The sequence below is a fragment of the Streptomyces sp. NPDC051567 genome (assembly GCF_044454165.1).
Taxonomy (GTDB): Bacteria; Actinomycetota; Actinomycetes; order Streptomycetales; family Streptomycetaceae; genus Streptomyces.
The window spans coordinates 235369-289511 of record NZ_JBITDK010000003.1; the positions used below are offsets into that span (position 1 = coordinate 235369).

The following is a 54143-nucleotide window of genomic DNA, read 5'->3' on the forward strand; positions in this document are numbered from 1 at the left end:
CGCGACATGGCCGCGCTGGAGGGCTACCTGCACTACCGGATCGTGGACGTGTCCTCGGTCAAGGAGCTGGCCCGCCGCTGGTACCCGCGGGCGTACTTCAACAGCCCGCCGAAGAACGGCAACCACCGGGCGCTCGCGGACATCAAGGACTCCATCACCGAGCTGCGCTACTACCGGGAGGCGGTCTTCGTGCCGCAGCCCGGACCGGACTCGGAGACGGCGCGGACCATCGCCGCCAAGCACGTCGTGACCGGCGAGTAGGGCCGGGCGGCACCTTCCGGGGACGGGCCCGGGAAAAGGAGGGAGCGAGCACCCCTCCGGACCCTGTACGCTTTTCTTCGGCCGGTCGGTTTTCCGACCGGACATGGTGGGTGTAGCTCAGCTGGTAGAGCACCTGGTTGTGGTCCAGGTGGCCGCGGGTTCAAGTCCCGTCACTCACCCTGAACCGGGAGGCCCCGGTCCGCTTCGGCGGGCCGGGGCCTCCCGCGTTTCCCGGTCCGCCCATCCCGGCCGGGGTGGGGATCAGCCCAGAATCCCGATGTCGTGGAAGAACTGGTACCGCACCGGGTTGTCCGGCAGGAACCAGTGGAAGCCCGCCTCGAAGAAGACGGCCACCAGGTTCACGGCGATGACCAGGCCCAGGAACCACACGGCGAAGAGCCCCACCGAGCGGTGCGGCCCCGGGCCGGTCGCCGGGACCCCGCGGTCCGCCGTCGTGTGGGCGAAGGCCAGCGCGGTGCCGACGGCGACCACCGCCGCCTGGAAGAGAATCCAGGCCCAGACGTACAGGTGGAGGCCGAACGCCTCGCTCCCGTACCCCTGGTCGCCCGGCAGGATGTGCAGCATCGTCTGGCGCCAGGCCGCGAAGGAACCACCGGTCACCGCGACCAGCGACAGACCCCAGCCCATCATGTAGTCGCGGCCCGTCACCACGCCGTCCGCCAGCGCCGTGCGGATGATGTGGACCGCGCCGACCGCCGCCAGCAGCATGAACATCCGCTGCACGACGCAGAGCGGGCACGGGTGCTCCCAGAGCCCGAACTGGTAGAAGAGACCCCCGCAGACGACACCCGACCAGCCGATGACGAAGAAGCACGCGAACCAGTACTGGACCCGCCCCAGCAGACCGCCCTCCGGCGGCGCCCCGGTCAGGAGGCTGTGCATCACGGCCACCGGTCAGTAGCTCAGGGTGAGGGCGAGACCGCTGGTGATGTGGTGCGCCATGAGCAGGATCACGGCGATCAGCATGACCCACCACGCCCCGAGCACGACCATCCGGGACGACTCCCGGTACATGGCGATGAGCGTGGCGAGGAGGCCGCCGAAGATGAGGGTGTCCATGCGGCGGACCGTACCGAGGTCCGGACACCGGGCCCGCGAGGCGCGCCCCCCGCCGCACCCCGGTTAGATCAGTTGCTGCGGCCGGATCGGTCGCCGCGGCGCTTGCGCCGCCCGCGCCGGGCCCCGGCCCCCTCCGCGGCGGGCCGGTCGCGGCCGTCCAGCGCGATCCAGACCCGTACCTCGGTCCCGCCGAGCACCGAGCGGCCCAGCCGGACGTCCCCGCCGGTCGATTCCGCGACCCGGCGTGCGATGTCCAGGCCGAGGCCGGTCGAGCCGTCCCGGCCGCCGTCGTTGCCGCGCCGCAGGGCGGCGTCCGGGTCGGTGATGCCGGGGCCCGCGTCCGAGACGAGCACGATCACCGCGTCCTGCCCGTCGTGGACGTCCACCGCGAAGGGGGTGCCCTCGGGGGTGTGCCGGAAGACGTTGCCGAGCAGGGCGTCGAGGGCGGCGGCCAGCTCGGGCCGGGCCACGGGAATCCGTACCGTCCGCCCGACCCCCGCCAGCCGGACCTCGCGGCCCTCGTCCTCCGCCAGCGCCGACCAGAACGCCATCCGGTCGCGGATCACCTCCGACACGTCACAGCCCGCGCCCGCGCCGCCCAGGGCCGGGGCCGGGCGCTGCTGACGGGCCGTACGGATGATCGTGTCGACCTCGCGTTCCAGCTGCTCCACCGCCGACCGGGTCTGTTCGGCCGCCGGGCCGTCCCCGAGCGAGGCCGCGTTGAGCCGCAGCACCGTCAGGGGCGTCCGCAGCCGGTGCGAGAGGTCGGCGGCCAGCTCCCGTTCGTTGGCGAGGAGCTCCACCACCTGGTCGGCCATCGAGTTGAACGCGACGGCCGCCCAGCGGAGTTCCTTCGGCCCGTCCTGCGGCTCCGGCACCCGCGCCCCGAGCCGGCCCTCGCCGAGCTGGCGCGCGGTGTCCGCGAGCCGCTCGGCCGGCCGGACCAGCCGGACGCCCAGCCGGTCGGCGACCGCCACCGAACCCACGATCAGCGCCGCCCCGACGCCCGCGAGCACCATCCAGGCGGTCGCGACGCCGTTGCTGACCTCGCTCTCCGGTACGAAGATCTCCACCACCGCGATGTCCCCGGACCCCAGGGCGGTCGGCTGGAGCAGGGCCGAGCCGCCGCCCGCCAACGGGACCGTCGTGGCCCGCCCGATCCGCCGGGTCTCCGCGACGGCGTGCGCGTCCGCCCAGCCGTCGCCGATGTCCACGGACGGGCTGTCGCCGACCGCGGGCACGTGGACGGCCATCCGCCGGGCCGCGCCCATCTGCGTCGACTCCACCGCCCGGCGCAGCTGCGCGGGGTCGGCGGTGATGGACAGGGTCGGGCCGATGCTGGCGGCCTGCCGCTCGGCGTTGGAGAAGGCCCGGTCGCTGGCCATCTCCTGGATCACGAGCCCGAACGGCACGGCGAAGGCCACGACCACCATGGCCGTGACCGCGAGGCAGACCTTGACCAGCTCCCACCTCATGCCCGTCGCCCCGCCCCGCCCCGGTCTCCCGTACGGGCGCCGCTCACCGCGGCGGCTCCAGCTTGACGCCGACCCCCCGCAGCGTGTGCAGGTAGCGGGGGCTGGCGGCGGTCTCGCCGAGTTTGCGGCGCAGCCAGGACAGGTGCACGTCGATCGTCTGGTCGTCCCCGTACGCCTGCTGCCAGACCTCGGCGAGCAGTTCGCGCCGGGCCACGACCACCCCGGGGCGTCCGGCGAGGAAGGCCAGCAGGTCGAACTCCCGCCGGGTGAGGTCCAGTACGGCCCCGTCCAGTTCGGCCTGGCGCCGCAGCGGGTCGATGGCCAGGCCGCCGACGCGCAGCACCCGCGAGAGCGGTTCGGCCCCGGCGGCCTGGGAGCGGCGCAGGACGGCGGCCATCCGGGCGGAGAGGTGCTCCACGGAGAAGGGCTTGGTCAGGTAGTCGTCGGCGCCGTCGTTGAGCAGCCGGACGATCTCGGTCTCGTCGTCGCGGGCGGTCGCGATGATCACGGGGACGTCGGTGATGCCGCGCAGCATCTTCAGCGCCTCGGCGCCGTCCAGGTCGGGCAGTCCGAGGTCGAGGATGACCACGTCGAAACGGTGGTGGGCGACTTCGCGCAGGGCCTCCAGGGCCGTGCCGACGCTCCGCACGGTGTGCGCGGCCTCGGTGAGGTGCCGGATGAGGGCGGAACGCACGAACTGGTCGTCCTCGACCACGAGCACACTTGCCATGGCCCGCACCGTAGCCCATTCGGGGGACTGTGGCCGTGTCGGGCCGTCCCCGCGGCGGGTGGTGCAGTATGTGCCCTGATGCGAAAAGGACTTGTCCACGCCCTGGCGTGGACGCTGGCGACGGGGGCGGCGGTGACGCTGTCGTGGTGGGGCGTCCACAGCGTCATGTCCGGCACGGCCTACGATCCGCCGCTCGCGGTGCCGCTGGCCACGCGGCCCCAGCCGTCACCGCCCCCGCCCGCGCCCGCGCCCGCACCGTCGGCGCAGCCCTTCTCCCCGGTGCCCTCGCCCTCGCGGTCCGCGCTGTCGGCCCCGGCCTCCGGCCCCGCCCCGGCCCGGCCGGCGCCCCGGCCGTCGCCCTCCACGCCCCGGCCCGAGCAGCGGACGACCGCCGCGGCTCCGGGCGACGTGACGTCCTACACGGTCTCCGGCGGCCGGGTCGTCCTCCAGCTCGGCGTCTCCTCGGCGGAGCTGGTCTCCGCGACCCCGGCGGCGGGCTGGCGGATGCAGGTGTGGAAGCAGGACTTCTGGATACGGGTCACCTTCACCCGCGACGACCAGGCGGTATCGGTCTTCTGCACCTGGTACGGCTACCCGCCGAGGGTGGAGATCGCCGGCTCGTGACGGGACGGCGCCGCTTTCGTGGCACCAGGCGTCACTTTCGCGGCGCGGCCTACCGGAAGACCGAGGGCGGCGGCTGCGGGGAGGCCACCGCCGAGGCGTCGGCGACCGGGGCCGCGCCGCCCGCGAAGTCCGCCAGGGCCCGGCCGTGCTCGACCCGCCCCGGGTGCGGGTCGCCCGCCACCCGGCGGGTGAACTCGGCGACGGGCAGCTCCCGGTCGGCGGCCACCAGTACCGCGTTGCCGAAGCGCCTGCCCCGCCACACCACCGGGTCGGCGGCCAGCGCCAGCTCGGTGAAGCGGGACGCGGCCGTCGCGATCTGGCCCCGCAGGTGGGTGAGGGGCGGGCCGTCCGCGAGGTTGGCCACGTACCACCCGGTGGGCGCCAGGACCCGGCGTACGTCGTCCAGGAACTCGGTGCTCGTCAGGTGGGCCGGGGTCCGGGCGCCGCTGAACACGTCGGCGATCACCAGGTCCGCCCAGCCGTCCGCGAGCTTGGCCAGCCCCGCCCGCGCGTCCACCGCCCGGACCCGGACCCGCGCCTGCGGGTCCAGCGGCAGGTGTTCCCGTACGAAGGCGACGAGGGCGGCGTCGATCTCCACGACCTGCTGGGTGGAGCGGGGGCGGGAGGCGGCCGTGTAGCGGGCCAGGGTGAAGGCGCCGCCGCCCAGGTGGACCACGTTCAGGGGCTGCCGGGCGGGGGCGGCGAGGTCGATGAGGTGGCCGATGCGCCGCTGGTAGGCGAAGTCCAGGCGGGCCGGGTCGTCCAGGTCCACGTGGGACTGCGGGGCCCCGTCGATCAGCAGGGTCCGGCCGCCCGGCCGCTCGCGGTCGGGGACCAGCTCGGCCAGACCGCCGTCGACCGGCCCGGACACCGCCTCGACGGGGCCGCGTCCGCGCTGTCTGCCTCTGCCTCTGTCCTTGCCCGCCACCCTCCCATTGTGCCCGGCCAGGGCGGTGGCGGGGTCAGCGGCAGTTGTCCGCGGCCTCGATCAGCCGGGCCGCCTCGCCCAGCGCGGCCCGCAGCACCTCCGGGTCGGTGACCGGCCCGACGGCCTCCGGCGGGAGCAGCCAGCCCGGTTCGGCGGCGGGCGAGGCCGCGTCGCCGAAGCGCAGCCCGCGCCCGTCGGTCCGCGTGCACGCGCTGCCCGGCAGGTCCCAGCCGTCGGCGGTGCCGGGCGGGACGATGAAGCCGAGGGTGGCGCCGGAGCCGTCGTGCAGGACGGGGCCGACCCCGCCGGCCCGGCTGGTGGCGCGGCGGATGATGTCCACCGCCTCCAGCCCCTGCCGGGTGGGCACGGTCACCAGGTCCGGGGCGGGGGCCCGGGTCGCACCGGGCTCGGGCGCGGTGTTCGTCGCAGTGCTCTCCATGCCGGCCTCCACCAAGGGAACCCCTCCTCGATCCGCGTACGAGCCGGGAGCGGGGAGCCTCCTCCCACTCCGCACACCTTCAACGCACGGAAACGTCAACGGGTGCGGCGCCAAGACGCCGCAAAGGATGGCAGTTCATGGCGGATCGCGGGTGAGATATCCGTTTTGTAGCCAAACAGGGTGTGAACGCACCGCCGTTGGGGGTACGTTCAGCGCGCCGGGCCCCCAGAACCGGCGGTGCGTTCCTTGCCAGAGAGGCCACGTCCATGGCGGCGTCCCCCCACTCGCCCAACTCCACGTTCCGGCACCTGCGCGGACAGCACTCACCGGCCGAATTCGCGGCCCTGGTACGTCGGTCGGCGAGGGAGATCGGCGAGACCGTCTCCTGCGACGCCCGTTACATCGGCCGGGTCGAATCCGGCGAGATCCGGTGCCCCAACTACGCGTACGAACGGGTATTCCTCCACATGTTCCCCGGCCGATCCCTCGCCGACCTGGGTTTCTCTCCGCGTGAGGCGGTCCGTGGCCGCGCGGCGCGCAGCGGCCCCTTCTCCGCCCTGACCCAGCGCCCCCACACCACTCCCACCACTCCTGTTCACATCACTCCCACCCTCACCACCGGCTCCGGCTCCGGCCCCGGCTCCCGTTTCCGGGAGAGCGACGTGCTGCGCCGCGCGTTCATGGCGGGCGGCTCCGTCACCGTGGCCGCCGCGACGATCGGGCTCACCCTGCTCGGCGACAGCCGCCGGATTCCCGCCCGCGTCGGCGCGGCCGAGGCCGCCGCCGTCGAGGACGCGGTCCGCCAGATCCGGCTGCTGGACGACCGGCACGGGGCCGACGCCCTCTACCGCAAGGCCGCCGAACCGCTGCGCACCGCGTACGCGCTGCTCGACGCCGGGGCCGCCCGGCAGTCCACCCAGGACCGGCTGCACGCGGGCGCGGGCGAACTGGCCGTCTCCGTCGGCTGGCTGGCCCACGACTCCGGCCGCCTGGACGACGCCCGCTCGCACTACGCGGAGGCCCTGGCGACGGCCCGGGTCTCGGGGGACGCGGGCCTGGAGGCACACGCCTTCAGCAACATGGCCTTCCTGGCCCTGGACGGCGGACGCTCCCGCGAGGCGGTACGGGCGGCCCAGGCGGGCCGCCGCGCCGCCCGCTCGCTGGGCTCCCCCCGGCTGCTGTCGCTGCTCGACCTGCGCGAGGCGGGCGCCTGGGCGGGGCTGGACGACCGCAAGGCGTGCGAGGAGTCGCTGGCCCGCGCCCACACGGAGTTCTCCCGGGGCGGCTCGGGGTCGGACCCCGAGTGGATGTCCTTCTTCGGCGAGGCCGAGCTGGAGTCCCTGGAGGCCCGGTGCTGGGCGGCGCTCGGGGAGTACGCGCGCGCGGCCCGGCACGCCCGGCGCGCGGCGGACCTCCAGGGCCCGAGCTTCGCCCGGAACCTGGCCCTGTACACGGCCGAGCTGGCGGGTTACCTGGCCCACGCGGGCGCCCCCGACGAGGCCGCCTGGGCGGGCGGGCGGGTGCTGGACCTGCTGGCGGAGATCCAGTCCACCCGCATCCGGTCCATGCTCGCGACCACGGCGGACACCCTGGCCCCGTACCGGCGTTCGCCGCGCGTGGCCGCCTTCCTGGACCGGCACGCGGCCGTCTGACCGGGCATCCGCCCCCGCCGTCCGGGCACCCGGACGGCGGGGGGCATCACCGGTCCGGGGCCGGTCAGCCGCCCAGGTACTCGTACACCGCGCCGTCCGGGTGGCGGACCACGGCCCGCTTCCCGTTGGGCGTGACGGCGGGGGCGTCGATCACCTCGCCGCCGGCCGCCGCGCAGGCCGTGACCGCCGCGTCCAGGTCGGCCACGGTCAGCGAGGCCGCCACCCCGGCGAACCCCTCGGCGATCCCGTCCGGCCCGCTGAACAGAAGGAACGGCCCGACGCTGGCGAGGTCCAGGCCGGCGAGGGTGAACCGGGTGGCGGGCTGACCGGTGAGGCGGACGTAGAAGTCCAGGGCCGGACCGAGGTCGGCGACGCGCCGCCGCAGGACTACCGAAGTAATCGTCATGCCCCCATCCTCGCAGCCGGACTCATCCCAACTCCCCTGACATCAGGCCGATTTGGGCTGGGGTCGAGCGAGGCTCCGCCACTCCGTCCCCGCAGGTCACACCGCTCGGTCCGGACCGGCCGCGCCGCTTGGTCCGCCCGGGTTCCGCCACCCGGTCCGGTCCCGCCGCGACGGGTGCGCCACCCGGTCCGGCCGGTGCCGGGGCCCGGCCGGGTGCCGGGTGGCCGGTCCCGCCCTCAGGTGTCCAGGTGCCCGGTGTCGTTCCAGCGCTCCAGCGCGGGGGCCCCGTAGGCCCAGCCGAGGACCGAGAGGGAGGTGGGCTCCAGGCGGATGCGGGCCCCGAAGGACGCCTCGAAGCCGAGCCAGCGGGCGGCCAGGGTGCGCAGGATGTGGCCGTGGGCGAAGACCAGGACGTCCCGCTCGGCCGAGCGGGCCCAGGCGACCACCTCGTCCGCGCGCGCCGCGACGTCGGCGACGGACTCGCCGCCCGGGACCCCGTCGCGCCAGATCAGCCAGCCGGGGCGGACCGCCTGGATCTCGGCCGGGGTCATGCCCTCGTAGTCGCCGTAGTCCCACTCCAGCAGCGCGTCCCACGGCTGCGCCCGGACCCCGAACCCCGCCAGGTCGCAGCTCTCGCTCGCGCGGACCAGCGGGCTGGTGCGGACCTCCGTGCCGGGCAGTGCGCCCCAGGGGTCACGGGCCAGCCGCTCCCCCAGCAGCTTCGCGCCCTGCCTGCCTTCCTCCAGCAGGGGCACGTCGGTGCGGCCGGTGTGTTTCCCGAGCCGGGACCACGCCGTCTGGCCGTGGCGGGCCAGCAGGATGCGGGGGGCCATGTGATTCTCCTGGTCCGTAAGGTTTTGCGCGCTTTTACGACGATTCTCTCGTCCGTCCATCATCCATCACAGGAACCCCGGACAACCTCACCCGCCCCACGCGCACCTCGGACCGTACGAGGTGTCGGCAGCACCCCGCTCGACGGAGGACGGAACGCCGGACGGAACGCCGGGCCGCAGCGGCGCCCGGGGTGGGCCCGAGGCGGCGCCCCGGGTGGGGCGCGGGCAGCGGACGGGGCGGGGCGGACGGCCGCCGGGCCCCGGCCCGACCGCTGCCGTATGCGGCCGGTTTCCACGGTAAGTCCCCGATTGTCAGTGGCGGGTGGGACACTTCGGCGAGTGAGCTCCTACCCGCCCAGCGGCCCCCCGCAGAGCGCTCCGCAGCCGACGACCCTGCGGCGGCGCCTCGCCGACCTGCGCGGCCCCGCCGTGCCGCCCCGTCCGCTCGACGCACGGGCGCTGGCGGCCCTCGCCGCCAACCCCGGCTGCGGCAGACGCGCCCTGCTCGACGGCGCGGGGGTGGACAAGACCGCGCTCGCCGCCGCCCTCGGTTCGCCCGCGGCCTTCGGCCAGTCACAGTTCGCCATCGTGCGCGGCAACGCCTTCGAGGCCAAGGTCAAGGCCGACGGCGGGGCCGAGCTGCTGCGGCTGGTCCACGAGCACCTCGGCGCCGGGTCCGGGCCCCCCGGGCCGGACGCCCGCCTCCCCGACCTCACCGCCGCCGGGCCCGAGGGCCGGGCCGCCCGCACCGCGCTCGCGCTGCGCGAGGCCACCGCCGCCGGGCGGGAGCACGGGCTCTGGACCCTGCTGGACCATCCGATGCTGGCCCTGGAGGTGGCCGGCTCCCCCGCCTACCTGGAGCCGGACGCCGTCGTGGTCCGTCCCGACGGCGTCTGGACCGTCGTGGAGATCAAGTCGTTCCCGATGATCGACGGGGCGGCCGACGCGGCGAAGGTGGGCGCCGCCGCCCGTCAGGCCGCCGTCTACGTCCTGGCCCTGGAGGGGACCGCCGCGAAGGTGGACGGCGCCTCGGTCGGGCGCACCGCCCTGCTCGTCTGCCCCAAGGACTTCTCCAACCTGCCCACCGCCTCGCCCGTGGACGTCCGCCGGGAGCACGCCGTGACCCGGCGCCAGCTGGAGCGGCTGACCCGGGTCGAGGAGCTGGCCGCGGCGCTCCCCGAAGGGCTCAGCTTCGACCCCGCCCGGCCCGCCGGGGAGCTGGCCGAGGCCGTCTCCGCGGTGGGCGCCGCCTACGCGCCCGACTGCCTGGCCGCCTGCGAGCTGGCCTTCCACTGCCGCGGCCGGGCCCGCGCAGCGGGCGAGGTGACCGCGCTGGGCCGGTCCGTCCGGGGCGAACTGGGCGAACTGGCCACCGTCGAGGCGGCCCTCGCGGCGGCGGCCGGCCCAACAGCCGGCCCGGTCCCCGCGGCGGCGGCCGGTCCGGGCGATCCGACCGCCGCCGCGCTGTACCGCGCGGCCCGGCTGCGGGCCGAGGCACTGGAACCGGCCGTGGAGGTCCTCGCATGCCCCTGCTGAACACCCTCGCGCGGCTGGAGGCCGTCCGGGCGGGCCGGGCCCAGCCCCTGGCGACCGTCCGGCACCGGCATCTGAGCGGGCGCCCGCTGGTCCTCGTCCCCCTGACCACGGCCGGTGAGGCCGGGGCCCCGCTCGGGGCGCTGGTCGGCACCGACCGCGGGGCGCCGCGGCTGCTGGTCGTGCCGCAGCCGCGCGACCGGGACCTGCGCTGGGGCTTCCTGGCCGCGCTGGCCGACGAGGTCCTGCCCTACATCGAGGGGTACGCCGACGCGGTCGAGCCCGTCGAGCGGGGCGGGACCGACCCGGGGACGGGCGCCAGGACCACGGTCGAGGCCGAGCTGTGCCGGGACGCGCCGCAGCTGGTCGTGCCGAGCCGGGCGGGCGTCGAGTACCTGCGCCTGCTGGGGCGCTCCATGCGGTTCCGGCGCACCGCCGAGGAGGACCCGGAGAACCCGTACCCGGCCCCCGCCCGGGTGCCGCTGCTGGGCCGCTGGTTCACCCACCTCGGCGAGCGCTCCCGGGTCCCCGGCTCCTCGCTGCTGCTGTCGGCGACGGAACTGCTCGGCCGGCACTGGGCCAGCGGCCAGAGCGATCTGGAGGACCAGCACCTGGGCGCGCTGCTCGCCTGGATAGCCCCGCCGGCCGGGGAGTCGGGCGCGCGGGCCGCGCTCCGGGCCGAGCTGGACCGGGACGCGCAGGGGCAGTTGCTCGTCCCGCCCGCGGGCCCCGCCACCGACCCGGCCTTCGACAACCGGCTGCTGGCCCCGGCCATGGCCCGCTACGACGCGGCGCGCGCGGCGGAGCCCCGGGACGCGCGGGCCCTGGCCCGCGCGGAGGACGAGGTGCGGGTGCTCGTGGCCGCGCAGCTGTGGCCCACCTGGGAGGCGGTGTGGCGCTCCCTGGAACTGCTGCGCGCGCTGCCGGCCGGGGCGCGGACCGAGGAGCGCTGGACCCGCGACCGCTGGTCGTACACCGGCCACCGGGACCGGGTCCGGGCGGGCGAGCCCCCGCAGCCGCGCCGTGACGACGCGGTGACGGCCGCCCAGAAGCTGGCCACGCGGGAGACCGAGCAGGTGCGGCTCGACGCCCAGGAGGCCCTGGACGACCCCCTGGTGATGGCCGGGCGGCGGCTCGTGGGCGAGGCGTTCGCCGGTGAGGTCACCGCGGTGGTGATGGAGTGGACGGAGACGAAGCGGCCCAGCCCCCGCCCGCTGGTGACGGTGGCGACGGAGGACCGGCCGCAGCTCGCGGACGGGGACGGCGCGAAGGTGTACCGCTCGCTGGAGGGGCGCCCGCAGTCGGCGCGGTTCGTGCGCCGCGAGGCCGACGGGCAGATCGTGCTGCGGCTGCTGGACAAGATGGGCCGCGGCAAGGACCCGGAACCGGGCTCGGTGCCGGAGAAGGGCGAGCGGGTCTGCTGGACGCTCTTCGAGCACGACGCGCGCGGCGGCCCCCGGCTCCCGGACCCGGAACAGACCCCGTGGACGCACGGCGGCCCGCCCGGCTCCCGGCCCGCCGACCAGTTCGCCGACCGGCCCGACGCCGTGACCGACGAGGACCTGCTGTGACGTACGAGGACATGCCGTGAGCTGCGAGGACATGCCGTGACCGCGACGAACACCCCCTTCGACCCGGGTGCGGCGGCCGCGCGGGCGACCGCCGCCATCCTGCACGACACGCTGCACGGCACCGAGCGCGGTGTGGTCGTCGACTCCCCGCCCGGCGCCGGCAAGTCCACGCTCGTCGTGCGGGCGGCCCGGGAACTGGCGGCGGCCGGGCGCCGGCTGATGGTGGTGGCGCAGACCAACGCCCAGGTCGACGACCTGGTGCTGCGGCTCGCGGAGAAGGACCCGGGGCTGCGCGTCGGCCGGCTGCACAGCAGTGACGGGGAGGCGTACGACCCGGCGCTGCGCGAGCTGCCCTCGGTGACCCTCTCCGCCAGGCCGGGTGATCTCGCGGAGCTGCCGGTCACCCTCTCCACGGCGGCGAAGTGGGCGTACGTCAAGGACGCCGAGCCGTGGGAGCACGCGATCGTCGACGAGGCGTACCAGATGCGGTCGGACGCGCTGCTGGCCGTGGCCGGGCTCTTCGAGCGGGCGCTGTTCGTGGGCGACCCGGGGCAGTTGGACCCGTTCAGCGTGGTCGGCGCGGAGCAGTGGGCCGGGCTGTCCTACGACCCTTCGGCCAGCGCGGTCTCGACCCTGCTGGCGCACAACCCCCGGCTGCCGCAGCACCGGCTGCCGGTCTCCTGGCGGCTCCCGGCGACGGCCGCGCCGCTGGTCTCCCGCGCGTTCTACCCGTACGCGCGGTTCCGCAGCGGCACGGACCACGGGGACCGGCGGCTGGCGTACGGGGTCCCCTCGGACGGGTCGGGCCCGGACCGGGTGCTGGACGAGGCCGCCGACGCGGGCTGGGGCCTGCTGGAGCTGCCCGCGCGGCACACCCCGCGCACCGACCCGGAGGCGGTCGGGGCGGTGGCGCTGGTGGTCCGCCGCGCCCTGGACCGGGGTGCGGTGACCACCGACGAGCGCTCCGGGGCCCCGGCCCCGCTGACGGCCGCCCGGATCGCCGTCGGCACCGCCCACCGCGACCAGGCGGCGGCGGTCCGCGCGGCGCTGGCCGCGCTCGGGGTCACCGGGGTCACCGTGGACACCGCGAACCGGCTCCAGGGCCGCGAGTACGACCTCACGGTGGTGCTCCACCCGCTCTCGGGCCGCCCGGACGCCACCGCCTTCCACCTGGAGACGGGCCGTCTGTGCGTGCTGACCTCCCGCCACCGGCACGCGTGCGTGGTGGTGGCCCGCGCGGGCATCGCCGACCTGCTGGACGCCCACCCCTCGACGGAGCCGGTGCAGCTGGGCGTGACGGTCAAGTTCCCGGACGGCTGGGAGGCCAACCACTCCGTCCTGGCCCACCTGTCGGAACACCGCGTGCCGTGGCGGCCGTAGGCGCGGGGTCGTGCGGCGGGCCGGGGCTCAGGTGTCGAGGTGCCGGCGGGCCGTGGTGATCAGGCGCTGGGCGTCGGCCCCGAACACGGCGGACTCGCTCAGGCTCCGCCACACCCGCTGGTAGGTGGCGACGGTGGGGGCGTCGTCGAGCCAGAGTTCCGCGTGCCAGTCCTCGGCGACGACGAGCCGGCCGTCCAGGACGGAGAAGGAGTTGGCCGGGGGGATCTTCACGCGCGCGTCCAGCGGGACTATGCCGAGCGAGACCGTGTCCAGGCCGATGACCCCCGACAGCCGGTCGAGCTGCGCGGCGAGGACGGCCGGCGGACACACCGAGGTCCGCAGGGCCGCTTCCCACATCAGGAGCCTGAGCCGGTGCCCCGGCCGGTAGAGCCATTCCTGGCGCCTCATACGTGAGCGCACCGCCTCCTCGGTGTCCCGTGGCGACTGCTGGAGCTCCGCGTAGGCCAGGAACACGTGCCGGGCGTAGTCGGCGGTCTGGAGCATCCCGGCCACCAGCGCGCTCTCCCACGAATGGATCTCGCGGGCCTCCGCCACCAGCGCGTTCCAGGTCTCCTGTACCGGGCGGTGGCCGGAGGCGAGCTGTCTTCGCCAGGAACGGACCCGGGACTCCAGGCCCTTGAGCTGCGCGTGCAGCTCGTCGAAGGACTCCGGCTGCCCCGTCGCCTCCGCCCACGCCCGCAGGTCCTCGACGGTGGCGGTCTGGCGCCCGGTCTCCAGCTTCGAGACCTTGCTCTGCGCCCAGCCGAGCCGCCCGGCCAGGACGCTACCGGTGAGCCGGACTCCGGGGCTGGACTCACGGAGCTCCCTGAGCCTGAGCCCGAGAACGCTCCGCGCCTGCTGAAAGTCCGTACTCACTCAGTACCGCTCCGCCCTCGCCGCTGCCTACCCGGTCGTGTCCGGACCGGCCGCGAACGTCTCGTACGGCACGGCGTGGTGCCATGCCGCGTCCCGGACGAGGGACCGCCGCACGACCTCGGCCGGTTCGGAGATCAGTTCGACGTCCACGAGCTGGTCGTCATCGTCGAAGTTGAGCAGTGCCACGATCCGGGAGTCAAACAGCCAGTAGTCCTCCGCCGGAAGGCGCAGCCGCTCGGCCTCCTTCCGCGACAGGTTGCGGATGTCCTCGCCGAAGGTGCTGTTGCGCTTCGCGTTGTCGAGGAGGTAGAGCTGGCCGACCGTGGGCGGTTCGTCGACGACGCGCACGCGCTCGACCCGCTTGCCCTGAGCGGTCTGGTTCCTGATCATGTCGCAGTACGGGCCGGTCAGGTCCCACTCCACCGCGCCGGTCTCCGTGAACTGCCGGTACGTCTCGGTGGCCTCGTCGCTCCCGTACCGGCGGCGGCTCTCCAGCCGCCAGGCGGTGTGCTCGAACGTCCGGAAGAGGTTCTCGAACTCGTCCAGCCCGATGATCCTGGCCTGCCGCGTCGCGTCCTTCGGCGCGAAGTCCACCAGGACATCACGCGGCACCACGACGGCCACCTCCCCCTCGGACAGGTGCTGGAGCTGCCCGAGATCATCGGGATCGGTGAGCGGGGCGCCCTGCACGATGACCTCTCCACTGTCGAGGTCCTCATGCACCGCCGGGCATCCGCTATCACCGCTGTTCGTGCCGTTGAACCGCAGCCTGCGTGCCATCCGGGTCCGTCCTTTCCTGGCGTCCAGAACAGCGCGGTGGGCGCTGCGGGTCCAGGATGTCCGGCCGCGCACGGGAATGTCGACGCATGGGCACACCCGTCGGGAGAATAATCGAGAATCTTTCTCACCGAGCCCAACTCGCCCTCCCTATCGTGCTGTTCACGGAGTCCGGGGCGACGGATGCCGAGCAGCTCCGCGCCCCTTTTCTCCGCCACGACTTCCGTCCGGTAGGGGCGGGGGCGGCCTTGTGGGTCGTCGTAGGAGCAGGGAGGAGATGACGGTGACCGGTCTCGATCTGTACGGGCTTTCCCTCATGGGGGCCGAGTTCTCGAAGGCGTGTGGCGGCAACACCCATCCGGACGGTGAGGCGTGCGTGACGCTCGCGCGGATCGGGGTGGGGGTGTGGGCGCTGGGGGACAGCAAGCGTCCGGGGGCGGAGCCGTTGCGGTTCACCACGGCGGAGCTGGACGCGGCGGGGATCGACCCGGCGCGGTTCGGTCTCTCCGCCTGACCGTGCGGGGAATCTGCTGAGCGGGCGGTCCCGCCCGTCCCGGCCGTCGTGCCGGCGGGCGGGGCCGTCGGCCCTTTCCAGGACGGAGTGGCGGTGCACCATCACGGTTACGCGTGGCTGGGTGAGAAGAAGGCGTTCGACCGGGAGGGGTTCCGGCGGCCTCCCGGGGAGCCCCCGACCGCGGGCAGCCCGCAGGAGGTGGCCGACCGGTACCGGGAGGCCGTGGCGGAGTTCAAGGTCACCGGTCTGCCGCCGGTCCAGACGGCCCACTGGCTGCTGAAACCGGCCTCCCTGGTCCGGGGGACCTGGCAGGAACCGGAGGAGGCGGGCGTATGGCTGGGCCTCCAGCTCGCCGGGTTCGCGCCCCGGTTCGCCGCCGAAGCCGAACGGGACACCACCCGGCTCGTCGTCCTCGTGAGAGCCGCCGTCGAACGCCTCACCTGGGGCGGCGACGTATCCCTCGGCCACTACCTCACCGGCACCGTCTTCCACTCCCTCGCCCTCGCCACCTGCACCCCCAACCGGGACGAGCCCCACCTCCCCTGCCCACTGAAGTGAGCAGGCACAGCGCACCAGGCGCCACCATGAACCGCACAGGTGTTCCCGTGTTTCCGGGTGCGCCCTTGCGCGACGCTGGACAATGGACGGTGGCCCGGAAGGATTCCGTACGCGCAGCAGGAGGACACGCATGGCAGAGCCCGAGCGGACCGAGCGGAGGCTGCGGCCCGCGCCGCTGCTCTTCGAGCCCTCGGAGGCCGCCACGGACCCGGAGCACTTCTTCGACCTGGAGTCGATAGACGACCCACGTGAGCTGCTGGCCCGCGCCACCGAACTGACCCTCGCCTTCCGGGCGGCCCAGGAGCGGGCGGTGGAGTTCCAGGCCCTGGCGGCGGCCCAGCTGGCGGACCCCCGGCGCTTCGACCGCCTCTCGCCCGCGGCGATCGCCGCACGGGCGGAGTGGACCGAGGACTACGCCCGCAAGATGATCGAGTTCGGCGAGACCCTCCTGCGCGGCGGCGGCACCGAGGCCACGTAGCCGCACCCGGAGACCCGGCGCCCCGCCGCACCCGGCGGCCGGTGCCCCGGCGCCCGGCACACCCCGCCCCGCGCCACCCGCCGGGGGCCACGGCTCCCGGCGGACCCCTGCCGGGGCGCCGCACCCCGCCCTGGCATATGCGCGGCGCAACATACCTCAGCGCGGGCCGGCCTGTCCCGGTTTCCGGTAACTGCCGGGAGCCGGTCCGCTACGGCCGGTAGACCTGGGGCCATGACGACCCTGATGACGGCTCCCGGCTGCCCGGGACTCGACGTACGCAGCGCGCCCGCCACCCACGTCACCCCGCAGGGCGCCGCCTGGCTCGCCTCCGCCTCGGCCGACCCCCGGCGCGCCCTGGCGCTCTGGGGGGCCCGGCCGGGCGTGCCCGCCGTCCTGCCGTGCGGGAGCGTCTTCGACGTGGTCAACGCCCCGCTCGTCACCGGACGGCGCGTCCTGGACCTGCTGTGGGCCGAGGGCCCCGGCTCCGGTCCGGTCGCCGCCCACCGGGGCCGGCTGCTGCTCTTCGCCACCCCCGGCACCGCCCAGCGGCTTCCCGTCCTGCTGGCGTGGGAGGAGTGGGGAGGTTCCCGCACCGCCCCGGCGCCGCTGTGCCACGGCCGGGGCGACGCCGTCACCGTGCCGCCGCTCGCCGCGACGGCCGGACCCTCCCGCTGGCTCGTGGCCCCCGGCGCCCGGCAGCCCTGGCTGCCCGGACCCGACGCGCTGCTCTGGGCCCTCGTCCGGGCCGGGCGCGCCGACCGGCCCGGCACGGACCTGGGGATATCGATTTTTCCTTCCGGGGATTCGCCTGCTAATGTCTCCGATGTCAGCAGGCGCCGCTAGCTCAGTTGGTTAGAGCAGCTGACTCTTAATCAGCGGGTCCGGGGTTCGAGTCCCTGGCGGCGCACAGACGGAAGAAGGCCCCCACGCGAGTGGGGGCCTTCTTCGTGCGCCCGCGATCTCTTCGCGCGGTCCGCGACCGGCCCGGCCTCCGTCTTCGCCGCCCGGAAGGCCCTCAGCTCGTGATCTTCACCGTGTACGCGCCCGAGGGGGTGCGGTCCGCGACCTCGATCGTGATCCGCTCCCCCGGCACCGTGTACGCCTCGCCCACCTGTAGCGGCGCGTCCGCCAGCGGCGGGTAGACCGAGCGGCCCCAGCACGCCTCCGTGCCCGGGTGCCCGTCCAGCACCTCGACCGGGCCGCCGCCGGACGGCGCCTCGTTGCGGACCCGGTAGACGAGGACCCCTTCCGTGCAGGTGTCGCGGTCGTTGCCGGTGGAGCCGCGCGCCTCGACGGCGATCGCGCTGCCGGGTCCCGTACGGACCACCGCGAGCCGGGTCCCGCCCGTACCGCCGGGCGGCGGGGCCTGGGCCAGCGGCTGGATCGTGTGCAGGGAGGAGCCCGACTGCACGCAGTCCACCTGGGAGGCGTCCAGCCAGCCCAGTTTCCACTTGTGCCAGGCGAAGAAGTCGGGGGCCATCCCGAACTGGCTGCCCATGACGTCCCAGTCCCCGACGTACGTGTCCCAGTCGCCCTTGCCGTCCGCCGGGCGGTGGTAGAGGTCGGGGAGGTCGAAGACGTGGCCCGTCTCGTGGGCCAGGACGTTGCGGTCCGGCGGGTGGCGCTCGAAGACGGTGACGATCCGCCGCAGCTCCGCGCCGTCCGCGACGATCGGCCGGTCGAAGTTCACGACCTTCGTGGCGTCGGAGTCCACCCCGGGGGCGTCCGGGTCGGCGACGAAGTACACGACGTCGTACGCGCCGAAGTCCACGGCCGGGTCGGCGGCGGCGACCGCGTCCCGCAGGTAGGCCGCCCGGTCCTCGGGGGCCCAGTCGCGCTGCATCCGGTAGTCGGTGGAGGGCCTGGGCATCCGGACCCACCGCTTCTGCGGGTGCGGGACGAGGTGGAACCGGCCGTAGGAGGCGCGCTCGAAGAACTCGCCGGTGGCGGGGAAGTAGTCGGCGGTCAGCTCCGCCGGCGTGAGGGTGGTCCGGTGGTCGGGGAAGGAGAGGAAGACCATGACCGCGTCGAGGGTGCGCTCGGGCCTGGGGTAGGCGGTGTTCCAGGTGTCCAGGCCCAGGGAATGGTGCGCCGCCGTACGGGTCAGCGCGCAGGGTCCGGCCCCGGAATCGGCCACCGCGGGCCCCGCGACGAGCGACATGGCGGCGAGCGCCGTCAGGGAAGTGAGCACCGCCGCCGTACTTCGCATGTGGGAGCGGTCCACTCCCCCGGGTGTCTGCTGTCGCGGCACATCGACCTCCGGTGGTGGATTCGTAGCATCTCGTCCACCTTGAGGCGATTATCTTACTTATGCCCTGTTCCACTGCCCCGCACGGGTGAGCGGTACGGCAACCCGGTGACCCCGGAGCTTTACGCACTGCCCTACGGAACGTCACGAACGGTCACTGGAGATCAACAGATGACACCAGTCGCTCACACTCGCGCATAAACGGTCGTCCGGCCGGGGGCCGCACCCCCGTCAGCACGCCGAAGTCCCCCGCCCCGCACGGCGACGCCGCTGGATAGGGCCTCCCGTCAGCCTCTATGATCGGCACACTTTCCTGCACGGACACTCACGAGCACTGCGGGAGCCAACGGTGAGCGGAACCTCAGAGGAAATCGGTTCGGCGGCCCACAGCGTCCGGTCGGCCGTCACGGAACGTCACCCAGGAGTACCGGCCGCGCCGTCGCCCCCGCCACGCCGGGCCGAGTCCGAATCCCCCGACTACCGCGCCGCCTTCAACGCGGCCCACCTCGCCATGGCCGTCGTCGACCGCGAAGGACACGTCGTCGTCGCCAACCGGGCCCTCGCCGCGCTGCTCGGCACCGAGCCGCACGCGCTCGCCCGGCAGTCCGCCTCCGACCTGGTCGACCTGGCCGCGGAGGCCCGTACCTGGGCGGCCTACCAGGAGGTGCTGCTCGGGCGGCAGGCCCGGCTGCGCTGCACCCGCCGGCTCAAGCACCCCGACGGGCACTCGCTGTGGACCGAGGTGACGCTCGGCGCCGTCCCCGGGACCGCGAACGTGCTGCTGTCCGTCGCCGACATCACCGACCGGCGCGAGCTCCAGGCCCGGCTGCGCCACCTCCAGATGCACGACCCGGTGACCCGGCTGCCCAACCGGGCGCTCTTCTTCGAGCGGCTCTCCGCCGCCCTGGAGGCGTCCTCGTACCGGCACGGCGGCACCGGCCGGATCGGCCTGTGCTACCTGGACCTGGACGGGTTCAAGGCCGTCAACGACACCCTGGGCCACCGGGTCGGCGACCGGCTGCTGACCGCTGTGGGGGCCCGGCTGACCCAGTGCGCCGACCAGTACGGGTACGGGCGCACCGGAGGCCACCTGGTGGCGCGGCTCGGCGGTGACGAGTTCGCCCTGCTGGTCGAGGACTCCACCGGCACCGAGCAACTCGCCGACCTGGCCCGCAGCGTGCTGGCCGCCGTGCAGGAGCCGTTCGACCTGGCCGGGCAGCGGCTGTCGGTCTCCGCGTCGATCGGGGTGGTGGAGCGCGCCACGGCCGGGACCTCGGCGACCGGGCTGATGCAGGCCGCCGACACGACCCTGTACTGGGCCAAGGCGGACGGCAAGGCCCGCTGGACCCTCTTCGACCCGGAGCGCAACGCGCACCGCATGACCCGCCAGGCGCTCTCCTCGACGCTGCGCCCGGCCGTGGAGCGGGGCGAGTTCACGCTGGAGTACCAGCCGCTGGTGGACCTGGAGAGCGGGGCGGTGCGCGGGGTGGAGGCCCTGGTGCGCTGGAGCCATCCGCAGTTCGGCACGCTGGCGCCGAATCGGTTCATCGGCATCGCCGAGGAGGACGGTTCCATCGTGCAGCTGGGCCAGTGGGTGCTGCGGACCGCCTGCCGGCAGGCGCGGCGGTGGCAGATCGAGCAGCCCAGCGACGCCCCGGTCTTCGTGTCGGTCAACGTCGCGGTGCGGCAGGTGTGGGACTCGGACCTGGTGGGCGACGTCGCGGAGATCCTGGCCGAGACGGGTCTGGCGCCGCAACTGCTCCAGCTTGAGCTGACGGAGTCGGCGGTGATGGGCTCGGCGGGCCGGCCGCTCCAGGCCCTGCAGGCGCTGAGCGACATGGGGGTGCGCATCGCGATCGACGACTTCGGCACCGGGTACTCGAACCTGGCGTACCTGAGCCGGCTGCCGGTCTCGGTGCTCAAGCTGGACGGTTCCTTCGTGCGCGGCTTCCGCTACGAGGAGGGCGCCCATCCCAACCCGGCCGACGAGACGATCGTCGAGGCCCTGGTGCAGCTCGCGCACCGGCTGGGGCTGACGGTGACGGCGGAGTGCGTGGAGACCGCGGGCCAGGCGGCCCGGCTGCGCCGGGTGGGGTGCGACACGGGACAGGGCTGGCTCTACTCCCGCGCGGTGGCCCCGGAGGCCATCGCCGGCATGATCGGCCGGCAGGCCGCGGCCGGACGGCCGGACGGGCCCGCCCCGCACCCCCTCGTCTGACCGGAGGGGATGCGGGGCGGGCCGTGGCTCGGCGCAGGGTGGGGGGGATCAGCAAGCGCCGAGGTTCTTCCAGACTCCCCAGTCACCGGTGGTGCCGGGGGCCTCGTTCTGGGTCCACCACTGGGCCTTCCACCGCAGGCCGTTGTGCGCGGCCTCGCTGCCGGTGTTGTAGACCCCTCCCGCGACATACGCGGGGGTCGTGCCGCAGCCCGTGGGCGGGGTGGTCGGGGGCGGTGTGGTGGGCGGGGGCGTGGTCGGCGGCACGCTGGTCCCGCCGAGGGCGTCCGAGATCTGGTTCAGCAGGGTGGCGTTGGTGTCCAGGCCGAGGAGGGAGTACATCATCGCCCCGGCCAGGCCGCGCTGCTTGCCGTAGTCGACGCGGGCCTGGATCGACTTCTGGTCCAGGCCGGTGAAGAACTCGCCGTCCTTGTAGAAGTACGACGCCTTGGCCCGGTCGTCCCAGAAGGTGGTCGCCGGGTTGTCGACGATCCCGCCCAGCTCCTTGTAGTGGGCGATGCCGGGCTGCCGGCTGACGGGCCGGGCGGCGGAGGCGCCGGTCGCGGACTGGGCGAGGCCGTTGGTGGTGCCCGCCGGGACGCCCTTCCAGCCGCGGTAGTAGAACTCGTAGCCCAGGGTCAGCTTGTTCGCGGGGAAGCCGCCGGCGATCCCGTAGGCCGGGTTGCCGTCGATCCACGAGTCGATGGCGTTCTTGACGCTGTACTTCTCGGTGCCCGGGGCGACGGGGTCGGTCGGGTCGGCGGCCGAGGGGAGGAGCGGGGACTGGTGGTACGTCGGCCCGTTGCCGTTCCAGGCGCCGTGCATGTCGTACGTCATGATGTTCGCGTAGTCGAGGTACGCGCCGATCTTGTCCGTCTCGATGTGCTTGATCTTGTCCTGACCGGCCGGGAGCGCCGAGGTCAGCAGGTACTTCTTGCCGCCGTTGGCCTGGCCGTGGGCGTCGAGCTGCTCGCGGAACTCCTTGAGCAGGAGCGTGAAGTTCTGCTTGTCCTCGGGGGCGTGGTGGTTGCCCAGGTGGCCGCCGGAGGAGCCGGGGTACTCCCAGTCGACGTCGATGCCGTCGAAGACGCCCGCGGCCGTGCCGACGCCGCCGTAGCCGCCGTCGACCGGCAGGTTGCCCTTGATGTACTGGTCGATGCAGGAGGAGACGAGCTTCTTGCGGGAGGCGTCGGTCTTCGCCGCGTCGCTGAAGTACTTCGAGAACGTCCAGCCGCCGAGCGAGATGTTGATCTTCAGGTGGGGGTACTTGGCCTTCAGCTGCTTGAACTGGTTGAAGACGCCCACGATCGGCTGGTCCCACGTGTCGGCGACCCCGCTGACGCTGTCCGCCGCGCTGAAGGTCCGCTGGTAGTCGGCGTACGAGTCGCCCGCGCCGTCACCGGCGTCGGGGTTGTTGTCGTCGCCCGCCGCCTTGTTCGCCTCGAAACAGGTGAGGTTCGTGGGGTGGATGTTGCCGAACGAGTAGTTGATGACATCCAGCTTGCCCGCTATGCCCCGGGTGTCGAGATGCTTGGGGTAGAAGGCGTTCCCGTACACGCTCCACTGGTCGTAATAGGCGATCCGGACCCCTCCCGGAGCCGGGGCGGCGCCGACGGCGGGGGCGGCTGCCTGGGCCGTGCCGAGGCCCGCGAGGCCCGCCAGCGCTCCGGCGGCGAGCGCGGCAGTGGTGGCGGCGGCCACCAGGGGTTTACGGATGTGCATGAACTGCCTCCGGGGGGTGGGAGGGGGGAGCGGGAAGGCCGGGTGAGAGAAGGAATAGCGATCTCCGACACCCCGAGTCAATGGTTTGGACCAAAGAAGGACTAGACCACCCCGGCGCCAAATCCCCTTGTCAGAGACCTGAATCAACATCAGAAGTCGCTCGCCACCCCGGGTGACGAGCGACTTAAGGCTGCCTTGAGACAAACTTCCGCAAGGTTTCGGCAACAAACCTGCCGAACTCAGTTCACCTGAATTTTCTCCCTCTCGGACGGCTCCTCCGGCATCCCGTACGCATCTGCGACGAGTCCGTACGAACGCAACCGGGCCGCGCCGCTGTGCGCGTTGGCGGTCAGCATCAGCTCGTCGGCGCCCGTCCGCCGGGCCAGGCCGTCGAGTCCGGCGCGGACCTCGTCGGGGGTGCCGTGGACGATGGTGGCGAGCCAGCCGTCCACGAACTCCCGCTCCGGCGGGGAGTAGTCGTACGCCGCCGCCTCCTCCGGCGTGGGCACCAGCCCGGGGCGGCCCGCGCGCAGCCGCAGCATCGCCAGCGCGCCCGCCAGCACCTGGGCACGGGCCTCCTCGGCGGTGTCGGCGGCCAGGGCCGAGACCCCGATGACCGCGTACGGGGCGTCCAGGACGGCCGAGGGGCGGAAGCTGCGGCGGTAGAGGTCGAGCGCGGGCAGGGTGCCGGCCGCCGAGAAGTGGTGGGCGTAGGCGAAGGGCAGGCCGAGCTCACCGGCGAGCCGGGCGCTGAAGCCGGAGGACCCCAGCAGCCACAGCGGCGGCCGTCCGGCGGGGCCCTGCACCGGGCCCGGCACGGCGTGCACGCGGGCGTACGGGTGCCCGTCCGGGAAGTCGTCGTCGAGGAAGCGGGTGAGCTCCGCGAGCTGCCGGGGGAACTCCTCGGCGGCCTCGTCCAGGCGGCCGGGCCCGCGCAGCGCGGCGGCCGTGCGGCCGTCGGTGCCGGGGGCGCGGCCGAGCCCGAGGTCGATCCGCCCCGGGGCGAGCGCCTCCAGGGTCCCGAACTGCTCGGCGACGGCGAGCGGCGCGTGGTTGGGCAGCATGACCCCGCCCGAACCGAGCCGGATGCGGGAGGTGTGCGCGGCGAGGTGGGCCAGGATCACGGCCGGGGAGGAGCTGGCGACCCCGGGCATGGAGTGGTGCTCGGCGACCCAGTGGCGGTGGTACCCGCGGGACTCGGCGAGGCGGGCGATCTCCACGCTGGTGCGCAGGGAGTCGTGGGCGGTGGAGCCGCTGCCCACGGTGACCAGGTCCAGCACCGACAGCGGTACGGGCGCCCGGCCCCGGGCGGTGCCCCTGACCGGCCCGGCGTCGCGGTCCGGGCCCCGGCCGGGGCCGTGCGGGCCGGGGTCCGCGCCCGGCTCCCCGTGGCGGATCTCCGGCAGGTTCCCGTCCCCGGTGTCGCTCATGTCGCTCCCGTCTCGGTCCGGTGCCCGTCGGCACCGGTACGGAGCAGTCGAACCGCGCGGGGCCCCCGGGCATTCCCGGCGCAACCGGGACGGCCTGCGTGCCTGTGGCATATGCCAAGAGGGTAGATCCAGGCAGAGGGACATGATTGAGCCATCAATCTCCCCAACAGGCACTCCACTCGGCCCGCTTGATGGCTATCGTGACAGGGCAAGCGGTAACAACCTGGTAGGGGGAAACCGTGGCGCTGAAGCCCGAGCCGACCGCGCCGTTCCACTCGGTGCAGTACGCACTTCGCGTACTCGAAACGATCGCCCGGCACACCGGTGGTGTGACCGGGGCACAGATCGCGCGTGAGACCGGCCTGCCCACCGTCCATCTCGCCCCGATGCTGCTCATGCTGCGCCGGGAGGGGTACGTCCTGGAGGTGTCCGACGGCGCCTATTCCATAGGGGACTCGACGGTCCTGCTCAGCTCGGGCACCGACCGGCAGCAGGCCCTGACCGACAAGCTCCAGGAGACCCTGGACCGGCTGCGGGACTCGGTCGGCGCGGCGGTCTACATCAGCCGGTACGTGGACGGCGAGGTCAGGATCACGCAGTTCGCGGACAGCCCGCGCACCCCCAAGGTCCACGAGTGGGTCGACTTCCGCTCGGCGGCGCACGCCAGCGCGGTCGGCAAGTGTCTGCTGACCCAGCTCGACCAGAACGGCCGCCGCGACCACCTGGCCCGGCACAAGATCGCCCGGCTCACGTCGAAGACGATCGTGAACGAGCGCATCCTCTTCTCCAAGCTGGACAGCCAGCCCGCCACGGTTCCCGTGCTGGACCTCCAGGAGTACGCGGTGGGCACCGTCTGCGCGGCGGTCCCGATCACGGCCGGGGCCTCGGTGGGCTGCCTGGCCCTGTCGATGCCGGTCGAGCACGCGCACCGGCTGCGGGCCGCGGCGGACGTGCTGAACCGGAAGGCCGCTCCGCTGCTCCTGTCGCTCACCCTCTGAGCGCTCCGGTGGGCCCGCCGGGGCTCCTGGGGCGGCCAGCGCCCGGTCCCCGTGGCCGAAAAGTGTCCGGAAAACACTTCGGGCGGCTCCCGGTGAACCGGAAACCGCCCGAAGGACAGGTGCGCCGCCAGGGACTCGAACCCCGGACCCGCTGATTAAGAGTCAGCTGCTCTAACCAACTGAGCTAGCGGCGCCTGCTGACAGAGAAAATACTACCCGCTCGTCCGGGGTGCTCAAAACCGGCCCCGCACCCTCCCCCGCACCGGCCCCCGAAGCGCCCGGCCCGCAGGCGCGGGGAGGCGGGGACACGGGCGCCGGCCGGCGCGCGGGAGGCGGCGGGCCTGCCCGGGGCCGCGCCGGACGGGGCCGGTCCCGGTGACGGCGGCCCTGGCGGGGTCTCCGTCACCGGGCCGGAACCCGGGGGTGTCGCCGGACGGCGCTCCCCGGGTGCGGCTCCACCGGTGGGATCAGGTCTTCCGGCGGGGTCAGAACTTGACGTCGGAGCAGGAGTAGAAGGCCATCGGGGTGTCGTTGACCTGCCAGACGGCCAGGATCAGGTGGCGGCCGGTCTTGTTCCTCGGCATGGTGCCCTGGTGGACGGTGGTCATGTCGGGACGGGCACCGTTGTAGTTGACCGTCAGGAAGGGCTGCGGGTCCAGGGAGGCCCTGGTGAGGGGCTTGGTGGAGTCCCAGCCGTCCTTGGTGACGTAGTACTTGAAGTCGGTGGCGGAGTGGTTGGCGGTGAACTGCCAGCGGAAGCCGTAGCTCTGCCCGGCGGTGACCTGCGTGGCGGGCCAGGCGCCACCACGCGGGTCGTCGAGCTCGGCGAACGGGGCGTTGCCGCCGGCGCAGATCTTGCCGTCGGCGGGTCCGGCCGCCGGGAAGCCCTTGGTGCCCTCGGCGCTCTGCGGCTCCCACTGGATCTGTCCGCAGTTGGAGACGGTCTTGTTGGCACACAGCTTCTGGCGGCTGATCGGGCTGTCGGTGTAGCCGTGGCTGCTCGCCGCAGGGGCGCTGAGCAGGGTGAGACCGGCGACGACACCGACTCCGAGCGCGGCGGCGCCGGCTCGCTTGGGCATGCGGATGTTACGCATGTTGCTCCTTGAACGTGGGGGGAGTCCGGCAAGAGCGTGCGCACGTGTGGGGACGGCCTTCAGATTTCAGGTCTAGACCAAGTAACAGGTTATTGACGCAAGTTGGCCGTGTCTAGACCAATGGGAGAACGAATGGTCCGCCCCGTTCCGGCCACCCGTCTCCCTCGTCCCGGGCTCGTCCCGGACTCGCCCCCGGCTCCTGCCGCCCTCCTGCCCCCCGCGTGCCGGACCCGTCCGGGCCGTGCCCGGGCCCGGCGCGCCGGGGCGCGCGGCGCTCCCCGCTACTCGGCGCGGCCGGTGCAGAAGGCCATCGTCAGGTCTCTGACCAGGGCCTTTCGCTCGTGGTCATCGAGTTCCACGATCCCGCGCGAGGTCAGCCGGTGGACCGTGTCGTCGACGGCGTCGACCACCGAGGTCAGTACGGCGTCCCGGTACCCGGCGTCGATGGCCGCGACCCGGCGGCGGCACATCGCCTCGGCGACCTCGGGGGCGTACTCGATCCGGGTCGGCTGGGCCGAGAACACCTCGACGCCCACCGCCTCGGTCTCGGCGGCCAGCATCCGGGTCAGCGCGTCCCCCACGGCCTCCGCGTCGCGCAGGGTCGGGGCGTCCTCGTGGAAGGCGTCGGCGGGCAGCTGGGACAGGACGCGGGCCATGGCCGACTCGACCTGTTCGGCGAGGTACTCCGTGTGGTCCGCGACGGCGAGCGTGGCCCGCGCGGTGTCCTTGACCTGCCAGACGACCTGGACGACGACCCGCAGGGCGAGGCCCTCGCAGTCCACGGCGGGCATGGGCTCGCTGCGCCAGTGGCGCAGGCGGACATCGACGCGGCGGCGGAGCAGGAGCGGGCTGATCCAGGTCAGCCCGGTGCGCCGGACGGTCCCCCGGTACCGGCCGAAGAGGGTGAGCACCCAGGCGTGACCGGTACGGCTCCGGCCCAGTCCGCCGAGGGCGAGCAGCGCGGTGACGCCGAGGAGGGCGAGCGGGGGCCAGTCCGTGGCGCGCAGCCCCCGGTAGGCGGGCGGGGTCACGCCGAAGGCCGCCGCGAGGGGGGCGGGGACGGCCCCGGCGCGCCAGAGCAGGGCCGCGCACCCGGCGAGGGCGAGGGCGCCCGCCGCCACGGCGGCCCAGCCGGGCAGGACGGGACCGCGCCGCTCCCGGAGGCGGCCGTCGCCCCGGGGGACCCGGCGCCCGGGGACCGGCCGGGGGGCGGGCGGGGCCGCCCCGCGCGCCGGGGCCGGGACAGGGGCCGGGGCGGCCGGGGGCGCGGGCCGCCCCCGGAACGGCAGGTGCGCCGGGACCTCGTCCACGGCGCTCCCCCGCGCCCCCGGCCCGCCCGGGTGGGCCGGGCCGACGGGCAGGGGGCGGACGGGGAAGGGGTGCGCGGGGAACGGCCCGGCGGGGAGCGGGGCCGTCAGGAGGTGGCCGGTGGCGCGCAGACCGACGGCGAGACCGTCCGCCGTGCGGGGGCCGCCCCGGGGAAGGAGGGGAAGGAGCTGGGTCTCCTCCATCCCCCGGGCCACCGCGCGCGCGACGGTCCCGGCCACCCCGGGGCCGGGCACCCCGGCGGGCGCGGGGTGGGCCGACGCGTCGTGCGGGTGCGGGAGTTCCGGAGGTGGTACGGGGAGCGCCGGGCCGGACTCCGAGGGGGACGCCCCGGCCCCGACTGCGCCCCCGGCCCCGGCAGCCCCCGTCGGCACGGGCACGGGTGCGGGTACGAGGACGAGCACGGACGCGGGCTGGGTGCGGGCGGCCGGGACGTCGCCGCGGGCCGCGGCCTCCTCGGGCGGGGCGGCCGGGGCGGGTTCCGCGTACGGCACGGCCAGGGGCCAGGGCGGGCGGACCGGGCGCGGCGCGGGGGCGACAGCGGCAGCGGGTGCGGATGCAGGTGCGAGGGTCAGGGCCGGGGGGACAGGGAAGGTGCCCGTGGTCGAGGTGGTGCGGGTGGGGTACATCGTTACCTCCGTCATGCGAACAGCCGGCGCCAGGTTTCCGGCCCCGGATAGCCGTCGGCCGAGGCCCCGCTCCAGCCCTGGGCCCGCTGGAACGCCTCGACCGAACGGCGGTCGGCCTCGCTCCAGCGGGGCCCGGGACCGGCCGGGCCGTACGCGCCGAAGCCCTTCTCCACCAGCCGGCGGCCGAGGGCGGTGACGGCCGGGTGCGAGGTGCCCGGCCGGAAGACGTCGCCCGGGTAGGCGCCCACCACCAGGGCGGACCCCGCCCCGGGACCGGCCGCCACCGGGCTCACGGGTCCGGAGCCGGACTCCGGCGGCTCCCCGCCCGGCCCTGCCCCCGGCTCCGTTCCCGGTTCTGTTCCTGGTTCTGCCCCCGGTTCTGTTCCCGGTTCCGCGTCCGGGTGCTGCGGGCCGATCCCGCCGGTGACCCCGTTGAACCGGTACGGCACGTACTTCCCGGCGTTCTCCCAGTAGCCGTAGGGCGTCGTCTGCTTGCGGGTCGACGGCCGCGTCTGCTCGTAGGCCAGGTAGTGGGTCCGCGTCTCGTCCACCCAGCCGCCGAAGAGCGTGACGTGCGAGCCCTTGTTCGGGTCCGCCGGGTTGTGGAAGAGGAGCATGTCCCCCGGCAGCAGTTCGTCCTTGGTGATGCGGGTGGCGAAGGTGTCCAGGCTGCCGGTCCACTCGTTCGTCCCGAGGTTCCAGGCCATCGAGACGTAACCCGAGCAGTCCTGCCGGTATCCGTCCCGCCAGTACGCGGACATGCTGTACGGGACCTTCGCCTCCAGCCACCGCTTGGCCCGGTTGACGATCGTCGCCCGGTCGGTCCGCGGCACGGCGGCGGGCGCGCCGGGCCGGCCGCCCTTGGGGCCGTGCAGCGGGGCCCGGCCGCCCTGCGGGGAGCCCGGGTCGTCCAGGGCGACCGGGCCCGGGACCGGGGTGGGCGTCGCCACCGCGACCGGGCCGCCGGAGAGGACCACGCCCGCCGCGGCGGCCAGGACCAGCGCCCTGCGGACGCCGCGCGCGGCGGGATGGCCACCGTCGCGCAGCGGTACGGCCCGCCCGCGGGCGAGGGCGCGGCGGCGGACGCATCCCCGGCACGCGCAGTCGCCCGCGGGCTCGTACTCCTCGAAGACCGGCATCTGCATCGGCGTCGGCATTGGCATCTGCACGCGCACCGGAGGCTGGGTCGTCATGCGGTTCCGTCCACTCCCCTGCTCGTCCACTGGTCGGGCGGACCGCATCTGGCGGGGTGTCAGATCCGGAACGACCCAGACATATCGTGCACGACAAACCCCATAAACATGGGTTAATCGGATAAGGTGGGCGTGGCTGGTCGTGAGCACCGGAAGAGGTGGGGTAGAGTTTTCCCTGTCACCAAGCGCCGCTAGCTCAGTTGGTTAGAGCAGCTGACTCTTAATCAGCGGGTCCGGGGTTCGAGTCCCTGGCGGCGCACAGACGGAAGAAGGCCCCCACGCGAGTGGGGGCCTTCTTCGTGCGTCGTCCTGCTGCTGATTTACTGCCGCCCTGCTGCTGATCTGCTGCTGTCCGGCCGCTACACCGCCGCGCCCGGTCCTCCGGCCTCGCCCGTCAGGTAGGCCGAGACCACCACGTTCGCCGTGTACTCCTTGGCCGCCTTGTCGTACTCGCCCCCGCAGGTCACCAGCCGCAGCTCGGCCCGGCCCGCGACCCGCTGGCCGTACGCCTTGTGCGCGTCGAAGGCCGCCCGCTCGAAGATCCGTACGTCCTCGACCGTGAACTCAGCGACGGAGCCGTCGGCCCGCGCCACCCGCACCTTGTCGCCCGGCTGCGCCGTGCTGAGGCCGTAGAACACGGCGGGCTTGGACGCGGTGTCCACGTGCCCCACCATCAGGGCGGTCCCGGCCGCGCCCGGCGCCGTGCCCGCGCCCCACCAGCCCACCGTCCCCGGGCTCTCGTACGGCGGCGGCTCGATCGCACCGTCCTTGTCCAGGCCCCGGGGGACCACCGGGGCCCGTACTCCTATCGACGGCACCTCCACCCGCTGGGGCAGGGCCCCCGACAGCGGGGCGTGCGCGGCCGGCAGGCCGGGGACCGCCGCCCCGCCCGCCGGACCGGCGAGCGGGGCGGGCATCCCGGTGATCTCCCGGCCCCACAGCCACAGGCCCAGGACCAGCACCGACCAGGCGGCGAAGGTCAGCAGCCGACCGCCGCCGGACGCCTTCGCCTCGTTCACCGGCCGCTGCGGCGGCGGCGCAGGACCAGGGCCCGGCCGGCGACGGCCAGGGCGGCCGTCGCGGCGAGGGCGGCGGCGATCACCGTGTGCGGCACCCCCGGACCCTCGCCCTCGGGGCTCTTCTTCGTCGCCGCGGCCAGCCTGGTCGTCTCGGCGACCTCGGCGGACATGCCGCCGCCGCCCGCGTGGACCGGCCAGAACGGCGAGGGGTGGTGGCCGGGCCGGTGGTGGGCGATCTCGACGGAACCGCTGATCTTGTCGTCACGGCCGTCACAGGCGACCCGTACGGTGTGCCAGCCCGGCTGGGCGTGCGAGGCGATCCGCGCCTCACCGAAGAGCGGGCCGCGACCACCGTCGCCACGGCCGCCGTCACCGCGGCCACCGTCACCGCGGCCGCCGTCGTGCCGGCCGCCGTCGTGGCCGGACAGCTCGACCTCGTGCGTGAAGACGGGGGACCTGGCGACCCCTCTGTTGCCGTGGCAGCCGTGGACGCGCAGCTTGACGTGCGCACCGGGGTGGGCCGGACTGGGCTCGACCGAGACGCTCCCGCCGCGGAAGTCCTCGTTGGCGAGGGCGGTGGGGGCGGTCACGACGGAGAAAGCGGTCAGGGCGACGGCCACCCCGGTGGTACGGAGAGCGATCAGGGCACTGCGCATGGTGAACCTCCTCACAAGGAGACTCACGCGCGGCGGGCCGCCCCGCATCCGGAGCGGCGCCCCCTTGGCCCGTACGTGTCGGAGATCCACCATTGGCCCGGTATGTCGCCACCGTGCCCGGCCGGTCCGCGTGGTAGGCCGTGGCGCGGCGGACACCCCGTGCGGGCCAGGCCGTACGGACGGGGGCGAGGCGGTACGGGCCCTGCGGCCCGGCTTACGGGTGGGTGGGCGGGCGGGTCAGACGAGGTCGACGAGGTCCGCGATCGAGTCGACCGTGTGCGTCGGGCGGTACGGGAACTTCTCGGTGTCCGCCGCCGAGGTCAGGCCCGTCAGGACGAGGTAGGTCCGCATCCCCGCCTCCAGCCCGGCCAGTACGTCGGTGTCCATCCGGTCGCCGATCATCGCGCTGGTCTCGGAGTGCGCGCCGATCGCGTTCAGCCCGGTCCGCATCATCAGCGGGTTGGGCTTGCCCGCGAAATACGGCTTCTTGCCGGTGGCCTTGGTGATCAGCGCGGCGACGGCGCCGGTGGCCGGGAGCGGGCCCTCGGTGGAGGGGCCGGTCTCGTCGGGGTTGGTGCAGATGAAGCGGGCGCCCGCGTTGATCAGCCGGACCGCCTTGGTCATCGCCTCGAAGCTGTACGTCCGGGTCTCGCCCAGGACCACGTAGTCGGGCTCGTGGTCGGTCAGGATATAGCCGATGTCGTGCAGGGCGGTGGTCAGGCCCGCCTCGCCGATGACGTACGCCGTGCCCCCCGGGCGCTGGGCGTCGAGGAACTTCGCGGTGGCCAGGGCCGAGGTCCAGATGTTCTCGACGGGGACGTCGAGGCCCATGCGGCTGAGGCGGGCCTGGAGGTCGCGCGGGGTGTAGATGGAGTTGTTGGTCAGCAGCAGGAAGGGCTTGCCGGATTCGCGCAGCCGCTTGATGAAGGCATCGGCGCCGGGGATCGGGGTGCCCTCGTGGATGAGGACCCCGTCCATGTCGGTGAGCCAGGATTCGATCGGCTTGCGCTCTGCCACTGGACTGTTCTCCGCTCTCGGTGGCGTCTGACCTCGGTGACCTCTGGTCTCTACCACCTCCACCCTAGCCGGGCCGGACCACGGACGCGTTCGGCGTCCACGGCCCGGACCAGGGACGGAGCCGGGACGGGGTGGGGGCGGGGTGGGGGTGCGGCGACGCGGTGGGGCGGGGGCGCGGTGGGGGCCGGGTCAGCGGGTGGTGGTGCGCAGCCGGCGGGCTCCCAGCAGGAGTCCGGCGCCGGTGGCGAGGGCGGCCACGGAACCGGCCCCGTACGCCACTTCGCGCGGGCCGGTACGGGCCAGGGCCCCGGCTCCGGCCCTGGCTCCGGCTCCGGCGGAGTCCGCCGGGCCCTTGACGGAGAACCGGTAGCCGCCGGACTCGCCGACCCAGTCGCCGTCCGCCCCCTTGCGCTGGACGAGGGCGGCGTCGGCGACGACCTCGCCGTGCGGGGCGTCGGCGGCGAAGGCGAGCCCGACCTTGACGGTCAGGGAGCCGCCGGGGCCGACGGAGAAGCCGGGGAAGGCGTCGCCGCCGTCGAAGACGGCGATGATCTCGTCGCGGTCGGTCCGCTCCAGGCCGGCCGGGAACGGCCCGCCGGGCGCCGCGAACTCCATCCGGAGGTGGGCGGGGCGCAGGGCGCGGGCCCGGTCGGTGAGGACGACGACCGGGTGGACGGCCGTGCAACGGGAGTTCGTGGTGTTGACCAGGTCCAGGTACCAGGTCTGCGGGCTGTCGCCGGTCCGGTACACGGCCGGACCGCCCCGGATGCGCGCCCCGATGGGGAACTCGGTGCTCTTCCCGTCCCCGCAGGTGGCCTGGGCGCGGGAGGGCAGCGCGGGCGCGGGACGGCCGCCGCCCCCGTTCGCGGTGTCCGCGACGGCGGCCGGGGCGGCAGCCTGTGCGGCGACGGCGGCCGGTGCGGCGAGAGCGACCGGTGCGGCGAGAGCGACCGGGGCGGCGAGAGCGGCCGGTGCGGCGAGGGCGACCAGGACGGCGGAGAGGGCAAGGGCTTTGCGCAGTCGCATGGAAGACCTTCGTGCTCGCCGGACGGGACGATGGTCGGACCAGGTGACAATCCTCCCGGCCCTGCCCGCACCCTGCCAGGCCCCCGCGCCCCGTCCCGACCGCCACGCCCGGCGCACCCCGGTTCACACCCGGACGGCGGAGGGGCGGCGACCCGTACGACAGCCTGGGCGGCCGTCCCCGGGCAGCCGTACGGGTGGCCGTCCCCGTATGACCGTACGGGCGGCTGTACGGGCGACCGCCCGTACGTGCGTGCGGCGCTCCGGGCGGCCTCCGTGACCGGCCCGCTCCGCGCGGCCATGCAGCCGCGCAGCCGCGCAGCCGCGCCGTGATCTTGCTGGCACTTGGGCAACGCTGTTGCCAAAGTGGTCGCCATGAACGCCACCGCCTCCGCCGCCCCGCTCCGCGTCGGCCTCATCGGCTACGGACTCGCCGGTTCCGTCTTCCACGCGCCCCTTGTCTCCGCCACCGACGGGCTCGTCCTCGACACCGTCGTCACCTCCGACCCCGGCCGGCAGGCACGGGCCCGCGAGGCGTACCCGGGCATCCGGATCGCCACCGGGGCCGAGGAGCTATGGAGCCGCGCGGCCGGGCCGGACGCCCTCGGCCTCGTCGTGATCGCCTCCCCCAACAAGACCCACGTCCCGCTCGCCACCGCCGCTCTCGCCGCCGGAATCCCGGTGGTCGTGGACAAGCCGCTCGCCGCCACCGCCGCCGAGGCCCGCGCACTCGCCGCCCGTGCGGACCGGGGCGACCGGGGCGCGACCTTCCTCTCCGTCTTCCAGAACCGCCGCTGGGACAACGACTTCCTCACCCTGCGCCGCCTCCTCGCCGACGGCGACCTCGGCGAGATCCTGCGCTTCGAGTCCCGCTTCGAGCGCTGGCGCCCGCAGCCGAAGGGCGGCTGGCGCGAGTCCGGGGCCCCGGAGGAGATCGGCGGCCTGCTGTACGACCTCGGCAGCCACCTCGTCGACCAGGCCCTGGTGCTGTTCGGCCCGGCCGTACGGGTCTACGCGGAGGTCGACGTCCGCCGCCCGGGGGCCGAGGCCGACGACGACACCTTCATCGCCGTCACCCACGCGAACGGGGTCCGCTCCCACCTCCACGTCAGCGCGGCCACCGCCCAGCTCGGCCCGCGCTTTCGCGTCCTGGGTTCCCGGGCGGGGTACGTCAAGTACGGCCTCGACCCCCAGGAGGCCGCCCTGCGCGAGGGGCTGCGGCCGACGGTGGACACGCCGTGGGGCGAGGAACCCGAGCCCCAGTGGGGCCGGCTGGGCTCCGGCGAGTCCCCGCTGACCGGTGGCGGAGCCCCCGTACGGACCGTTCCGGGCGACTACCCGGCGTACTACGCGGCGGTGGCCGCCGCCCTGCGCGAGGGCGGCCCGGCGCCGGTCACGGCATGGGAGGCCGCGCACTGTCTCGACGTCCTGGAGGCCGCGCGCAGGTCGTCCCGGGACGGGGTGACGGTCACTCTGGACGCTCTCCCTCATGGGGCGTTGGCGTAAGGGGGGGGGAAGAGCCTCGGCTGCGGGGTTCCGCGCCGGACGGAAGCGCCAAAAACTGGCGGTTCGGCGGCTGGAAACGATCCATTCTGCACAGATTGCCGATCATCACGTCCGTGAAGCGATCACCCTTGTGAGGAATGGAAAACCTGTGAAGCTCTCCCGCATCGCGTCGGCCATCGCCGTCGCCGCGATGGCCCCGGCCGTCATGCTCTCCTCGCCGGCCTTCGCCGCCGACGCCGCGTCCCCGTCCACGCCCTCGGCGCCGACCGTTCCCGACCAGGGTTCCGAGGGCGACAAGCCCACCGGTGACGCGGGGCAGACGCCCGCCGAGGACTCCCAGGCCACGAAGGACCGGGCCGCGATCCAGGCGATCCTGACCGACCCGGCGAGCGGGCCCGGCGTGCGCGAGGCGGCCGAGAAGGCCCTCAAGGGGACGGCCGCGTAGATGCGGAACTTCCTCGAAGTCGAGCGGGCGGAGCAGCAGTTCGTGGACGACCAGGTGCGGGTCTCCCAGATCATCAACGCCGGTGGTCCGGGTGTGCGGGAGGCGGGCAAGGCCGCCCTGAAGGCCGACACCCAGGCCGCGCTCACCGCGTTCCTCACGACCGGGCAGCACGCGGCCCGCGCCACGGACGACCGGGTCCTGGTGTTCACGCTGCTCAACCAGGCGGGGCCGGAGATGAAGGAAGCCATCCTCACGTTCCTCGACTCGAACCCGACCCCCGCCGAGCTGCGCACCTTCGTCACGATCACGCAGCACGAGCTGCGCGACCTCGACAACAGCATCCTGATCTCGTCGATGCTGGGCAACGCCGGTCCGGAGCTGAAGAAGGCCGCCATGGCCGCGATCAAGGGCACGCCCGCGGAGCGCGCCGAGTTCCTCAAGACCGGGCAGCACGAGGCGCGCGCCAAGGACAAGGAAGCCAAGGAGGCCGAGGAGAAGGCCGCCAAGGACAAGGAGACCGGCGGCCAGACCGGTACGCCGGGAACGGGCACGGACGGCTCCGGCAGCACGGGCGGGAACGGCACGGCGACCGACAGCACCACCAGTAACGGCGGCACCACCGGTAACAGCGGTAACGGCAACGTGGTCCCGACGGGTGGTTCCGGCCCGCTCGCGAACACCGGAGCCGGGTCCGAGAACGCCTGGATCGCGGGCGGCGCCGCCGCCGCGCTCGCCGCAGGCGCCGGCCTGGTGCTCACCAACCGCCGCCGCCGGATGTCGGCCGAGGGCTGAGGAGCTGAGGCCGGGGGCTGAGGCCCGGGGCCATGGGTCGTGGTCCGGGTGGCAGCTCCACCCGCCCCACGGCCCACCCCGGCCCACCCCGGCCCACCCCGGCCCACGGGTCCCCGTACCCTCCGCGCTCCCCACGCTCCGGCGGGTCGCGGCGGGTTGCGCTGCGGGGCCTCTACGCGTCCTTGTACTCCTGGCGCCGGCGGCCGAGTCCGTCGGCCTCCAGCTCCACGACGTCACTCGGCTCCTGCCCGGCTCCTGCCCCGCCGGTTGATCAGCAGCAGTACGGTGTGAACCATGCGCCCTGACACGCCTGCTGAGCACATCGCCGAAGCCGAGCGCCTCATCCGCACGGCGACCCGTTACCCCGAGGACCGGGAGCCGCTGCTCCTCCAGGCCGCGGCCCACCTCGAACTGGCCGACGCCCGGGACCGCGCCAGCGCGCTGTACGACCAGCTCCTCACCGGCTCCCCCGCCGCCCCGTACCTGGTCAAGGCCCTCCAGGCGGCCAATCTGTGGGAGTACGGCCACGAGGCCGAGGCCCGCGCCCTCATCTCGGGCATCCGCGCCGCGTCCCCCGGCGACCCGGCGCCCTGGGAGGTCATCGCGGAGGCCCTGGAGGCGCACGACGAGCTGACCGCGTCGGAGGAGTGCTTCACCCAGGCGGCGACGCTCCTCATCACGGAGGACGACCCGCTCACCCCGGCCACCACCGCCCTCCTCACGGGCCGGCACCGGGTCCGCCGCCTCCTCGGGCTGCCGCACGACGACTGGGACATGGTCGCCGACACCCGTCACATCGGCCCGATCCCGCTGGACGAACTCCACGACCCGAAGCGCATCTGGGCCCTGGGCTCCGACGACCCGGCCGAGCTCCGCGCCGAGATCGCCCGCCTGCGCGCCGAACTGGGCGACCGCCGCGCCGCTCTCTCCCGCCCCTTCCCGGTGGCCATCCTGCACTGGCCCCAGCGCGAACTGGCCGAGCTGCTGACCTCGTACCCGACGCTGGCCTCGGAGTACCCCTCGCACGAGACGCACCTGTCCCGGATCGAGTCCTCCCTCCGCGCCCTGGCCGCCTCGGGCACCACCAACCTCGGCATCGTCACGGCGAGCGTCCCGTCCTACGAGGCGTTCGCGGCCTCGGAGAAGACCTCCCCGGCCTCCCCTTCCCTCCTGGCGGAATACGCCACCACCCTGGCCGCCCGCGGCAAGGCCACCCCGTGGCCCCCCACCCCCACCGCCCCCTGCTGGTGCACCTCGGGCAAGCCGTACGTGGAGTGCCACGGGGGCAGCAACTGATCAACCCGTAACGCTGCCCGATCAACAGGGATCTTCCTCAGCCGCTGCCGCGCCACATTTCGGCAAGTGTTGTCAGTCGCTCCTGGTACAACCGAGGCAGCGATGATCAACCCTGAGGAGATCCCCCTGATGCCTGGTCCCCGCCCGAGCAACGCGAAGCCCGTACCTGGCCTTCACGAGACTCTGATCACGACCCCCCTCGAAGAGAGTCTTCAGCAACTCATTGCCACGGGGACCGATGTGATACGGGGCCAGGTGAGTGAAGAATCCTCTCAGCATGTCCTCACCCGGCACATCGCAGACGAATTCAGACAAACCCTCAAGGGGCTTTCTCCTAGCGAGCAGGTGCTGGCTGCGAACAAGATCCTCGATGCTCTGAACTCTCTCCCTGGTGCCCGGAAGCGGACGGAACCCATCGCCGAGGGACCGCATCAGCTCCTTGCGGTAGCGAATTCGATCACCTCGGAGGCGTGGACCACACGCCCCTCGACTCCGCTGTCGGAGAACTCGCTCATCACCAACTCTCCAAATGATCCGAGCCTTGGCTCCGAGTTGCGGGCCGAGCTGGCTACCGCCGACCGCATTGATCTCCTGTGCGCCTTTGTGAAGTGGACGGGCCTACGCGTACTGGAGCAACCCCTCAAGGCTGCAGCTGCACGTGGTATCCCCATCCGCGTCATCACTACGACGTACATCGGCGCCACAGAACGTGAGGCTCTTGACCGCCTCGTGCGGGAGTTCAATGCCGAGGTGAAGGTGAACTACGAGCTTCGCTCCACCCGCCTCCACGCCAAGGCATGGCTCTTCCGTCGAAACTCTGGATTCGACACATGTTACGTCGGTAGCTCAAACCTATCGCAAGCCGCCCTATTGGATGGCTTGGAGTGGAATGTCCGACTGTCTGGCATCGCAAGCCCGAATGTGCTCCGAAAATTCGAAGCCACCTTTGACGCGTACTGGAGCCAGCCGACTTTCGAATCCTATGACCCGGACCGGGATGCCGGACGACTCGATGAAGCCCTGATTCAGGCCCGCGGATACGGCAAGGACAGAGACGCCGCCCAGACAATCAGTCTGTCAGGTAAGGAATTCCAGCCCTACCCTCACCAACGCGACATGCTAGAGCGCCTTGAGGTTGAACGTACCCTGCATGGCCGGCACATGAATCTCCTCGTCGCTGCCACCGGCACCGGCAAGACAGTAATGGCCGCCCTCGATTTCAAACAGCTCCGGAAGCGGCTGGGGCGCAATCTACGCCTCCTCTTTATTGCCCACCGCAAGGAGATCCTTGAGCAGTCGCTACAGACGTATCGGAACGTCCTTAGCGATGAAGATTTCGGCGACCTCTTTTGCGACGGGAAAATCCCCACTAACTGGGATAACGTCTTCGCGAGCATCCAATCACTCAAATCCGACAAGTTGAATCACTTGCCCGCGGATCATTTCGATGTCATTGTGATTGATGAATTCCACCACGGCACTTCACCTACCTACCTCAAGGTCCTCGAAAAATTCTCCGCCCAGGAGACTCTGGGGCTCACTGCTACACCCGAGCGCATGGACGGCCTGAACATCCAGGATGAGTTCTTCGATGGCCGAATCGCCGCCGAGATGCGGCTATGGGAAGCAATGGAGAACGAGCTCCTCTGCCCATTCCATTATTTCGGAATTCCTGACGACACCGACATGAGTTCCGTCGCATGGAAGCGTGGATCTTACGACTCCAACGCACTCAGCGATATCCTCACCGGAAACAAGGATAGAGCCGAGCTCGTTATTGATTCCATCCGAAGAAAACTCATTAAGCCCCAGGAAATGCGGGCCTTGGGGTTCTGTGTATCAGTTACCCACGCACATTTCATGGCCGACTCGTTCAACAAGGCAGGGTTTAACGCTGCCGCCCTATCGGGGGAAACATCACGTGAAGCCCGAAAGGAAGCTCTCGACGCGCTGAAGGAGGGGAGACTCCATGCGATCTTCTCCGTGGACCTCTTCAACGAGGGGCTCGACGTCCCAGACGTGGACACTCTGCTCCTCCTGCGCCCTACCTCTAGTGCCACAGTTTTCCTCCAGCAGCTGGGGCGAGGCTTGCGTCGGAGTGAGACCAAGTCAGTTCTGACGGTTCTTGACTTCATTGGGCAGCATCGCAAGGAATTCAAGTTTGAAGAGCAGTTCCGAGCGCTAACCAACCTGACCCACAACCGGCTGCTCGGCGCCATTAAGAATGACTTCCCGCAGCCACCTTCGCATTGCGCGATTATCCTTGAAGGCAAGGCAAAGGATCGAATCATTGAAAATATTCGAAACCAGATCAGTGTCAATGTCACTCAACTGACCAGAGAAGTCAAAACGTACGGCAGGAAAGGACTCTCCACCTACCTTGCCGAGAGCGGACGCGACATCAAGGATGTCTACCGCGGCAAGGATAATTCGTGGACAGGTCTCCTACGGCGAGCCGGACTACTGGAACGGCATGCACTCGAAGGGGAGAAAGAGCTCTTTAGGCGCGTTCCGGCCTTCCTTCACGTCGATGATCCTGCACGGGTTAATGCTTACACTGCACTCCTCGCCGATGACGCACCGACGTACGCGTCACTCGACGGGCAGGGACAAGCTTACGCCCGCATGCTCATCTTCTCGATCTGGCCGCATGGCCGTAAGTTCGCAGAATACCAAGAGGCACTCACTCACCTTCAACCCCAGCGTGCCTTCCGAGAGGAAATTCGACAGGTCCTCGCCCACAATCTGTCCCAGACTGGACACGTCCCAGTCGCGCTGAGTGGCGACCATTCCGAACTACCGCTGACGGTGCACGCCTCTTACAACCGGGAAGAGATACTTACGGCGCTAGGCTATTCTGCTCTCGGCGGCCCCTTCCCCAGCAATTACCAAGCGGGGGTGCTCTGGCGTGAGGACATTAAGACAGATGCGCTCCTTATCACCCTGGAGAAAGAGGAGAAGGATTTCTCCCCGCAGACCCAGTACAAGGACTACGCCATGAGCGAATTCCAGTTCCACTGGGAGACGCAGCATCAAACTTCGGAAAGCGCCCCAACCGGCATCCGATACCAAACGCACAAGCAGAACGGCTCACACGTACTTCTCTTTGTTCGCCGCTTCAAGAAGACGGACATTGGTAGCCCATGCGCGTGGATGCTGCTCGGACCTGCCGATTACTGTAGCCACAAGGGCGACAAGCCCATGGGGATCACATGGCAACTTCACCATGAAATTCCCGCAGACGTTGTGGCATATTCTGCCAACACTGACTGACCCGCGACTTAAACGCGAGTATGTAGTTCCAGTCTGATCATGGCCAAATTCCTTGTCCATGATCAGACTGGTTCCAACAAGGCATCATTAGCCAAGTGTGGTCGGTACCGGATCTACTTGAGGCTTTACTCCACCGGCCTCACAACAGGACCTGTTCAGGCCCCGGTCCTGGGTGCCGACCGGCCCGGAGCTGTCAGGCCGACGGCCCGCCATCACCTGCCCAAGTTCACGAGCACCACACTGGTGCCCCTCTCACGCCGCGTCCGTCTCGGCCTCGTAGTGAATCTGGGCTCGGTCCAGGATGTCTTCCGGGTCGCAGCCCTGAGCTGCCAGCCAATGCAGGATGTCAGTGATGAGATGGGTGACCGATTCCTCCACTACCTGCGGACGCCAGGCAGCCGGAGGATACGGGGCGGCAGAGAGGCCCCGGTAAGCCTCAAGGACGGCTGCGCCGCGCTGGACCCGGTGGTACTGGCCTTCCGGCTGGAGCGCAAGTTCGCACCAGACCACCTTGCCCGTGGCCGTCAGAACCGTGCCCCAGTCAGCCGCGAGCGCGGCAAGCAGACAGAGGCCCCGGCCTGACTCATCGTCACAGGCGGAACGCACCACCGAAGGAACATCACGGCTCTTGTCGTGGATCTCCAGACGAAGACGTCCCTCAGTCGGCGCCGGCTCCAGTACCAGCGTCGCGGATGTGCCGACGCCTACATGCTTGATCACATTGCTTGTGAGTTCCGTGACGGCCAGTTGTGCATCATCGGCAAGGGCCAGGAGGCCCCAGGCTGCGAGCTGATCTCTGACGATGCGCCGCACGAGGCGCAGTTCCACAGGCTCCGCCGCGAAGGGCAGAACACAGCGAAGGCGGGTTCCGGCATTCGAGTGTCCACTCATGGAGTCGCTTCCTCCCATGCCACGGCAGCGCCTGCACCAGCCGTATCCAGACGACTGCGCCGCGTAGCGTCACGACTGGAGTATGACATTGAGAAGTCTCGCTATGTAACTTCTCACGAGAACCTCCAGGGTGAATCCTCGACTCCCTAACCTCCACCGGGCATAGCCTTGTTGACTCCAACCCGGCAGCAGCAGAACACCACCTCGGGAGACGGCACACATGTCAGCCAGGGCAACCACCCGGCGTCGCCAGCTTGGGGCGACCATGCGCAAGTTCCGTGCTCGTGCGGGCATGACTCTGGAGGAGGCTGGCCGCCTCATCGACGTATCGAAGGCAACCGTGAGCCGGTACGAAACCCAGACAGGGCCCGTGAAGTGGCCCATCGTGGAGGCATTGTGCCGTGGGTACGGGGCCACCGAGGCCGAACTCCATGCAGTGGTGGCCCTCGCGAAGGGGGTGAAGCAGCAAGGGTGGTGGAACTCCATCATCGACCCGGTACCGGAGAGCATGAATCTGCTGCTCACCCTGGAGGACGAAGCCGTGAGGGAGGACCACTTCAACTGCCTCTACGTACCCGGTCTCCTACAGACACGCGGCTACACCACGGCTGTGCAGTACGCATCCGAGATGAGGCTGTCGCCCGAGGAGATCGAACGGCTCGTCGACATCCGGATGAAGCGACAGGAGATCCTTGGCCGCCCCAAGCCTCCGCATCTCTGGGCCATCCTCGACGAGTCGGTGATCCGTCGGGTTGTGGGCTCGCCTCACGTGATGAGAGGACAGCTGGAGCGTCTTCTTGAGGCCAACGAATCCCAGCACATCACCTTGCAGGTGCTGCCCTTCTCCAAAGGAGCGCACTCTGCCGCCATGGGAAGCTTCGTGATCATCGGCGGTGCCGAGCCGAGTCTCGACGTCGCCTACATCGATACGCACGTCGGTTCGCTCTTCATGGAGCAGGAACCGGAGCTGGTCCGCTACCGGCTTGCTTTCGACTACCTCCGCGCACAAGCGTTGGACATGGCCGCATCATCAGCCTTGATCGGAAGCGTCCACAAGGAGTTGTAATGCATCCCGTTTCACCCGCCATAGGCAGCACCGCATGGATCAAGTCTTCCTACAGCGGAGCCGAGTACAGCGAGTGCGTCGAGGTCCTCTTCCTCCCCGGCTCGACCGCTCTGCGTGACTCCAAGCAGCCGACGGAGAGCATGATCTTGTTCGGGAAGGGTGCTTGGCGCACCTTCCTTGAGGAGCTTCAGAACGGGCGGGCGTAGCCCCCGGCCCGGGCCCACTCACCCCTCACGCCCGGCGGCGGTCTGCCGTGAGGTAGGAGGTGAGGGCGATCGTGGTGGCCGTGGTGAGGACTGCGGGCCAGGGGCCGATGTGCTTCGCCAGGGGGTGGGAACCCGCGAAACCGGCGAGGTAGGCGGCGCCGAGCAGGGTCGTGGTGGTCGCCGATGTGCGGCGGTGCCATTCGCGGGCCGCGACGGCACCGGCGGCGAGGAGCACCGCTCCGCCGAGGGGGCGTTTGCCGGTCCACCGGGCGACGGCGTACCCGCCGGCAATGCCTCCTGCGGTCACCGCTGCGGTGGGGATCTGCGCCATCGTCGACTCCTTCAGCCGTTCGCCTTCCCCCGAGGCTAACGCGGGTGGTGAGGAAAGGGGGGAGGGAAAGGGAGGAAGGGGAGGGGATCGGCATCCGTACGGCGTTCCGCCGGTCCCGTTCCGCGACCCCGTTCCACTGGCGGGTTCTGCGGGGGACCTCACGGGCGTGGGTTCACTCTCCAGCAGGGGCGATACCGTTGAAGCATCCCCAAGTGTCGTGAAGGCGGCCCAAGTAGCCTCAAGCGCTATGAACGCAGGTGAAGACGCCTGAAATTGCCCAATTCACCCAAGGAGCCATCAACGTGATCTGTTACGGACCGGCTGTCCTCGACCTGGCGGACGAGCTGGCGGACGCGTACGGCGAGGTCTTCTCCGCCCCGCCGTGGAACGAGGGTGAGGAAACCATTCTCCAGTTCTCCTCCCGACTGCGGGCCCACAGCCGCCGTGCCGGTTTCCGGACCGCCTTCGTGCAGTCGGCAACCGGCATCGAGGGGTTCGCCACCGGGCGGCTGACGCCCAGTCGCTTCCCCTCCGGGCGCGGGTACGACCACGTCTCGGCCCAGCTCGGGAGGGAGCGCGTGCAGGAGCTGCTCGTCGGCGCCCTGGAGATAGACGAGCTCGCCGTCCGCCCGCACGCGCGCGGGCACGGCACCGGACGGGCGCTGCTCTCCGAGATCACCGCCGACGCCCCGGACTCCCGCGCGTGGCTGATGACCGCCCGCCGGGCGGCCGACACCGTCGCCACGTACCACCGGCTCGGCTGGCACGAGGTCGCTCCGCTGCCCGGCACGGAGAACGGCGTCGTCGTCTTCCTCGCCCCGGACCACCCCTCGGTGTGAGCGTCGGAGCCGGCCGGCCGGGCATAGCCAGGGCATGACCGCTCACACCGCCCCTGCCTCCGCCGTCCCCGCACCCGCCTCCTCCCACAACGCCTCCGACGGCGCCCGCGTCTCCAGCGTCTCCCGCGTCGCACGCGTCGCACGCCGCCAGCTGAACCTGGTCACGTACCACCAGCTCACCCAGGCGGGAGTCCCGTCCGGGACCATCAGCGGCCGCAGCCGCCGGGGAGGGCCCTGGCAGCGGCTCCTGCCGCGGGTGTACCTGCTCCAGAGCGGTCCGCCGGACCGGCGCCAGCGCGCCCTGTCCGCGGTCCTCTACGCCGCCCGGCCCTCGGCCGACCCGCTCTCCGGCACCACCGCGGCGCTCACGGGCGGAGCGGCGCTCGCGCTCCTGGGCATCCGTGACGCCCCGCCCGACCCGCTGGACGTGCTCGTCCGCTCCCCGCGCTCGGTGGCGGCCGTCTCCCGGGTCCGGCCCGGCTCGACCACCCGCTGGCCCGCGATCCTCACCGTCTCCGGCGTCCCCAGCACCCGCCCGGTGCGGGCCGCCGTGGACTTCGCGGCCCGTACGGACCACCCCGAGCTGGTCCGTTCCGTCCTGGCCAACGTCGTCCAGGGCGGCTGGTGCCACCCGCACGACCTGCACGCCGAACTCCGGGCCGCCCGTATCGTGAACCGCCCCGCCGTCCGCGCGGCGGCGGCCGAACTGATCGCCGGGGTCCGTTCGATCGCCGAGGGCCGGGCGCGCGACGCCCTGTCCGCCACCGGCCTCCCCGCCCCCCTGTGGAACGCCCGCCTCCACACCCCGGACGGCGCCTTCCTGGCCAGTCCGGACGCCTACTGGCCGGAGGAGGGCGTGGCGCTGGAGATCGACTCGGCGGAGTACCACTACAGCCGCGGCTCCTGGCACGCGACCCTCCGCCGGCGCCTGCGCCTGGAGGCCCACGGCGTCCTGGTCGTGAGCACGACGCCCGCGATCTTCCGGGACAGTCCGGCGGACGTCGTCGCGGCCCTGCGCGCGCTCCTCGCACTGGGCGCGGTACGGGCCGCGCCCCCGGCGGCCACGGTCCGGGGGCACGCCCAGCTGGAACTGCCCTTCCCCTGAGTCCCGGAGGCCCCGGAGGCCCCGGAGGCCCCGAGGAGCCCCGCCCCCAGCCACCCGCCCCGCCCCGCCCCGGCACCCGCCTCCCGGCCCCCTACGCGCCGAACGCCTGGGACACCGTGTAGATCAGCAGGCCCGCCAGGGCGCCGACCACCGTGCCGTTGATCCGGATGAACTGGAGGTCCCGCCCGATGTGGGCCTCGATCTTCCGGGACGTGTGCTCGGCGTCCCATCCCGCCACCGTGTCCGTGATCAGCGAGGTGATCTCGGTCCGGTAGGTGGTGACGACGTACACCACCGCGCCCTCGATCCAGCCCTCCACCTTGTCCTGGAGGCGGCCGTCCGTAGCCAGCCGCGCGCCCAGGGACATCAGTGAGGCCCGGACCCGCAGCCGCAGCTCGCTCTGCTCGTCCTCCGCCGCCGAGATGATCATCGACCGGATCGCTGTCCAGGCGGAGGCGATCACGTCCTGCACCTCACCGCGCGCCAGCAGCTCGGACTTGAGGCGCTCGACCCGCGCCCTGGTCTCCGTGTCCGACTGGAGGTCGGCCGCGAAGTCCGTCAGGAACCGGTCGACGGCCCCGCGCGCCGGGTGGTCCGGCATGTCCCGCATCTCCGTGACGAAGCGGAGCAGCTCCTTGTACACGCGGTCGCCGATCTTGCGGTCCACGAACCGCGGGGTCCAGCCGGGTGCCCCGCCCTGGACGGCGTCCATCACCGAGTCCCCGTGCGTGACCAGCCAGTCGTGCGCCCGCGCGCACACCAGGTCGACGACCCGGCGGTGCCCGCCGTCCGAGACGACCCGCTCCAGGGTCTTGCCGATGCCGGGCGCGATCTCGGCCGTCTCGGCGCGGCGGGTGATGGCCTCCCCCACAACGGCCTGCACATCGGAGTCGCGCAGCACGGTCAGGGCGCCGCGCAGGGCGGTGGCCAGCTCCGCCGTGACCCGGTCGGCGTGCGCGGGCTCGGCCAGCCAGGCCCCGAGCCGGCCGCCGATGCCGAGCGCGTGCAGCCGGGTCCTGACCACGTCGGAGGAGAGGAAGTTCTCCCCGACGAACTCCCCGAGGGAGACCCCGAGCTGGTCCTTCTTGGTCGGGATGATCGCGGTGTGCGGGATGGGCAGGCCCAGTGGCCGCCGGAAGAGGGCCGTGACGGCGAACCAGTCCGCGAGCGCGCCGACCATGCCGGCCTCGGCGCCGGCGGCGACGTAACCGGCCCAGGCGCCCGCGCCCGCGTGCTGCGCCCACTTGGCCAGTACGTAGACCAGTGCGACCAGGATCAGCAGACCGGTCGCGGTGGCCTTCATCCGGCGGACGCCACGGCGCCGCTCCTCGTCCGCCTCGCTGAACACGAACGCGCCACGGGTGGGCGGTGGCGGCGCGGTGCCTGGGGCGGTGGTGCGGTTGTCCACGTGGTCCTGCCTTCCCCCGGGAACGCCGGGTTTGTCTGCACACCATCCGACTCCCGGGAGGCCCGAGGAGTTCCCGGCACGCCGTATCGCTCCCGCGGGGGAGGCGATCCCCGGCCGCGCGGGGCCGTACGCCGGGACGCGCGGGTGGGGTGCGGGACGCGCGGGGCGACGGTGCAGGGGTCCCTGCGGGCGGTGTACGAGGTCCCGTGGCGCGGGGCCGGTCAGCCACGTACCGGGGCTCCGCCCCGGCCCGACCCGGCCGCCCCACCGCCGTCACGGACCACGCACCCGGTGCACCTGCGCACACACGCACACGCATACGCACCCGGGGACGTGCTCACGCTCCTGCGGCCACGGAACACCTGGGCTCCGTGAGACGTTTCACGTGAAACCGTGCCCCTGCCCCGTGGCCTGGAGCTCCTCCTACAGCGACTACAGCGACTACAGCGCCTACAGCTCCTTGCGCGGCTGCGTGCCGAGGTGCGGCGGGTGGTACTTCAGCGTCTTGACCTTGATGTCCACGCCGCCCCAGAAGGCGAAGCCCGTCACGACGACCCGGGGGGCGCCCGGCTGGCGGGGCCCCGGGCTGTCGCTCTGCTCGAAGGCGCCCATCAGGCCGAAGCCCCGGACGTCGACCTCCACGCCCGGCGGCACGACGATCTCGACGCCGCCCATGATCGCGACGCAGTTGATCACGACCTCGCCCGCCTCGAAGTTCGCCTCGCGCAGGTCGAGCTGGCCGCCGCCCCAGAACGCGATCGCGTTGAAGTGGGCGGGCACCGTCCAGGCGCCCCTGCGCTGGAACCCCGACATGACGGCGACCGCCGTGGTCGAGGTCGCCGCCCCGCCGATCCGGGCCGGCCAGGCCACGCCCTGGGCCGCGGGGGCGGCCGCCTGGGCCGCCGGGAACGTCCCTGCCGCCCCCGTGGGGGCCGGCAGGTCCCGCGTCAGCGGTTCCAGTTCCGCGTACGTCCGCGACGTGTAGGCCGCCTCCAGCCGTTCCTCGAACTCCTCCATGTCGAGCCGGCCCTCGGCGACGGCGTCCCGAAGACGCTCCACCACCCGGTCCCGGTCGGCATCCGACGCCCTCAGCTCCGGCAACGGCTTCTCCGGCCGCTCGTCACTCATGGGCCCAGCCTATGCAGTGATCTACGGGAGTTGTATGACTAGACCCCGCTGTACGCCCCGGGCTTACCCCTGATTTATCCCGACACCGGACCCCGCCCCGGGGCCCGGACCCCGGCCCCGGGAAGGCCCCGCGCCTATCAGATGGTCTGACGGAGCCCGTCAAGGACGCGCTGCATCAGAGCAGCGGTCACCACTTCCTCGATCGGGCCCGTCGGTTTCAACGGACGGGCCATCAGTTCGGCCCACACCACTTTGCCACCAGTGGTGCGGTAAGAACCCCAACGCTTTGCGAGCTGCTGCACGAGCAGAAGACCGCGCCCGTTCTCGGCGTCGTCGTCAGCCTGCTTGAGCGAGGGCAGCTCATCCGACATGTCCCACACTTCGATGATGACGCTGTCTTGCAGGCCGACCAAGCGCACTTGGACGAGGTTCAGCTCTTCCAGATCGCCCCATGTCCGCTTCCCCGCCAGCATCCCGGTGGCCGTGACGGCGTTGGTCACGAGCTCCGAGGCGATCAGGAGGGCGTCGTCCTCGATGGACACTTCCGGCCACTTGGAGAGGGTGAGCCTCAGGAAGTGACGCGACGCCGAGACGGCCGAACGCACGGCGGCCAGCGAAAGTTGGTCGAAGAAATGGACGCTCTGCGGCCGGTACGGCGACTCCTGGCTCGTCATGAGCACTCGTCCAGACTGACGACTTCCGCGCCGGTGGCGTCGGACAGGTGGGCCAGCATGGCGTCCTGGAGCGACTTGTTGAGCGCCAGCTCCCGGTAGGACGGTACGACCACGTGCTTCGCCTCAGCACGCTTGACCACCTCGACCAACTCCGCGAACGCCGACTGCGCTCCCGGTACGTACTCGTGGAACACGGCAGCCAGGTGGAAGCCGTTGCTCTCGGCGTAGGCGTTCAGGCCGTCCTGCTTCTGCTTCGCCTCCTCGTCGCTCATGTCGTCGGGCACCCGCATGTAGCCAAAGATCAGCGGATTCATCGCGCTTCGATCTCCCTCGCCATGCTGCGATCACATGGAGTGTTCGCGGCGGTTCTGTGGGGTTACCGAGTGAAGCACTGGAATGCTTGGATATGCAACACTCCAGATTGGAAATCCGAAAACAGATCTATCGAACACACATACCCCATTCCATAATGGGAATGTGTGGGATTCCATACCGGATGTAAGATGGGTTCCAGATCGGAGGCGACACCAAGTGGTGGGAGTGGTAAGCGGATCGACCGTGCCCCGCCGTCAACTCGGGCGACACCTACGTGAGCTGCGCAATCGTGCGCGGCTGACCGTGCGCGCGGCGGCGACGGCCCTGGAGTGGTCAGATCAGAAGATCTGGCGCATCGAGACGGGGCAGACGTCCATGCGCAGCCTGGACGTTGAGACCATGTGCCGCGTGTACGGCGCGGACCCCGAGTTGACCAAGGGCCTGATGGGCCTGGCCAAGGAGACAAAGAACCGAGGGTGGTGGCACTCCTACGGTGACGTGATCCCGGAAGGCTTCGACCTCTTCATCGGGTTGGAGGGCGCGGCAGCCAGCCTGCGGCAGTACATCAATGACTTGGTGCCGGGTCTCGTACAGACGGACGACTACGCCCGCGCGTTGATCCAGGCGGACAACCCGCACGTTGACCACGACGAGATCGAACGACGGGTGCATGTTCGATTGGCGCGTCAAGAGCTGCTGACCAGGGTGACCGCCCCGCCTACCCTGGAACTGGCGCTCGGTGAAGCAGTGCTCCGGCAACCGGTCGGCGGCGGTGAAGTAATGGCTCGCCAGCTGGACCGCTTGGCAGAGGCGATGGACTTGCCGAACGTTTCTCTACGGGTCGTGCCGTTCGCGGCAGGTTTGCATCACGGACTCATGTCCGGCCCGTTCACCATCCTCCGCTTCCCTGTCAACGGTGACGGTCAACCGATGGAGCCGCCCACCATTTACATGGAGGGCTTTACCGGTGACCTCTACCTCGACAAGCCGCAAGAGATCGAGCGGTACGACCGGGCGTTCACGTCGATCTGGGACACGGCCCTGGACGCCAAGGACACACAGAACATGCTTCGACAAGCGGCAAAGGAGTTTGCGCGATGATGAGTTCAGACCTCACGGGCGCGGTGTGGCGTAAGTCCAGCCGCTCCCAGAACAACGGCCAGTGTGTTGAGGTCGCGTTCCTCGGCGATGGCCGCGTGGCCATGCGTGACAGCAAGGACAACGGAAACGGCCCGGCCCTCGTCTTCACCCTCGGCGAGTGGGCCGCATTTGAGGACGGCATGCTGAACGGCGAGTTCAAACAGCTCTAGCCCTACCGTCCGCACGCAGCGACAAGAGCGCCCGATCAGTCGTCCCGATCGGGCGCTCATTCTGGACGCCGTAAAGGAAAGGGGATAAGACTGTGAAGCCTTACATCGAGTGCACTTCGGCTGCCGGACTGGAGTGGGTGAAGAGTTCCGACCTGACGGGTGCGGTGTGGCGCAAGAGCAGCCGCAGCAACGGCCAGGCCGAGTGCGTCGAGGTCGCGTTCCTCGGCGATGGCCGCGTGGCCATGCGTGACAGCAAGGACAACGGAAACGGCCCGGCCCTCGTCTTCACCCTCGGCGAGTGGGCCGCGTTTGAGGACGGCATGCTGAACGGCGAGTTCAAGCAGCTCTAGCCCCGTCGTCCGCACGCAGCAGCGAAGAGCGCCCGGCCAGTCGTCCTGGTCGGGCGTTCCTCGCTGCCCCGGGGCACGGCCCGGCCCCGGTCCCTACCCCCGCCCCGCGTACATCCGCGCGATCACGTCCTCGATGTCCGGCTCCCGCACCGACAGGTCCAGCAGCGGGTACCCCGCCGCCACCGCCGCCACCAGGGGTGCCGCCGAGGCGCCCGCCGGGAAGGCCAGCCACTGCCGCGTCCCTTCGGTCTTCACCACCCGCGCCCCCGGGACGTCGATCGGCGGAAGCTCCCGTGCCAGGTCCACCACCAGCGTCCGTTCGCCCGCCGTCGCCGAACCCGCCGTGTGCAGCCCGCCGAGCGGCCCGTCGTACATCAGCCGCCCGTGGTCGATCACCATCACCCGCTCGCACAACTGCTCGATGTCCTGGAGGTCGTGGGTGGTCAGCAGCACCGTCGTGCCGAGCTCCTCGTTCAACTGCCGCAGGAACCCCCGCACCTTCGCCTTGCTCACCACGTCGAGCCCGATCGTCGGCTCGTCCAGGTACAGGACGTCCGGATCGTGCAGCAGCGCCGCCGCGATGTCCCCGCGCATCCGCTGCCCGAGCGACAGCTGACGCACCGGCACGTCGAGCAGCTCCGCCAGGTCCAGCCGCTCCACGCAGCGCTCCAGGTTCCGCGCGAACCGCGCCGCCGGAATCCGGTACATCCGCCGCATCAGCCCGTACGAGTCCTTCAGCGGCAGGTCCCACCAGAGCGTGGTGCGCTGCCCGAACACCACCCCGATCCGGTGCGCGAGCCGCATCCGCTCCCGCGCCGGGTCGATGCCCGCGACCCGCAGCCGGCCGCCGCTGGGGGTCAGGATTCCCGTCAGCATCTTGATGGTGGTCGACTTCCCGGCGCCGTTCGGCCCGATATAGCCCACCATCTCACCGCGCGCGACGGTGAAACTGATCCCGTCCACCGCCCTGACCTGGCGTTTCTCCCGGCGCACCAGGCCCACCCGGCGCCGTACGTCAAAGACCTTCTCGACCTCGTCCAGCTCGATCAGTATGTCTGTCACCACGCGTCAGCTCCCTGTGCTCCGGTACGAACGAACTCCCGCGCGCCATGCCAGCGACGCGGGGACGAACACCGCGAAGGCCACCAGCGGGCTCAGGTACGCGGCCCACCCCGGCAGCTCAGGGGTCCCCCATGCGGCAGCCAGGGGCGGGTAGGGCCGCCCCAGGATGTGGAGGGCGGGCAGCCAGTTGACGAAGGCCAGCGGGACGATGAAGGTCACCCCGCGCAGCAGGTCCTTCGCGAACACCGTCGGCGGGTACTTGAGCATCGTGCAGCCGCCGTAGGTGAAGGAGTTCACCACCTCCGCCGCGTCCCCGGCGACGAACTGGAACGCCGCCCCGGCCACCATCACCGCCCCGAAGATCGCCGCCCCGGCCAGGATCATCACGGGGACGAGCAGCACCTTCCCGGCCGTCCACTCCACCGCGCCGTCCAGCTCCGCGACCGCCCAGACCAGCACCCCGAGCCCCTGCGCGATCCGCCCGAGGCGGCGCAGCGCGAAACGGTCCGCCGCGACCTGCGCGAGCAGCGGGACCGGCCGCACCAGCATGGTGTCGAGCGAGCCGTCACGGATACGGGAACCGACCCGGTCGACGTTGCCCAGGAGCAGGTCCGCCAGGCCCAGCGAGGCCGTGCACGTCCCGTACAGCAGGGCGATCTCGGGCAGGGTGAAGCCCCCCAGGACGTCCACGTGCGAGAACATCACGGCGATCGCGACGAAGTCGAGGAGCGTGATCGCCGCGTTCCCGAGGAGGGCGAGGAGGAAGGAACTCCGGTACGTCATCGTCGAGCGGACCCACATCCCCACGATCAGCCCGTAGCCGCGGACGCCCTCCACCACCCGGTTGCGCTCCGGCACCTCCGGCACCTCGGGCGGCCCGGTCGCGACGGGCCGCTCCGGCGTCGCCTCAGCCACCCTCGTCGCCTCAGCCGCCCCCATCACCTCAGCCGCCCCCGTCACCTCAGCCACCCTGGACCACCACCTTGCGGGTCGCCGCCGACTGCACCAGCCGGCCCAGAGCCAGCAGGACCAGCGCCCACCCGGCCTGGAACCCCAGCGCCCGCACCGCCCCTCCGGCCCCCGCGCCCTTGCCCAGCAGCACGTCCATCGGGACCTGGAGCATCGCCGCCCACGGCAGGACCCGGACCAGCTCGCCGAACCCGCCCGGGAACAGCGTCAGCGGCAGCAGCATCCCGGAGAAGAAGATCGAGACGACGGTGGCCATCATGTTGATCCCGGCCCCGTCCATCAGCCAGAACGCGGCCAGACCCAGCAGGTAGCGCACCGCGAAACTCACCACCAGCGCGAGCAGGACGGAGACCAGGAACAGCAGCCAGCGCAGCGGATCGCCCGGCAGCGCCAGCTCGAAGACGAGCGCCCCCGCCAGCAGCGGGACCACACCGCGCCCCAGCAACTGGAAGGCCGCCCGGCCCAGGTCGGACGCCAGCCACCAGAGCTGGAGATCGGCCGGCCGGTAGAGGTCGACGGCGATGTCCCCCGTCCGCACCCGCTCCTGCACCTCCTCCTGGAACCCGCCCCCGATCAGCGCCCCCGCCGCCAGCAACGACTGGCTCATCCAGACGAAGGTCAGCACCTGCGCCTGGTCGTAGCCGCCGAGTCCGGGGCGCTCGTCCCAGAGCGCGATGTACGTGTACGAGACGATGAAACCGAAGACGGTGTTGGTGAACACCCCGGCCGCCGTCGCGACCCCGTAGGTGGCGTAGCGGCGGAACCCCCCGACCGCGACCGCCAGATAGAGCCCCACCCCGGGCCCACCGCCACGCCCCACCCCGCGCCCGCCACCCCGTCCCGCCCCGCGCCCCGGGCCCCGCACCGCTCCGCCGCCTGCCTCCGCCCCTGCCCTTGCCTCCGCTTCCGCCTCTGCTCCGGCAGCCGCCTCCGCTCCGCCGTCCGCCGCTGCCCCGCCGTCCACTCTCCCGCGCACCGTGTGCCCCTCCGTTTCCCGCGTCGGCCCTGCGTCGTTCCCACGCCGTTCCCATGTCGTCCTCCATGGGCCAAAGCGCGCGAGCTTAGTGCGGAGGGGCGATCCACGCGAAGTATTTACGCCCGTCCGGAGCGGATCGACGGGTCATCGGGTAGACACCATGAGGTACAAAGTGGATATTTCGCACGGCGTCGAGGAGTCCCGGAGATGAGCGACCAGTCACCACCCCCTGGCTGGACCCCTCGCGACCCGGACACGTCCGCCACCGGAGGGCCACCCCCGCCCCCGCACCGGCCGCCACCCCCACAGCGGCCTCCCGGCGCTCCGGACCCGCGCGGCCGGGCGAAACGGAAGCGGACCAGCTGGCGCCGCGCCCTGCCCACCTGGCGCATGGTCCTCGGCGCCGCCCTGCTCCTCGTCCTCCTCCTCGGCGGCGCCCTGGTCGCGGGCTACCTGCTGGTCCGCATCCCGCCCGCGAACGCCGCCGCCACCGCGCAGTCCAACGTCTACCTCTACTCCGACGGCTCCCAGCTCGCCCGCGACGGCGAGGTCAACCGCGTCAACGTGCCGCTCTCCCAGGTCCCGCTCACCGTTCAGGAAGCCGTACTGGCCGCCGAGGACCGCAACTTCCACTCCGAACGGGCCGTGGACCCCAAGGCGATGCTCCGCGCCGCCTGGAACACCGCGACCGGCAAGGGCACCCAGTCCGGCTCGACCATCACCCAGCAGTACGTCAAGAACTACTACCTGGGCCAGGAACAGACGCTCACCCGGAAGGCCAAGGAGTTCTTCATCGCGATCAAACTCGGTCGCGAGAAGTCGAAGGAGTACATCCTTGAGGGCTATCTGAACACCAGTTACTTCGGCCGCAACGCCTACGGCATCCAGGCCGCCGCCCAGGCGTACTACGGGAAGGACGCCTCCCGGCTCACCACCGCCGAAGGCGCCTACCTGGCCACCCTCCTCAACTCCCCCAGCGCCTTCGACGTCGTCTCCCACCCCCAGAACCGCCCGCGCGCCGTCGCCCGCTGGAACTACGTCCTCGACGGCATGGTCAAGAAGAACTGGCTGACCCCGGCCGAACGCGCCGCCGTCCGCTTCCCCGAACCCGGCAAGGTCCGCCCCGCCGCCGGGCTCTCCGGCCAGCGCGGCTACCTCGTCGAGGCGATCAAGGACTACCTGGCCGACAACGGCATCCTCGACGACAAGACCCTGGCCGAGGGCGGCTACCGCATCACCACCACCATCGACAAACGCCGGCAGGCCGCCATCGTGGGCGCCGTCGACCACCAGATGGTCAGCAAGCTCCGGCCGCAGACCCGCGCGGCGGACCGGCTGGTCCGGGCGGGCGGCGTCTCCATCGACCCGGTCACCGGCAAGGTCGTCGCCCTCTACGGCGGCATCGACTACACCAAGCAGTACGTGAACAACGCGACCCGGCACGACTACCAGGTCGCCTCCACCTTCAAGCCGTTCGTCTTCGCGGCGGCCGTCGAGAACCGCTCCCGCACCCAGG

The 54143-nt window shown here is 72.1% G+C and carries 54 protein-coding genes and 4 tRNA genes (2 of these 58 only partly in view); 28 read left to right on the forward strand and 30 right to left on the reverse strand.

From position 1 onward, the window contains the following. Nucleotides 1-261 carry the 3' end of an oligoribonuclease gene (orn, locus tag ACIA5F_RS05210; RefSeq protein WP_399349294.1) on the forward strand. 342 nt of this gene lie to the left of the window's left edge, so the window shows 261 of its 603 coding nt (coding positions 343-603); the start codon falls outside the window, past its left edge; it ends in the stop codon at nucleotides 259-261. 106 nt (nucleotides 262-367) lie between these two features. Then, a tRNA-His gene (locus tag ACIA5F_RS05215) sits at nucleotides 368-440 on the forward strand. An 82-nt stretch (nucleotides 441-522) separates the two neighbouring features. Here the strand turns inward: ACIA5F_RS05215 and ACIA5F_RS05220 are convergent. From ACIA5F_RS05220 to ACIA5F_RS05235, 4 genes are all read right to left on the reverse strand, one after another. Further along, complete coding sequence (locus tag ACIA5F_RS05220; protein WP_399349296.1) at nucleotides 523-1164, reverse strand: disulfide bond formation protein B; 642 nt, start codon at nucleotides 1162-1164, stop codon at nucleotides 523-525. 12 nt (nucleotides 1165-1176) lie between these two features. Further along, nucleotides 1177-1341, reverse strand: a complete 165-nt coding sequence (locus ACIA5F_RS05225) for a DUF5993 family protein (protein ID WP_399349298.1) — start codon at nucleotides 1339-1341, stop codon at nucleotides 1177-1179. Nucleotides 1342-1409: 68 nt separating this feature from the next. Then, nucleotides 1410-2816, reverse strand: coding sequence for an ATP-binding protein (locus tag ACIA5F_RS05230; protein ID WP_399349300.1), 1407 nt, complete (start codon nucleotides 2814-2816; stop codon nucleotides 1410-1412). Between the two features lie 43 nt (nucleotides 2817-2859). Then, entirely contained in the window at nucleotides 2860-3546 is a 687-nt protein-coding gene (locus tag ACIA5F_RS05235; RefSeq protein ID WP_399349302.1) for a response regulator transcription factor, read from the reverse strand. A 78-nt stretch (nucleotides 3547-3624) separates the two neighbouring features. On the opposite strand from ACIA5F_RS05235, the gene ACIA5F_RS05240 reads away from it, so the two are divergent. Next, a complete protein-coding gene (locus tag ACIA5F_RS05240) occupies nucleotides 3625-4170 on the forward strand; it encodes a hypothetical protein (protein ID WP_399349304.1) in 546 nt (181 codons plus the stop codon). A gap of 49 nt (nucleotides 4171-4219) precedes the next feature. Here ACIA5F_RS05240 and ACIA5F_RS05245 read toward each other — a convergent pair whose 3' ends face one another. Together ACIA5F_RS05245 and ACIA5F_RS05250 are read right to left on the reverse strand one after the other, a co-directional pair. Beyond that, on the reverse strand, nucleotides 4220-5098 hold the full coding sequence (locus tag ACIA5F_RS05245; RefSeq protein ID WP_399349306.1) for a spermidine synthase: 879 nt from the start codon (nucleotides 5096-5098) through the stop codon (nucleotides 4220-4222). 34 nt (nucleotides 5099-5132) lie between these two features. After that, entirely contained in the window at nucleotides 5133-5537 is a 405-nt protein-coding gene (locus ACIA5F_RS05250) for a hypothetical protein (protein ID WP_399349308.1), read from the reverse strand. A gap of 266 nt (nucleotides 5538-5803) precedes the next feature. Here ACIA5F_RS05250 and ACIA5F_RS05255 point away from each other — a divergent pair, with 266 nt between their 5' ends. Beyond that, nucleotides 5804-7189, forward strand: a complete 1386-nt coding sequence (locus ACIA5F_RS05255; RefSeq protein ID WP_399349310.1) for a tetratricopeptide repeat protein — start codon at nucleotides 5804-5806, stop codon at nucleotides 7187-7189. 64 nt (nucleotides 7190-7253) lie between these two features. Here ACIA5F_RS05255 and ACIA5F_RS05260 read toward each other — a convergent pair whose 3' ends face one another. Then, nucleotides 7254-7595, reverse strand: a complete 342-nt coding sequence (locus ACIA5F_RS05260; RefSeq protein ID WP_399349312.1) for a VOC family protein — start codon at nucleotides 7593-7595, stop codon at nucleotides 7254-7256. 236 nt (nucleotides 7596-7831) lie between these two features. Next, complete coding sequence (locus ACIA5F_RS05265) at nucleotides 7832-8428, reverse strand: histidine phosphatase family protein (RefSeq protein ID WP_399349314.1); 597 nt, start codon at nucleotides 8426-8428, stop codon at nucleotides 7832-7834. Nucleotides 8429-8767: 339 nt separating this feature from the next. On the opposite strand from ACIA5F_RS05265, the gene ACIA5F_RS05270 reads away from it, so the two are divergent. The 3 genes from ACIA5F_RS05270 to ACIA5F_RS05280 are packed head-to-tail and all read left to right on the forward strand — an operon-like array spanning nucleotide 8768 to nucleotide 12912. Continuing rightward, a complete protein-coding gene (locus ACIA5F_RS05270; protein ID WP_399349316.1) occupies nucleotides 8768-9964 on the forward strand; it encodes a hypothetical protein in 1197 nt (398 codons plus the stop codon). Further along, entirely contained in the window at nucleotides 9952-11532 is a 1581-nt protein-coding gene (locus ACIA5F_RS05275) for a hypothetical protein (protein ID WP_399349318.1), read from the forward strand. The genes ACIA5F_RS05270 and ACIA5F_RS05275 overlap by 13 nt, the downstream gene beginning before the upstream one ends. A 36-nt stretch (nucleotides 11533-11568) precedes the next feature. Continuing rightward, nucleotides 11569-12912 (forward strand): AAA domain-containing protein, encoded by a 1344-nt coding sequence (locus ACIA5F_RS05280; RefSeq protein ID WP_399349320.1) that lies wholly within the window; start codon nucleotides 11569-11571, stop codon nucleotides 12910-12912. A 27-nt stretch (nucleotides 12913-12939) separates the two neighbouring features. Here ACIA5F_RS05280 and ACIA5F_RS05285 read toward each other — a convergent pair whose 3' ends face one another. Continuing rightward, complete coding sequence (locus ACIA5F_RS05285; protein WP_399349322.1) at nucleotides 12940-13788, reverse strand: helix-turn-helix domain-containing protein; 849 nt, start codon at nucleotides 13786-13788, stop codon at nucleotides 12940-12942. A 27-nt stretch (nucleotides 13789-13815) separates the two neighbouring features. Beyond that, nucleotides 13816-14568 (reverse strand): DUF6879 family protein, encoded by a 753-nt coding sequence (locus tag ACIA5F_RS05290; RefSeq protein ID WP_399349324.1) that lies wholly within the window; start codon nucleotides 14566-14568, stop codon nucleotides 13816-13818. Between the two features lie 313 nt (nucleotides 14569-14881). Between ACIA5F_RS05290 and ACIA5F_RS05295 the strand changes: the two genes are divergently transcribed. The 5 genes from ACIA5F_RS05295 (at nucleotide 14882) to ACIA5F_RS05315 (ending at nucleotide 17022) form a co-directional block, all read left to right on the forward strand. Next, nucleotides 14882-15079 (forward strand): DUF397 domain-containing protein, encoded by a 198-nt coding sequence (locus ACIA5F_RS05295; RefSeq protein WP_399349585.1) that lies wholly within the window; start codon nucleotides 14882-14884, stop codon nucleotides 15077-15079. Nucleotides 15080-15172: 93 nt separating this feature from the next. Next, nucleotides 15173-15637: a hypothetical protein gene (locus ACIA5F_RS05300; protein ID WP_399349326.1), complete on the forward strand. Its 465-nt coding sequence runs from the start codon at nucleotides 15173-15175 to the stop codon at nucleotides 15635-15637. Between the two features lie 130 nt (nucleotides 15638-15767). Continuing rightward, nucleotides 15768-16115: a hypothetical protein gene (locus tag ACIA5F_RS05305; RefSeq protein ID WP_399349328.1), complete on the forward strand. Its 348-nt coding sequence runs from the start codon at nucleotides 15768-15770 to the stop codon at nucleotides 16113-16115. A 231-nt stretch (nucleotides 16116-16346) separates the two neighbouring features. Continuing rightward, nucleotides 16347-16958 (forward strand): bifunctional DNA primase/polymerase, encoded by a 612-nt coding sequence (locus tag ACIA5F_RS05310; protein WP_399349330.1) that lies wholly within the window; start codon nucleotides 16347-16349, stop codon nucleotides 16956-16958. Next, nucleotides 16949-17022, forward strand: a tRNA-Lys gene (locus tag ACIA5F_RS05315). Before ACIA5F_RS05310 ends, ACIA5F_RS05315 begins: the two co-directional genes overlap by 10 nt. A gap of 108 nt (nucleotides 17023-17130) precedes the next feature. Here ACIA5F_RS05315 and ACIA5F_RS05320 read toward each other — a convergent pair. Beyond that, complete coding sequence (locus tag ACIA5F_RS05320; protein ID WP_399349332.1) at nucleotides 17131-18324, reverse strand: M6 family metalloprotease domain-containing protein; 1194 nt, start codon at nucleotides 18322-18324, stop codon at nucleotides 17131-17133. 388 nt (nucleotides 18325-18712) lie between these two features. Here ACIA5F_RS05320 and ACIA5F_RS05325 point away from each other — a divergent pair, with 388 nt between their 5' ends. Next, nucleotides 18713-20581, forward strand: a complete 1869-nt coding sequence (locus tag ACIA5F_RS05325) for a putative bifunctional diguanylate cyclase/phosphodiesterase (protein ID WP_399349334.1) — start codon at nucleotides 18713-18715, stop codon at nucleotides 20579-20581. A gap of 48 nt (nucleotides 20582-20629) precedes the next feature. On the opposite strand, the gene ACIA5F_RS05330 is transcribed toward ACIA5F_RS05325, so the two are convergent. Then, complete coding sequence (locus ACIA5F_RS05330; RefSeq protein ID WP_399349336.1) at nucleotides 20630-22300, reverse strand: glycosyl hydrolase family 18 protein; 1671 nt, start codon at nucleotides 22298-22300, stop codon at nucleotides 20630-20632. A gap of 239 nt (nucleotides 22301-22539) precedes the next feature. After that, nucleotides 22540-23706: an LLM class flavin-dependent oxidoreductase gene (locus ACIA5F_RS05335; protein WP_399349587.1), complete on the reverse strand. Its 1167-nt coding sequence runs from the start codon at nucleotides 23704-23706 to the stop codon at nucleotides 22540-22542. Between the two features lie 263 nt (nucleotides 23707-23969). Between ACIA5F_RS05335 and ACIA5F_RS05340 the strand changes: the two genes are divergently transcribed. Then, entirely contained in the window at nucleotides 23970-24728 is a 759-nt protein-coding gene (locus ACIA5F_RS05340) for an IclR family transcriptional regulator (protein WP_399349338.1), read from the forward strand. A 120-nt stretch (nucleotides 24729-24848) separates the two neighbouring features. Here the strand turns inward: ACIA5F_RS05340 and ACIA5F_RS05345 are convergent. The 4 genes from ACIA5F_RS05345 to ACIA5F_RS05360 all read right to left on the reverse strand — a co-directional run bounded on the left by ACIA5F_RS05345 (nucleotide 24849) and on the right by ACIA5F_RS05360 (nucleotide 28922). Further along, nucleotides 24849-24922, reverse strand: a tRNA-Lys gene (locus ACIA5F_RS05345). A gap of 291 nt (nucleotides 24923-25213) precedes the next feature. After that, on the reverse strand, nucleotides 25214-25807 hold the full coding sequence (locus tag ACIA5F_RS05350) for a lytic polysaccharide monooxygenase (RefSeq protein ID WP_399349589.1): 594 nt from the start codon (nucleotides 25805-25807) through the stop codon (nucleotides 25214-25216). 296 nt (nucleotides 25808-26103) lie between these two features. After that, entirely contained in the window at nucleotides 26104-27777 is a 1674-nt protein-coding gene (locus ACIA5F_RS05355) for an SPFH domain-containing protein (protein WP_399349340.1), read from the reverse strand. A gap of 11 nt (nucleotides 27778-27788) precedes the next feature. Beyond that, complete coding sequence (locus ACIA5F_RS05360) at nucleotides 27789-28922, reverse strand: peptidoglycan-binding protein (protein WP_399349591.1); 1134 nt, start codon at nucleotides 28920-28922, stop codon at nucleotides 27789-27791. Nucleotides 28923-29155: 233 nt separating this feature from the next. Here ACIA5F_RS05360 and ACIA5F_RS05365 point away from each other — a divergent pair. Then, nucleotides 29156-29229: transfer RNA gene (locus ACIA5F_RS05365), tRNA-Lys, on the forward strand. 100 nt (nucleotides 29230-29329) lie between these two features. On the opposite strand, the gene ACIA5F_RS05370 is transcribed toward ACIA5F_RS05365, so the two are convergent. The 4 genes from ACIA5F_RS05370 to ACIA5F_RS05385 form a co-directional block, all read right to left on the reverse strand. Then, nucleotides 29330-29989, reverse strand: a complete 660-nt coding sequence (locus ACIA5F_RS05370; protein WP_399349342.1) for a class F sortase — start codon at nucleotides 29987-29989, stop codon at nucleotides 29330-29332. Further along, the gene (locus ACIA5F_RS05375; RefSeq protein ID WP_399349344.1) at nucleotides 29986-30645 is read right to left on the reverse strand and encodes a hypothetical protein; all 660 of its coding nucleotides are present in this window, start codon (nucleotides 30643-30645) and stop codon (nucleotides 29986-29988) included. The genes ACIA5F_RS05370 and ACIA5F_RS05375 overlap by 4 nt, the downstream gene beginning before the upstream one ends. Nucleotides 30646-30882: 237 nt before the next feature. Continuing rightward, nucleotides 30883-31662 carry an HAD-IIA family hydrolase gene (locus tag ACIA5F_RS05380; RefSeq protein ID WP_399349346.1) on the reverse strand — a complete coding sequence of 260 codons (780 nt, stop codon included), beginning with the start codon at nucleotides 31660-31662 and terminating at the stop codon, nucleotides 30883-30885. A gap of 189 nt (nucleotides 31663-31851) precedes the next feature. Next, nucleotides 31852-32688, reverse strand: a complete 837-nt coding sequence (locus ACIA5F_RS05385; protein ID WP_399349348.1) for a hypothetical protein — start codon at nucleotides 32686-32688, stop codon at nucleotides 31852-31854. 372 nt (nucleotides 32689-33060) lie between these two features. Here ACIA5F_RS05385 and ACIA5F_RS05390 point away from each other — a divergent pair, with 372 nt between their 5' ends. The 5 genes from ACIA5F_RS05390 (at nucleotide 33061) to ACIA5F_RS05410 (ending at nucleotide 39997) form a co-directional block, all read left to right on the forward strand. Further along, entirely contained in the window at nucleotides 33061-34191 is a 1131-nt protein-coding gene (locus tag ACIA5F_RS05390) for a Gfo/Idh/MocA family oxidoreductase (protein ID WP_399349350.1), read from the forward strand. A 148-nt stretch (nucleotides 34192-34339) separates the two neighbouring features. After that, complete coding sequence (locus ACIA5F_RS05395) at nucleotides 34340-34636, forward strand: hypothetical protein (protein WP_399349352.1); 297 nt, start codon at nucleotides 34340-34342, stop codon at nucleotides 34634-34636. Then, the gene (locus ACIA5F_RS05400; RefSeq protein WP_399349354.1) at nucleotides 34637-35428 is read left to right on the forward strand and encodes an ALF repeat-containing protein; all 792 of its coding nucleotides are present in this window, start codon (nucleotides 34637-34639) and stop codon (nucleotides 35426-35428) included. It abuts the gene before it with no gap. Between the two features lie 294 nt (nucleotides 35429-35722). After that, nucleotides 35723-36724, forward strand: a complete 1002-nt coding sequence (locus tag ACIA5F_RS05405; RefSeq protein WP_399349356.1) for a hypothetical protein — start codon at nucleotides 35723-35725, stop codon at nucleotides 36722-36724. A gap of 129 nt (nucleotides 36725-36853) precedes the next feature. Continuing rightward, complete coding sequence (locus ACIA5F_RS05410; protein WP_399349593.1) at nucleotides 36854-39997, forward strand: DUF3427 domain-containing protein; 3144 nt, start codon at nucleotides 36854-36856, stop codon at nucleotides 39995-39997. Nucleotides 39998-40249: 252 nt separating this feature from the next. Here the strand turns inward: ACIA5F_RS05410 and ACIA5F_RS05415 are convergent, their stop codons facing one another. Next, nucleotides 40250-40888 carry an ATP-binding protein gene (locus ACIA5F_RS05415; RefSeq protein ID WP_399349358.1) on the reverse strand — a complete coding sequence of 213 codons (639 nt, stop codon included), beginning with the start codon at nucleotides 40886-40888 and terminating at the stop codon, nucleotides 40250-40252. A 220-nt stretch (nucleotides 40889-41108) separates the two neighbouring features. Between ACIA5F_RS05415 and ACIA5F_RS05420 the strand changes: the two genes are divergently transcribed. After that, nucleotides 41109-41954, forward strand: coding sequence for a helix-turn-helix domain-containing protein (locus ACIA5F_RS05420; protein WP_399349360.1), 846 nt, complete (start codon nucleotides 41109-41111; stop codon nucleotides 41952-41954). Beyond that, complete coding sequence (locus ACIA5F_RS05425; protein WP_399349362.1) at nucleotides 41954-42160, forward strand: DUF397 domain-containing protein; 207 nt, start codon at nucleotides 41954-41956, stop codon at nucleotides 42158-42160. The genes ACIA5F_RS05420 and ACIA5F_RS05425 overlap by 1 nt, the downstream gene beginning before the upstream one ends. Before the next feature lie 25 nt (nucleotides 42161-42185). Here the strand turns inward: ACIA5F_RS05425 and ACIA5F_RS05430 are convergent, their stop codons facing one another. Beyond that, the gene (locus ACIA5F_RS05430; RefSeq protein ID WP_399349364.1) at nucleotides 42186-42491 is read right to left on the reverse strand and encodes a hypothetical protein; all 306 of its coding nucleotides are present in this window, start codon (nucleotides 42489-42491) and stop codon (nucleotides 42186-42188) included. A 302-nt stretch (nucleotides 42492-42793) separates the two neighbouring features. Between ACIA5F_RS05430 and ACIA5F_RS05435 the strand changes: the two genes are divergently transcribed. Next, a complete protein-coding gene (locus ACIA5F_RS05435; RefSeq protein ID WP_399349366.1) occupies nucleotides 42794-43330 on the forward strand; it encodes a GNAT family N-acetyltransferase in 537 nt (178 codons plus the stop codon). 34 nt (nucleotides 43331-43364) lie between these two features. Then, a complete protein-coding gene (locus ACIA5F_RS05440; protein WP_399349368.1) occupies nucleotides 43365-44435 on the forward strand; it encodes a hypothetical protein in 1071 nt (356 codons plus the stop codon). Nucleotides 44436-44526: 91 nt separating this feature from the next. Here ACIA5F_RS05440 and ACIA5F_RS05445 read toward each other — a convergent pair whose 3' ends face one another. The 4 genes from ACIA5F_RS05445 to ACIA5F_RS05460 form a co-directional block, all read right to left on the reverse strand. Beyond that, on the reverse strand, nucleotides 44527-45783 hold the full coding sequence (locus ACIA5F_RS05445) for a DUF445 domain-containing protein (protein ID WP_399349595.1): 1257 nt from the start codon (nucleotides 45781-45783) through the stop codon (nucleotides 44527-44529). Between the two features lie 510 nt (nucleotides 45784-46293). After that, nucleotides 46294-46971: a DUF1707 domain-containing protein gene (locus ACIA5F_RS05450; RefSeq protein ID WP_399349371.1), complete on the reverse strand. Its 678-nt coding sequence runs from the start codon at nucleotides 46969-46971 to the stop codon at nucleotides 46294-46296. 137 nt (nucleotides 46972-47108) lie between these two features. Continuing rightward, nucleotides 47109-47645, reverse strand: coding sequence for an ATP-binding protein (locus ACIA5F_RS05455; RefSeq protein WP_399349374.1), 537 nt, complete (start codon nucleotides 47643-47645; stop codon nucleotides 47109-47111). Next, nucleotides 47642-47959, reverse strand: coding sequence for a recombinase family protein (locus tag ACIA5F_RS05460; RefSeq protein WP_399349376.1), 318 nt, complete (start codon nucleotides 47957-47959; stop codon nucleotides 47642-47644). Before ACIA5F_RS05460 ends, ACIA5F_RS05455 begins: the two co-directional genes overlap by 4 nt. A gap of 217 nt (nucleotides 47960-48176) precedes the next feature. Here ACIA5F_RS05460 and ACIA5F_RS05465 point away from each other — a divergent pair, with 217 nt between their 5' ends. The 3 genes from ACIA5F_RS05465 (at nucleotide 48177) to ACIA5F_RS05475 (ending at nucleotide 49620) form a co-directional block, all read left to right on the forward strand. Further along, entirely contained in the window at nucleotides 48177-49061 is an 885-nt protein-coding gene (locus ACIA5F_RS05465; RefSeq protein WP_399349378.1) for a helix-turn-helix domain-containing protein, read from the forward strand. Next, nucleotides 49058-49270 carry a DUF397 domain-containing protein gene (locus ACIA5F_RS05470; RefSeq protein WP_399349381.1) on the forward strand — a complete coding sequence of 71 codons (213 nt, stop codon included), beginning with the start codon at nucleotides 49058-49060 and terminating at the stop codon, nucleotides 49268-49270. Before ACIA5F_RS05465 ends, ACIA5F_RS05470 begins: the two co-directional genes overlap by 4 nt. Before the next feature lie 92 nt (nucleotides 49271-49362). After that, the gene (locus ACIA5F_RS05475) at nucleotides 49363-49620 is read left to right on the forward strand and encodes a DUF397 domain-containing protein (protein WP_399349383.1); all 258 of its coding nucleotides are present in this window, start codon (nucleotides 49363-49365) and stop codon (nucleotides 49618-49620) included. Between the two features lie 93 nt (nucleotides 49621-49713). Here the strand turns inward: ACIA5F_RS05475 and ACIA5F_RS05480 are convergent, their stop codons facing one another. The 3 genes from ACIA5F_RS05480 to ACIA5F_RS05490 are packed head-to-tail and all read right to left on the reverse strand — an operon-like array spanning nucleotide 49714 to nucleotide 52447. Next, nucleotides 49714-50685 (reverse strand): ATP-binding cassette domain-containing protein, encoded by a 972-nt coding sequence (locus ACIA5F_RS05480; protein ID WP_399349385.1) that lies wholly within the window; start codon nucleotides 50683-50685, stop codon nucleotides 49714-49716. Between the two features lie 3 nt (nucleotides 50686-50688). Next, nucleotides 50689-51621, reverse strand: coding sequence for an ABC transporter permease (locus ACIA5F_RS05485; protein ID WP_399349597.1), 933 nt, complete (start codon nucleotides 51619-51621; stop codon nucleotides 50689-50691). A gap of 22 nt (nucleotides 51622-51643) precedes the next feature. Continuing rightward, the gene (locus ACIA5F_RS05490; RefSeq protein ID WP_399349387.1) at nucleotides 51644-52447 is read right to left on the reverse strand and encodes an ABC transporter permease; all 804 of its coding nucleotides are present in this window, start codon (nucleotides 52445-52447) and stop codon (nucleotides 51644-51646) included. Between the two features lie 387 nt (nucleotides 52448-52834). On the opposite strand from ACIA5F_RS05490, the gene ACIA5F_RS05495 reads away from it, so the two are divergent. Further along, nucleotides 52835-54143 carry the 5' portion of a transglycosylase domain-containing protein gene (locus tag ACIA5F_RS05495; protein ID WP_399349389.1) on the forward strand. It continues 1178 nt past the right edge of the window, so only the first 1309 of its 2487 coding nucleotides appear in the window; the start codon lies at nucleotides 52835-52837; its stop codon lies off the right edge, out of view.

Bases quoted from the DNA above. Each gene is read 5' to 3' on its own strand.
- ACIA5F_RS05220 (WP_399349296.1), bottom strand. From the start codon at position 1,164: ATGCACAGCCTCCTGACCGGGGCGCCGCCGGAGGGCGGTCTGCTGGGG.
- ACIA5F_RS05225 (WP_399349298.1), bottom strand. From the start codon at position 1,341: ATGGACACCCTCATCTTCGGCGGCCTCCTCGCCACGCTCATCGCCATG.
- ACIA5F_RS05230 (WP_399349300.1), bottom strand. From the start codon at position 2,816: ATGAGGTGGGAGCTGGTCAAGGTCTGCCTCGCGGTCACGGCCATGGTG.
- ACIA5F_RS05235 (WP_399349302.1), bottom strand. From the start codon at position 3,546: ATGGCAAGTGTGCTCGTGGTCGAGGACGACCAGTTCGTGCGTTCCGCC.
- ACIA5F_RS05240 (WP_399349304.1), top strand. From the start codon at position 3,625: ATGCGAAAAGGACTTGTCCACGCCCTGGCGTGGACGCTGGCGACGGGG.
- ACIA5F_RS05250 (WP_399349308.1), bottom strand. From the start codon at position 5,537: ATGGAGAGCACTGCGACGAACACCGCGCCCGAGCCCGGTGCGACCCGG.
- ACIA5F_RS05255 (WP_399349310.1), top strand. From the start codon at position 5,804: ATGGCGGCGTCCCCCCACTCGCCCAACTCCACGTTCCGGCACCTGCGC.
- ACIA5F_RS05260 (WP_399349312.1), bottom strand. From the start codon at position 7,595: ATGACGATTACTTCGGTAGTCCTGCGGCGGCGCGTCGCCGACCTCGGT.
- ACIA5F_RS05265 (WP_399349314.1), bottom strand. From the start codon at position 8,428: ATGGCCCCCCGCATCCTGCTGGCCCGCCACGGCCAGACGGCGTGGTCC.
- ACIA5F_RS05275 (WP_399349318.1), top strand. From the start codon at position 9,952: ATGCCCCTGCTGAACACCCTCGCGCGGCTGGAGGCCGTCCGGGCGGGC.
- ACIA5F_RS05290 (WP_399349324.1), bottom strand. From the start codon at position 14,568: ATGGCACGCAGGCTGCGGTTCAACGGCACGAACAGCGGTGATAGCGGA.
- ACIA5F_RS05295 (WP_399349585.1), top strand. From the start codon at position 14,882: ATGGGGGCCGAGTTCTCGAAGGCGTGTGGCGGCAACACCCATCCGGAC.
- ACIA5F_RS05305 (WP_399349328.1), top strand. From the start codon at position 15,768: ATGGCAGAGCCCGAGCGGACCGAGCGGAGGCTGCGGCCCGCGCCGCTG.
- ACIA5F_RS05310 (WP_399349330.1), top strand. From the start codon at position 16,347: ATGACGACCCTGATGACGGCTCCCGGCTGCCCGGGACTCGACGTACGC.
- ACIA5F_RS05320 (WP_399349332.1), bottom strand. From the start codon at position 18,324: ATGCGAAGTACGGCGGCGGTGCTCACTTCCCTGACGGCGCTCGCCGCC.
- ACIA5F_RS05330 (WP_399349336.1), bottom strand. From the start codon at position 22,300: ATGCACATCCGTAAACCCCTGGTGGCCGCCGCCACCACTGCCGCGCTC.
- ACIA5F_RS05350 (WP_399349589.1), bottom strand. From the start codon at position 25,807: ATGCCCAAGCGAGCCGGCGCCGCCGCGCTCGGAGTCGGTGTCGTCGCC.
- ACIA5F_RS05355 (WP_399349340.1), bottom strand. From the start codon at position 27,777: ATGTACCCCACCCGCACCACCTCGACCACGGGCACCTTCCCTGTCCCC.
- ACIA5F_RS05360 (WP_399349591.1), bottom strand. From the start codon at position 28,922: ATGCAGATGCCGGTCTTCGAGGAGTACGAGCCCGCGGGCGACTGCGCG.
- ACIA5F_RS05375 (WP_399349344.1), bottom strand. From the start codon at position 30,645: ATGCGCAGTGCCCTGATCGCTCTCCGTACCACCGGGGTGGCCGTCGCC.
- ACIA5F_RS05385 (WP_399349348.1), bottom strand. From the start codon at position 32,688: ATGCGACTGCGCAAAGCCCTTGCCCTCTCCGCCGTCCTGGTCGCCCTC.
- ACIA5F_RS05390 (WP_399349350.1), top strand. From the start codon at position 33,061: ATGAACGCCACCGCCTCCGCCGCCCCGCTCCGCGTCGGCCTCATCGGC.
- ACIA5F_RS05400 (WP_399349354.1), top strand. From the start codon at position 34,637: ATGCGGAACTTCCTCGAAGTCGAGCGGGCGGAGCAGCAGTTCGTGGAC.
- ACIA5F_RS05405 (WP_399349356.1), top strand. From the start codon at position 35,723: ATGCGCCCTGACACGCCTGCTGAGCACATCGCCGAAGCCGAGCGCCTC.
- ACIA5F_RS05410 (WP_399349593.1), top strand. From the start codon at position 36,854: ATGCCTGGTCCCCGCCCGAGCAACGCGAAGCCCGTACCTGGCCTTCAC.
- ACIA5F_RS05415 (WP_399349358.1), bottom strand. From the start codon at position 40,888: ATGAGTGGACACTCGAATGCCGGAACCCGCCTTCGCTGTGTTCTGCCC.
- ACIA5F_RS05420 (WP_399349360.1), top strand. From the start codon at position 41,109: ATGTCAGCCAGGGCAACCACCCGGCGTCGCCAGCTTGGGGCGACCATG.
- ACIA5F_RS05425 (WP_399349362.1), top strand. From the start codon at position 41,954: ATGCATCCCGTTTCACCCGCCATAGGCAGCACCGCATGGATCAAGTCT.
- ACIA5F_RS05430 (WP_399349364.1), bottom strand. From the start codon at position 42,491: ATGGCGCAGATCCCCACCGCAGCGGTGACCGCAGGAGGCATTGCCGGC.
- ACIA5F_RS05440 (WP_399349368.1), top strand. From the start codon at position 43,365: ATGACCGCTCACACCGCCCCTGCCTCCGCCGTCCCCGCACCCGCCTCC.
- ACIA5F_RS05450 (WP_399349371.1), bottom strand. From the start codon at position 46,971: ATGAGTGACGAGCGGCCGGAGAAGCCGTTGCCGGAGCTGAGGGCGTCG.
- ACIA5F_RS05455 (WP_399349374.1), bottom strand. From the start codon at position 47,645: ATGACGAGCCAGGAGTCGCCGTACCGGCCGCAGAGCGTCCATTTCTTC.
- ACIA5F_RS05460 (WP_399349376.1), bottom strand. From the start codon at position 47,959: ATGAATCCGCTGATCTTTGGCTACATGCGGGTGCCCGACGACATGAGC.
- ACIA5F_RS05470 (WP_399349381.1), top strand. From the start codon at position 49,058: ATGATGAGTTCAGACCTCACGGGCGCGGTGTGGCGTAAGTCCAGCCGC.
- ACIA5F_RS05485 (WP_399349597.1), bottom strand. From the start codon at position 51,621: ATGGGGGCGGCTGAGGCGACGAGGGTGGCTGAGGCGACGCCGGAGCGG.